We start from the raw sequence: 56019 nt of genomic DNA, 5'->3' as shown, positions 1-56019 counted from the left end.
AGTTCGCGGTGATCGAGCCACGACTGTCCGACCGCGTTGGTGACCAGCAGCCCGTGGCCGTCGCCGGGCGCCGCGAGCAGCGAACGGACCACGTCCCGGCCGGACTCCGAGCGCAGATCCAGCTCGACCGAGCGCTTGCCCTTGTTCAGACCGGCCCAGTACAGGCTGGTGCCGTCCGCGCCGAGCGGCAGCCGCCGGGTGTCCGTCGCCCCGCCGAGCGGGTCCACGCGGACGACGTCCGCGCCGAGCTGTGCGAGCGTCATCGTCGCCGACGGGCCGGCCACGTACGTCGACAGGTCGAGGATGTGCAGATCCGCCAGCGGCCCGCTCATGCGAACGGCGAGACGTACGGGACGTTCTTGGCGGCGGCGGCCTCGGCGATCCAGCCGTCGATCTCCTCGGCCACCTCGTGCGAGACCAGCTCGATCCACATGCCGGGCGACTCGGGGTTGTAGTGGAAGGTGGCGCGGCCGATGCCGCCGTCCGCGGCGACGCCGTTCAGCTCGCGCCGGTACCCCTTGGCCTCCAGGGAGGCCGCCGCGGCGCGCAGGTCGTCGGTGTAGTAGCCGAGGTGGTGCACCCGCCGGCCGCCGGTGACATTCACGTACGGCGCCGGGTCGATCTGCTCCAGCAGCTCGACGAAGTGCGGCCCCTGGAGCGAGTAGGCGAAGCGGACCTCCCGCCCGACGACGCCGTCCGGGCACTCCAGCGGCACCGTGGAGGTCAGCGGCGGCGCCCAGTCCAGGCGCAGGGCGTCGCCCATGGCCGCCATCGCCTTGTCGAGGCTGTCGACAATGATCCCGGTGTGGTACAGCCGGAGCAGCGGCTCGGTCGTCATGGCAACGCACCTCTCTGCGGACGCAAGCATGGTCGGGCGACGAACATTACACTATGCTAAGTAAATGTGTCAGCGCCCGTGCGGGTCGACGCGAAAGGTTTCCGACAACCCATTGACAGGTGTGCCGGGGAACCTCAGTCTCATACAAGTTAGCCATGTGAAGGAATCTTGACGGGGCCGTTTCCGAGTCACAAGGGAGAGCGCGATGATCTCGCTGGTAGTGACCGGCCTGTCGCAGGCGGCGGTGCTGATTCCGCTGGTCCTGGCGGTCAGTCTGGTGTTCCGGGTGAGCGGAGTCGTCAACTTCGGCGCGGGCAATTTCTGCGTCTTCGCCGGCGCCGCGTGCGCCTCGTGGGGGACGCACAACAGCGGAGTCGGTGTCCTGCTCACCATCCTGGCGGGCGGAATCCTCGGCGCCCTGTGCTACGTCGTCGCGATCGTGCCGGCGCAGCGGAAAAAGGTACCGGTCATCGGACTGACGCTGGCCACCCTCGGCTTCGGCCTGCTGCTGAACTTCCTCACCCGGACGTGGTTCGGGGGAGAGCCGTCGATCGTCCAGCCCTGGATCCACGGCTCGGTCTCGATCGGCTCCTACGAGACGTCCAAGCAGCGGCTGCTGGTCATCGGCCTGTCGCTGCTGCTGGTGATCGTGATGTGGTTCCTGTTCGACCGCACCCTCATCGGACACCATCTGTCCGCGGTCTCCTTCGACCACGAACTGGCGGAGGTCTACGGCGTCCGCACGATGCGCTTCGAACTGCTCGCCTGGGTCGTCTCCAGCGCCTGCCTGGTCATCGGGGGCGTCTTCCAGGCGTCGCTCGGCAGCGTCTCGGTCGATGTCGCGCCGACCCTGCTGGTGCTGAGCCTGGTCGGCGCCGTCATCGGCGGCCTCGGCAGCCTCTTCGGCGCGGTCGGCGGGGCGGTCGTGGCCGGCTTCGTCATGACGTTCACCGACCAGCACATCGCCGCCAGTTACCACCTGACCTCACTCTTCGTGATCCTGTCCCTGGTGCTGCTCGTGCGGCCGACAGGGCTGTTCACCTTCCGCGGAACGGCTGAGCGCGTATGAGCACCATCGGATTGGACAAGACCGCCCCACGGGCGCAGAGCCCGGCGCCGCGCAAGGCCGACGGACTCAAGCAGGCCCTGACGTCGTCCTGGGCGAAGCATGTCGCGGGACCGCTGGTCCTGGTGATCGTCGGACTCGTCGCGAGCGGCAACGACTACTACGTCCATCTCGCGTCCGCCGGGGTCATCGCCTACATCCTCACCGCGGCCTTCAACATCGTCTACGGCTACGCGGGCATCTTCAATCTCTCGATCGTCATCACCTATGGTGTCGGCGCCTTCACCAGCGTTTATCTGGAGGTCCAGTTCGGAATTCCGTTCTGGCCGTCACTGGTGATCGCCGTAGCCGTCGCCACGGTGCTGTCCGTACTCGTGGCGGTCCCCACCCGGGGGCTCAACGAACTGTTCCTGGCCATCCAGACCCTCGCCTTCGCGCTCGCGCTGGCCGAGATCATGGTGAACTGGCACAAATTCAGCGGCGGCACGATCGGCGTCTACGGCATTCCGCTGCCCACATTCTTCGGGTATCAGCTCACCGGCGGATTCCTGTCGTACTACTGGCTCGCGGCCTTTTTCGCCTGGCTCACCTACGAGTTGGTGCTGCGCATCCACCTTTCCGCGATGCGGCGCAAACTGACCGCGCTGCGCGAGGGCCCCCGGGTGCTCGCCGCGGTCGGTGTCTCGCCCGACTCGACCCGGCTGGTCGCCTTCGCCCTGTCGGGGGCCCTCGCGGGCCTGGCCGGAGTGCTGTTCGCGCACTTCCAGCTGGTGATCGACCTCGACACCTTCAGCTTCACCCGGCTGGTCGCGCTGCTGCTCGCCGCGATCCTCGGCGGCGGCGGATACTTCCTCGGCCCGGTGTTCGGCGTCATCGCCATCGTGGTGATGGACGAGCTGTCGCTGGCCACCAGCCAGGCCCAGGACCTGGTCTACGGCGTGGGCATCCTGGTGCTCGTCGTCCTCACCCGCGGCGGGATCGCCGGTGGCCTGGACAATCTGGTCAAGTGGATCGTGCACCGACGGCGGCCCGATCCGGTCGGCGAACCCGAACCCGAGGACGCGGAATCCGCCGCGGACGCCGACCCGGCCGCGGTCACGGAGGCCGTGACGCACCGCCTCGCGGACGCGGTCAAGGCCGTGCACCGGGACCTGCGGGTCGAGGTGCGCGAGGTGTCGGTCGCCTTCGGCGGGACCACAGCGGTCAACGACGTCTCGCTGTCCTTCTCTACTGGCGAGGTCATCGGCCTCATCGGCCCCAACGGCGCGGGCAAGACCACCCTGCTCAACGCGATCACCGGCGACGTACGGGCCACCGGCTCGGTCCGGCTCGGCGACGACGAGATCCTCGGCTCGCCCCCGCAGAATCTCGTACGGTCCGGGATCGGCCGCACCTTCCAGAGCCCGAAGGTCATCCCCGAACTGACGCTGCTGGAGAACGTGATGCTCGCCGGGGACGGCATCGGCAAGGTCGGCTGGTTCCGGCAGTCCCTGCTGAGCCCGGCCGCCCGCAGACAGGCGGTGGCCGGCCGCGAACGGGCGATGACGCTGCTCGCCGACCTCGCGCTCGCCGACCGCGCCCACAGTCGGGCCAAGGACCAGCCGTACGGCGTGCTCCGGCTGGTCGAGATCGCCCGCAATCTGATGCTCGACCCGGCGTTCCTGCTGCTGGACGAACCCGGCGCGGGACTCACCGAGTTCGAGCGCGAGGAGATCGCCGCGACGGTCCGGGCACTGGGCGCGCGCGACCTCGGTGTCGTCCTAGTCGACCACAATCTGCCCCTCATCACCAGCGCCTGCGACCGCGTCTACGTCCTGGACCACGGCCAGGTCATCGCCGAGGGCCCGCCGGCCGAGGTCTTCGCGCAGCAAGAGGTCATCTCCGCCTACCTGGGGGTCCCCGGATGAGCACACCACTGCTGGACGTCACCGACCTGGTGGTCGGATACGGCGACCACCAACCCGTCCTGCACGGCATCTCCTTCGCCCTCGACGAGGGCGAACTCCTCGGCCTGGTCGGCATGAACGGCGCGGGCAAGACCACCTTGATGCGGGCGCTGAGCGGCGGGCTCAAGCCCCGCTCCGGCGCGGTCGTGTTCCGGGGCGAGCGGATGAACGGGGCATCGACCGCCGCCTGCGTCCGCAAGGGCATCGTCATCCTGCCCGAGGGCCACCGCGTGCTGCGCCCGCTCACCGTCGAGGAGAATCTGCAGATCTCCGCGATGCGGCTGAGCCGCCGCGCGGTACGGCGCCGGATCGCGGACGTGCAGGACCTGGTCTACGAACTGTTCCCGATCCTCGCGGAACGGCGCACACAGCTGGCGGGGCTGCTGTCCGGGGGAGAGCAGCAGATGCTCTCGCTGGCCCGCGCCATCATCCAGCGGCCCAGACTCCTGCTCCTGGACGAGCCGTCGCTGGGCCTGGCGCCTGTGGTGGTCGAGAAGATCTACGCGTCGCTGAAGTCGCTGCGGGCCGAAGGCATGTCGATGCTGGTCGTCGAGCAGAACAGCGACCGGCTCGCGAAGGCCGCGGAACGGATGATCGTCCTGCGCGACGGCCGGATCGCCGCCTCCGGCTCGACGTCCTCGCTGCGCGGGGCGGAACTCAACGCCGCCTATTTCGGCTGAGTCGGGCCGCGGCGTAACCGAGTTCACATCTGTCCGCCCGTGAAGTACGTATAATATTTTACGTGGCTAAATAAAACTTCCGACGTTCGAGGAGTAACGCCCCATGCTCACCGTTGACTACGCAGCACGACGCTCGATCGTCGAGCCGGCCAGGCTGCGCCGCTTCTTCGGCGCTCGCAGCATCGCGGTCGTGGGGGCGTCGCCGAGCTCCAGCTGGGCGCGGAATCTGCTCAACTCCCTCGAACTCGGCGGCGGCGTGAAGGACGTGCGCTTCGTCCACCCCAAATACGACGAGGTCTTCGGGAAGCCGACCGTCCCCACGCTGCGCGACCTCACCGAGCCCGTCGACATGGCCTACATCATGGTGGGCTCCAACCGCGTCGACGGCATCCTCGCGGACGCCGCGGCTGCCCGGATCAAGAACGCGGTCGTGCTCGCCTCGGGATACGGCGAGACCGGCGCCGACGGACGCGACCGGCAGCACCGACTGGCGCGCAGCGCCGTCGAGTTCGACCTCACCGTCATGGGCCCGAACACCATCGGCTTCATCAACGCGGTGGACGGCGTCGCACCCTGGGCCGTCGCCACCGAGACCGCGCCGGTGGCCGGCCCGGTCGGCGCCGTGTTCGAGAGCGGCTCGATGGCGCGCGCGACCTACCAGTTCGCGCAGGCGCACGGCGTGGGTTCGACGCTGTGGGCGTCGGTCGGCAACTCGGCCGTGCTGACCAGCCTCGACGTCCTGGACTATCTGATCGAGGACGACAACACCCGCGCCGTCGCGCTGTTCCTGGAGACCGTACGCGAGCCCGACCGGCTCTTTGCGCTCGGCCGCAAGGCGCTGGAGGCCGGAAAACCGATCGTGGTCTACAAGGCCGGGCGCAGCGAGGAAGGCATGCGCTCGGCCATGGCGCACACCGGCGCGATGGCCACCGACGACGCCGTCGTGGACGCCGCCTTCCGCCAGGCCGGCATGGTCAGGGTCGAGAGCATCGAGGAACTGGTCGCCACCGCCGGGGTGTTCGGCTACAGCCCGCGGCTGCCGCGCGGACGGCGGATGGGCGTGGTGACCTCCTCGGGCGGCGGCTGCAACATCATCGCCGACCTCGCGGCCGTCAACGGCCTCGCCCTGCCCGCCTGGCAGCAGGACACCAGCGCCCGACTGGCCGCGCACCTCCCGGAGTTCGCCTCCGTGCTCAACCCGCTCGACACCACCGGCTTCGGCCACGCACGCGCCAGACCCCGCCCGACGAAGGCCGAGGACGACCTGATGGAGATCGCCGTCGAGGACGCCGGGATCGACTTCATGTTCTCGATGATGACCCCGCTGCCGGACGAACGCCCGGCCGACCCGGCCTTCATCGAGAGCCGCATGGGCATCATCGGCGAGATCGTCACGGCCGCGCCCGTACCGGTCTTCCTGTCGTCCAACACCTGCCTGGACGTCTCGCCGTACGCCCGGTCGCTGCTCGCCCAGAACGACCTCTTTCTGCTGCCCGGCGTGGACCTCGCCGTCACCGCGCTCGGTCATGTGGCCCGCTGGGTGGAGCAGCGCGACGCGCTCGCCGCGGGCACGCCGGACGCGGCGGACCCGCCGGCCGCCGCGTCGGCGCCCGCCGCGGGTCCGGCCGCCGGCACCTGGGCCGAGGACGAGGGCCGCGCGCTGCTCACGGCGGCCGGCGTCCCGGTCGTCCCGGCCCGACTGGTCACCTCGGCGGCCGAAGCGGCGGCCGCGGCGGCGGAGTTCGGCGGTCCGGTGGCGATGAAGATCTGCTCGCGGGCGATCGCCCACAAGTCCGACATCGGCGGCGTCCTCCTCGGCGTCGCGGACGCGGACGCGGCGGAGACCGCGTACGGGACGATACTGGCGAGGGTCGCCCGCGAGGTGCCGGCGGCCGACGTACGCGGTGTGCTCGTCTCACCGATGCGCGAGCCGGGCCAGGAACTCCTCGTCGGCGTCACCGTCGACGCCACCTTCGGGCCGGTGCTCGCCGTGGGACTCGGCGGTGTGTGGGTCGAGGTCATGAAGGACACCAGCCTGCGGGTGCTGCCCGTCGACGCGCGCGAGGTCCGCCGGATGCTGGCGGAACTCAAGGGCGCCGCCCTGCTGCACGGCGCGCGCGGCGGCCGGGCCGCCGACCTGGACGCGCTGAGCGAGGCCGTCGTCGCGATCAGCCGCGCCGCGCTGTCGGTCGGCCCCGGCCTTGACACCCTGGAGGTCAACCCGCTGCGGGTCAACGGCGACCGTGTGGAGGCCCTCGACGTACTCGTCACGACCACGGCACGGGAGGACTCATGAACGGCACGGACAGCGCGGCCGGCGCATCCGACGCCCCGGAGATCGCGCCCGACGCAGGCGACGGTACGGACATCGCCTCCGACGGTGCGGACATCGCGCCGGGCGCACTCGACGGCGTCAAGGTGCTCGATCTGACCCGTTTCCTCCAAGGGCCCTACGCCACCCGGATCCTCGCCGACCTCGGCGCGGACGTGGTCAAGGTGGAGCGGCCGGGCGGCGAGTGGGACCGGCGGCTGCGCCAGGCGCCCGACGGCTTCGCGGGCTTCTTCACCGGCCTGAACCGGGGCAAGAAGTCGATCGCCGTCGACATCACCACCTCCGAGGGCCGGGACATCGTGAAGGCCCTCGCGCGCGAGTGCGATGTCGTCGTGGAGAATTTCCGGCTCGGCGTGATGGAGAAACTCGGCCTGGGATACGACACCCTGCGCCAGGAGAATCCGCGGCTCGTCTACGCCGCCGCGTCCGGCCACGGACCGCTCGGGCCGCACAGCGGCGAGCCGATGTTCGACATGGTCGCGCAGGCCGTGTCGGGCCTCTCGGACTTCGTCCGCACCCCGGACGGGCAGCCCCGGCTGGCGAGCCGCGGTATGGCGGACTCCGCCGGTGCCGTCTTCCTCGCCATGGGCATCCTGACCGCCCTCCTGGTCAAGGAACGCACCGGACACGGCCAGCGGGTCGACGGCTCGCTCGTCGGCTCCTGCCTGGCGATGCACACCGCCGAGGTCACCATCGCCCTGCACGGCGACGAAGTGCGGCGCACCCAGGGCCGGGTGACGTCGACCTCGGGCGCCTTCCGCTGCGGGGACGACCGCTGGATCGTGATCGGCGCCACCGACCAGAAGGTGTGGGACGGGCTGACCGGGGCCCTCGGCAGACCCGACCTGCGCGACGATCCGCGGTTCGCCAGGAGCAGGATCCGCGAGCGGCACCGCGACATCCTGGAGCCGGTCCTGGAGGAGATCTTCCGCACCGCCGACCGCGACACCTGGGTCCGGCGGATGCGGGACCACGGGGTGCCGGTGGCGCCCGTGAACACCTTCGTCGAAGCGGCCAGGGACCCCGACGTCCTCGCCAACGGCTTCGTCGTCGAGCAGCCGGACCCGGACTGGGGGACCGTGCGCACCGTCGGCAATCCGTTCCTGCTCAGCGCCACACCCGCCCGGGTCGGCGGCTGGACACCGGAACTGGGCGCCGACACCCGCGAGGTGCTGGGCCGCCTCGGCTTCCCCCACGACCGGATCGAACGACTCCTCGCGAGCGGGGTGGTCGAACAGGCCGAGGCCCCGGATCCGGACGGACCGGCGCGAGCACAACAGGAGGCGGAAGAGGTGGAGAAGGCGTGAAGTACGGAACACCGGAGAGCATCGCCGCCGCGGCCGGACAAGTGCTGTACGAGGTGGACGAGACGGCCGGCATCGCGTATCTGACACTGAACCGTCCGGAGAAGCACAACGCGATGAGCGTCCCGATGCGCGACCGCATCATCGACCTGATGGCGGAGGCCGGGGACGACGCGCGGGTCCGCGTCATCGTGATCCGCGGCAACGGGAAATCCTTCTGCAGCGGCAACGAGATCAATGAGCAGTGGGGCCAGAAACGGCCGCACGAACGGCGCCGCACCCTGACCGTCGGCTACCGCTACGGCGCCGACATGGCGTGGGGACGGCTCGGCTTCAGCCAGGCGATCTCCCGCTCGCCGAAGGTCACCGTCGCCCAGCTGCACGGTTACTGCGCCGCCGCCGCGTACTTCATGATCGCCTGCAAGGCCGATGTGGTGACGGCCGCCGAGGACACCAGGATCGGCGCGCTCGAGGCCCGCTTCCTCGGCCCGGCAGGCGCCGTCGCCAGCGTGCACATCAACCGCATCCTGGGCATGAAGGCCGCCCGGCGCACCGGATTCACCGCGATGCCGATGAGCGGGACCGAGGCGCACCACCTCGGCCTTGTCGACACCGTCGTCCCGGCCGCCGATCTCGCCGCCGCCACCGGCGAGATCGCCTCCGCGATCGCCACCCGGCCGCCCGGCCACCTGCTGTATCTGAAGTCGAGACTGCGCGCGGCCGAAGGAGTGATGGACACCAGCGTCCCCTCGATCACCGGACTGCTGGTGTCGCACTTCCTCCAGTCGGGACCGGACGAGATGGACTTCTGGAAGACCGCCAAGGCCGTCGGTGTCGGCGGCGCCCTGGACGCCGACAAGAAGCGCAAGGGCGCGGCGGACCCCCGGACGGGGGTGACGGCATGACCGCGGTCGACCTCCGTACGGCCGACGGCCGGGCCTACATCGAGGTGCCGAGCTTCGCGCCGCTCACCGCGCACGACCCGGACTTCGCCGGCCGGCTCGCCGCGGCCGTCGTCGAGGCGTCGGACGACGACCACGTCAAGGCCATCGTGCTGCGCGCCACAGGACCCGACTTCGCCCCGGCGACGCCCACCGGATTCCCGTCCGTCGCCGGGACACCCACCACCTGGCACCGGGCCTTCGCCGCCTCGACCGCGGTGTACCAGGCCACCTGTTTCGCCAAGAAGGTCGTGGTCGCCGAGGTCCGCGGGGCGTGCCACGGCGCGGGCAGCGCACTGTTGCTGTGCGCCGACTTGGCCGTGGCGAGCGAGGACGCCGCCTTCGGCTCGCCCTTCCTCGACGTGCCCGAGTCGAACTTCGTGCTCGCCGCCCTCACGATCCGGCTCAACCGGGCCAAGTCGTGGCTGCTGCGCGGCCAGACGTACACCGCCGCCGACGCGCTGCGGATCGGTCTGGTCAACCGGGTCGTGCCGACCGGCCGGCTGCGGGCGGAGACCGAGCGGATGACCGCCGCGGTCCGCGGCATGCCGCTGGACGGGGTGACGATGTCGAAGATGCTGCAACAGGCCGTCTACGACGCGCACGGCGTGGGCCGGGAGTTCGACCTGGCCGACCACTACGCGATCCACCGCGCGGCGGTCGGATCCGGTCTCGCGGAGGAGCGGGCATGAACGACGGCACGGTCGAACTGACCAAGGACCACGACCGGCACATCGCGACCATCACCATCCGCCGGCCGGCCGCCGGGAATCTCATGACCCGGGCCATGGCCACCGCCTTCGCCGCCCATCTGGCGGACGCCGACGAGGACGACGACGTGAAGGCGGTCCTGATCCGCGGCGAGGGCGACGACCTGTGCGCCGGCTGGGACCCCGCCGACGCCTGGGAGCAGTACACCGACGCGCCCGGCGGCGCGGTCCGCAAGCACCCGAGCCAGCGCGCCCGGCTGATCGCCCTGGACGACGCCTGGTGGGGGAGGAACGGGCTCTACCAGCGCCTGCTGCACTGCCGGAAGGTGACCATCGTCGAGGCGCGCGGCCGCTGCTGGGACACCGGCCTGTATCTGGTGCTGTGCGCCGACCTGGTGGTGGCCGCCGGGGACGCCACCTTCGGCTCGCCACGGTGGCACAACGTCGGGGTGGACGGCGACATGTCCTTGCTGTTCGCCACGGTCGGGCTGAAGCGGGCCAAGGAGCTGATGTACTGCAACGTCGCCTGGTCGGCGCCGACCGCGCTCGACCACGGGCTCGTGGACCGCGTGGCCGACGACGCCGCCCAAGGAGCGACGGAACTGGCGGCCATGTGCGCCTCGATCATGCGCGACGGCATCGTCACCGAGAAGTACGCGGTCTTCGCCTCGCTGGAGAAGCTCGGGGTGGGGCTGTCCTTCGCCGCGACCACGGTGGTCGGCGCCTCGCTGAGCAACATCCACTTCCAGCCGGGCGAGTTCAACTTCCTGCGGGAAGTGCGCCACGAGGGCGCCGAGGCGGCGCTGGCGCGCTCCCGCGCCGACCTCGAGATCCGCTGACCGCCGGCGCCGCCGGTACGGGTCAGGCCCGGCGCGGCAGTTCCGGGTCGCACAGCCGCTCGAGGGCGGGCAGCGCGTTGAGCAGGCTGCCCATCTCGGCGTCGTCGAGCCGCCCGAGATGGTCCTCCAGCCAGACCTCGCGGCTCTTGAGCACCTGCTCGCGCTCGCGCGCCCCACTGGGCGTCAGTTCGATCAGCGCGGCCCTGCGGTCGGCGGGGTCCGCGGTGCGCGAGACGAAGCCGAGTTCGATCAGCCGGTTGAGCGACCGGGTCACCGACGGCGGGGAGACTCCCTCGGACGCCGCGAGGTCACCCGCGGAGACGGGCTGATTGCGGCCGATGTTGAACAGCAGAGAGATCAGCGCGTAACTCAGACCGTCGTCGTTCTGCTGCCGAAGAACTCGTCCGAGACGGCCGAGCGTCATCCGCAAACGCGTCAGATCCTCGCGCCGGATGGCGTGCTCGTGCTTGACACCGTCAAAGGAGCCGCTGGTGGTCGTGGTCATCCCTACCCCGAATCTGGGCGCTCGCTTCGTCGAGTCGGCCCTGCCAAGTATGCGCCAGCCGAGCTTCCGGACGCCACGTGCCCACGCCGGGAATCTGTCAGGGCCATGCCCAGAAGATCCGCTCCACTGCGGGATTGCGCGGGGCCGTACCGATTCTCCGAACGCTCTTGCCGTCGCTGTATTCAGCGATTAATTTACATGGTTAGATAATTTATCGCGACCGTCGTGCGATGGTCCCGGTGCCCCCGAGGAGGGAAAGTGAAGGACTTCAGGCCGGAGCTGACGTACACCAGCTTCGCGGAGCACATGCACAAAGCCACGACACCCCTGCAGCTCAAGCATCTCGAGACGGTCGTCCGGCACTCCAAGGGCGAGGTGCTCGCCGACCTCGACATGGTGCTGCCGACGCTGTCGGACGACCCGCAGTACCACGAGTACGGAGTCCTCGGCAATGTCAAGGGGGACACCGGTCCGAAGGGTATCGAAGAGGTTCGTGCCAACTACACCGAGATGGTGAACAACGGCTCGTACGTCATCGAGTCCAAGAAGACCCGGGTGGTGGTCAGCGACTACGACATCGTCACCGAGGGGACGTTCCGGCAGATCCTCACCGCCCAGGTCGCCCGGAAGATGGGCTTCGTCGACGACACCTCGCCCGCGAGTCCGTACTACGTCCTGTCGGCGCGGACCGTGGTCTTCTGGAAGTTCGACGAGGACGACCGGGCCACCGGCGAGGACCGCTACGTCCTCGACCACCACATCGTGCCGCTCGCCGAGGAGGATCTGCCGGACAACTACCCCGACAAATTCCGCGGCGCGCCGCGAGCGGGGGCCTGAGCCGATGACGCTCGACACCGGGAACCGCACCCTGGAACAGCGGATCGACGAGCTGGAGAGCCGGGCCGTCTTCGCCGACCTGGTCGCCGGCTACTGCGAGGGCACCGACCGGCGCGACATCGACCGCTTCATGAGCCTGTGGCACGACGACGCCGAATACCTCATCCCGGGCGGCCGCGGCGACTTCCGCGGCGAGGCGGAGATCCGCCGCTCGCAGGAGGTCATCGGCAAGGTGTGGAAGGAGACCTATCACTGGACCACCAACCACACCGCCCGCTTCGAGAGCCCCGACCGGGCCACCGGACGCAGCGACGCCATCGCGGTGTGCGTGCACCCGGACGGCAGGATCAGCTGGGTGAGCTGCACCTACCACGACGTCTACGAGCGGCGCGCGGGCGCCTGGAAATTCGCCCGCCGGCTGGTCGAGCGCTACTTCGTGAGCGCGCCGCAGGACGTCGAACTCCTGCCGCCCTTCTGAGACCGGCAGTCCGATGACAGCCGTGTACGGCGACGGGCGGGCGCACAGCGGGAGCCGGGGGAGCGGGGAACGCCAGGTCAGGACCGATGTCATCGGCCGCCACCCGGCCGAGGCGCTGGCCGGACTCCTGGGCGTACGGTCGGCCGCGGCGGAATCGCTGCCGCCGATGTGGCACGTCGTCCAGCTCCTCGAAGCGGTACCGCAGGACCTGATCGGTCCCGACGGGCACCCGCTGGCCGGACTTCCGGCGCCGCCGGCCCCCGGCGCCCGGCGGATGTTCGCCGGCGGCCGGGTATGGCACCGCAGACCGCTGGCCGTCGGCCGGGAGGCGACCCGCACCTCCTGGATCCTCGCCTCGCGCGAGGTCGAGGGACGCAGCGGACACCTCCGCTTCGTCACGGTGCGCCATGAGTACGTCCAGGACGGCGACCTCGCGGTGCGCGACGACCACGAGATCGTCTACCGGCCGCCGCGGCCGGCCGGTGCGCCGTCGATCGCCCGCACGGGCGAGCCGGAGCCGCCCGGTACGACCGGCCCGGGGGCGGCGCTCGCCGTCGATCCGGTGCTGCTCTTCCGGTTCTCGGCGCTCACCTACAACGCCCACCGGATCCACTACGACCGCGACCACGCCCGCACCGAGGGCTTCGACGACCTGGTGATCCACGGCCCGCTGCAAGCGGTGCTGATGGCCGAGGAGCTGCGCGGGCGCGGCCACGACCTGCTGGGGCAGGTCTTCACCTACCGCCTGCACGCGCCGGCGGTCGGGCCGCAGACGATCCGCGCCCGCCGTCCTGAGGGCGGAGCACCGGAGCAGGTCGAGACCGTCACCGGCGACGGCGAGGTGTCGGCCTCCGGTTCGCTGACAGCGGCCGACGAATACGGCGGGACCGCGGGCGACCGCGCCGCCGAGGCAGGCGGGGAAGCGGCGGGAGAGACGTCGCAGACAAGGAGAGGGGACGGATGAGTGCCGGACGTGTGCTGATCGCCGGGGCCAGCGGGCTCATCGGCACCGCGGCGATCGCCGCCTTCGCCGCCGACGGATGGGATGTCGTGGCCTTCTCGCGGCGCCCGCCCGAGGTGCCGGACCAGGTGCGCTTCACCCATGTGCCGGTCGATCTGACGGACGGCGCCGCGACACGGGCCGCCGTCACCGCGCTGACGCCCGGCCCCACCCACCTCGTCTACGCCGCCGCTTACGAGAAGCCGGATCTGGTGGCGGGCTGGTCCGACCCCGAACAGATGGCGGTCAACCGCGCGATGCTCGGCAACGTCCTGGTGCCGCTGGCGGCCGGCGGCGGGCTGCGGCACGCCGCCGTGATGCAGGGGACGAAGGCGTACGGCGTCCATCTGCACCCGATCCCGATCCCGGCGCGCGAACGGGCACCGCGCGACGACCACGAGAATTTCTACTGGCACCAGGAGGACCTGCTGCGCGAGCTGGCCGACCGGCACGCGTTCGACTGGACGGTCTTCCGGCCGGTCCAAGTGGTGGGTCCGGCCTACGGCGTCTCCTACTGCACGCCGCCGGTGATCGGGGTGTTCGCCGCGCTCTGCGCGGCGACGGGCCTCCCCTTCGGCTTCCCCGGCGGCACGATCCACCCGGTCCGGCAGGTCGTGGACGCGCGGCTGGTGGCGGGCGCGCTGGTGTGGGCGGCGACCTCGCCCGCGGCCCGGGGCGAGCACTTCAACCTCACCAATGGCGAGGTGTTCTCCTGGCAGGAGCTGTGGCCGGCCCTGGCCGACCAGATGGGGGTGCCGTGCGCCGAGCCGCGCCCGGTGAGCCTGGCCGGGGAACTCCCGCGGCTGGCCGGGGTGTGGGACGGGATCGTCGCCGAGCACCGGCTCAGGCCGCTCCCGCTGCTCGACGTCCTCGGCCGCTCGCATCAGTACGCCGACTACACCTTCGGCCACGGCCTGACGACCATGCCGCCGCCCGCGCTGGTGAGCACGGTCAAGGTCAAACAGGCCGGCTACACCCGGGTGTTCGACACCGAGGTGACCTTCCGGGACGCGCTGCGGACCCTGGTCGAGCGCCGGATCCTGCCCGACCTGACGGGCGCCGTGGCGGGACAGCGCACGGCGGACGCGACGGGCTCCGCGCGGTGATCGGCCGGGCGCGTTCCCTGCTGTTCGTCCCCGGCTCCCGCCCGGACCGCTTCGACTCGGCGACGCGGTCCGGCGCCGACCTGGTGGTGATCGACCTGGAGGACGCGGTCGAGCCCGCCGCCCGCCCGGCGGCCAGAGTGGCGGCCCGGGACCGGCTCTCCCGCTCTCCCGCGGTCGTCCGGGTGAACGGTGCGACGACCGACGACCACGAGGCGGATCTGGCGGCGCTGTCCGGCAGCCCGGAGCTGGTCGCGGTGATGCTGGCGAAGGCCGAGACGCCCGACCAGGTCGACCGGGTCCACCGGCGGCTCGGCGTCCCCGTACTCCCCTTGGTCGAGACGGCCGCCGCGATCGAGGGGATACGGCCGCTTGCCCGGCACGCGGCGGTCCCGCGTCTTGTCCTCGGGACGCTGGACCTGGCGGCGGAGCTGGGCGCGCGGCCGTCCTGGGAACCGCTGCTCGCGATCCGCACCGGCCTGGTGGTGGCGTCGGCCGCGGCCGGGAAAGCCCCGCCGGTCGACGGCGTGACCGTCGAACTGGACGACGCCGAGGCCGTACGCGCGGACGTGCGCCGCGCGGCCGGCCTGGGCTTCCACGGAAAGCTCTGCCTGCACCCGCGTCAAGTGCCGCTGGTGCACGAGGCGTTGCGGCCCACCGACGACGAACTGGCCTGGGCGGAAGGGGTGCTCGCCGCCCTGGGCCCGGTCGCCCGGGTCGACGGCCGGCTCGTGGACGCGCCCGTACGCGCCCGCGCCCGCGCACTCCTCGCGCGGGCCGGCCGGCACGAGGCGGTGGCGGATGACGAATGAGCCGGCTCCGGCGGGCCCGCGGCTGGTGCTGGCCTGGGGGACCGTGCGGGACGCCGCCTTCCCCGACCGGGTCGCCGCCGCGCGGCAGGCCGGTTACGACGCCATCGGCCTCGCCATCCCCTACTACCGGTCGCTGCTCGCGGCCGGTTGGACGGACCGTGACCTCACCGCCGTCCTCGCCGCGTGGGACGTGCGGATCAATGAGGTCGAGGTGCTCTTCGGCTTCCACGGCGAGCCGGGACCCGCGGGGATCCCCGGCCGTCCGGGCCTGGTCTACGCCGACCCGGAGACGGAGCGGACCGCGTATCACCTGGCCGACACCTTTCAGGTGCCCTTCGTGCAGACCGTCGGCACCTTCGACGACCGGCCGATCGGACCGGCGGAGATCGCGGCCTTCGCGGACCTGTGCGACCGTGCGGCCCCGCACGGGCTGAAGGTGGCGCTGGAATTCGTCCCGTACAGCAGCGTGCCCGACCTGGCGGCCGGCCTCGCTGTCGTGACCGCGGCCGACCGCGACAACGGCGGTCTGTGCGTGGACAGTTGGCACTTCTTCCGCGGCGCGCCGGATCTGGACCTGCTGCGGACGGTACCGGCCGAGCGGGTGTTCATGGTGCAGTTCAACGACGGGCCGGTCCCGGCGGTCGACGACGACCTGATGACGGACGCGGTCCACCACCGATTGCCGCCGGGTGAGGGCGACCTGGACCTGCGCGCCTTCGTCCGGGCCCTGGACCGGCCCGGCATCCGCGCGCCGTATTCGGTCGAGGTCTACTCCGACGATCTGCGGCGGCTGCCCGCTCCTGAGGCGGCGCGCCGCACCGCCGAGGCGACCCGCGCGGTCGTCGCGTCCGCGGTGCGGACCGCCTGAGGGCACGCGACCCGGAAGCGCACGGACCGCAAGTACGCCATCCGGAAGCACGCGACCGGCCGTTGACAGGTATTGCTACACATGGTTAAGTTAACATGGCTAAGTAATGGTGAGGAGTGAGAAGCGGATGAGCCCTTACCGTGTGGCCGTCGTCGGTTCAGGACCGGCGGGCGTGTACGCCACCGAGGCTCTCGTGCGCGGTCGCGACGACGTGTGGGTCGATGTCTACGACCGGCTGCCCACGCCGTACGGCCTGGTCCGTTACGGCGTCGCGCCCGACCACCCGAGGATCAAGTCGATCGTCGGCGCGCTGCGGAAGGTGCTCGAACGCGATCGGGTCCGCTTCCTCGGCGACGTCCGGGTCGGCGCCGATGTCACGACCGGGGAACTCGGCGCGCTCTACGACGCGGTCGTGTTCGCCACCGGGGCGCCCACGGGACGGCGCCTGGCCATCGCGGGCGAGGACCTGGCCGGGGTCTGGTCCGCCGCCGACTTCGTCGCCTGGTACAGCGGCCATCCCGACCACGCGGACCTGGGGGAGTCCCTCGGGCCTGCCGCCGAATCCGCGGTGGTGATCGGCGCGGGCAATGTGGCCCTGGACGTGGCACGGCTGCTGGTGAAATCCGCCGCCGACCTCGAGCAGACGGACATGCCGCCGCACGTCCTCGACCGGCTCGCGCACAGCGGTGTGCGCGAGGTGCACCTCGTGTGCCGGCGTGGACCCGAGCACGCCAGATTCAGCGCGAAGGAACTGCGCGAACTGCTCGACCTCGACGGCGTCGGCATCGCGATCGACGCCGAAGGACTCCCGGACCGGTCGACGGACCCGCTGACCGCCGCCAATCTCAAGGCGTTCGCCGACCTCGCCCGGAGCGGGACCGTCCCCGGCGGCCGCACCCTGCGCTTCCACTTCAGGACCCGCCCGGTCGAACTCCTCGGCGCCGGGGGCGCGGTGGCCGCCGTACGCCTGGAAAGGACACGCGGCCCGGGCGGTACGGCCACGCCCGCCGTCGGGATCACCGACCTCAAGGCGGGCCTGGTGGTGAGCGCGGTCGGCCACCGCAGCACACCGATCGGCACCCTGCCGTTCGACGAGGGCCTCGGCCGCGTCCCGCACGCTGCCGGCCGGGTGCTCGGCGCCGACGGCCGCGCCGTCGCGGGGCAGTACGTCGCCGGCTGGGTCAAACGCGGGCCGTCCGGCGTCGTCGGGACGAACCGGGCCTGCGCCGCGGAAACGGTGGCCGCGGTCCTCGCGGACCTGGCGGACCGGCCGCCGCGCGGCGCGGGACCAGAGGCGGTGGATCGGTTGCTCGCCGGACGGGGCATCAGGCCCGTCGGCTACGACGGCTGGCTGTCGATCGACGCCGAGGAGATCGGCCGCGGCCGGGCGCTCGGCCGCGCACGGACCAAGATCCCCGACTGGGAGACGCTGCGCCGGGTCGCAGCCGGCGCCGGTCGGCCCGGGCCGCACTCCGCCTGAATCCGGGGCGGCCGCCACCTTTTCACCGCACTTTCCCCTCCACCCTTCAGGAAGTCGGCATTCCCATGGCCTACGTCATCTCCGGCGACTGCATCGATGTCCTCGACCGAAGCTGTGTCGAGGTCTGCCCGGTCGACTGCATATACGAGGGCTCCCGCAAGGCGTACATCCATCCCGACGAGTGCGTGGACTGCGGCGCCTGCGAGCCGGTCTGTCCGGTCACGGCCATCGCGTACCGCGACGACGTCCCCGCGGGCCAGGCCGAATTCGTCGAGGACAACGCCCGCTTCTTCCTGGAACCGCTGCCGGGCCGGGACCAACCGCTCGGCCACCCCGGCGGCTCGAACGACCTCGGCCCCACCGGTATCGACACCGACCTGGTGTCCCACCGCCCGGCGCGGCCGGGCACCACCTGATCACCCCACCGCTCTGGAGGCGCAGTCCGCCATGGAGAGCCTGAAAGAAGCCCGCGACCAGGACCCTTACCCCTTCTTCGCCGACCGGCTCGCCCGCGGCCCCGTGCACTGGGACGAGGGCATGCACGCCTGGATCGTCGTCGGGTACGACGAGTGCCGCTTCATCCAGCTCAACGAGGACCTCTTCGCCCACCCCTACGCCGAGTTGAAGGGCGCCGCCGACGTCTACGGCGGCCCGAAGGGAGTGCTGCTCCTGCAGGGCGAGCAGCACCACGCCGTGCACAATTTCCTGCTGCAGCACTTCACCCCCGCGACGGTCCGCCGCTACCGGACCGACTTCATCGCCGAGTTGGTGAGCGCGCGGCTCGACGCGGTCGAGGGACGGACCCATGTCGACCTCGCCGCGGAATTCGCCTCGGTGGTGCCGAGCGACGTCATCGCCGCGCTGCTCGGACTCGACTGGCGGGACGAGGAGTTGATGGCCAAGTGCCGCCGCTGGAATTCCACCATGTTCCGCTGGACGGAGACCTTCGGCGAGGACGAGGAGGCGTACGCCACTGCGTCGGCGCCGCCCTTTCCCGGGGTGAGGAGGTCGAGGTGATCTCGCAACTGCTCACCCGTTACCGGTCGTTGCGACGGGACGGCGCGGCCGAACCGCCGCGCTACCGCGGCTACATGCCGCGGTCGTTCAGTCCGCTGCACGCCGTGGTGGAGCCCGCGGCGCAGGACGAGAGGGAGAAGAGCCATGTCGGACAATGACGCGGCCGCCGTCACCGCGGACGCGGACGCCTGTGTCGGCTCGGGGAACTGCGTGATCGTGGCGCCCGCGGTCTTCGGTCTCGACGACGACGGAGCCGTGGCCGTACTGCGGGACCGGGTGAGCGCCGCGGAGCGCGCCGCGGCCGTTGCCGCCGCCGCGGGCTGCCCGGCGGCGGCCATCATCGTCGAAGGCTGAACCCCGCCACCACGCATCGGTGGCCGGACCTCGCGGTCCGGCCACCGATGCGCCGTGCGTGCGGCCCGTCCCGGTCAGGGGCGGCCCAGGCGGCCCGACCGCGCGGACGCCTCGGCGAAGTCCACGACCGCCGTGTCCCGTGCCGTGCCGAGCAGTTCGCGCTGAAGGACGATGTCGTCAAGCCGCAGCGCCCGGCTCCCGCTGATCTCGTCCGCGGGCGTCCACTCCCGCATCCGCGACACGGTCGGACCGTGCACGACGAAGACCTGGCCCGAGATCCCCCGCGAGTACGCGGTGCCCAGGAACGCGGTGAGCGCGGCGACACTCTCCGGGTCCCACTCGTCCGCGGCCCCCTCGGCGGGGTCCATCCCCTCCACGACGCCCTCGGTCATGCCCGTACGGGCGCGCGGGCAGATCGCGTTGGCGCGTACGCCGTAGCGGGCCAGCTCGCGCGCCGCGACCTGGGTGAGCGCGACGATGCCGGCCTTGGCCGCCGAGTAGTTGGCCTGCCCGAAGTTGCCGTAGAGCCCGGCCTCGGAGGAGGTGGTCACCACGGCCGCGTCCACCGGCTCGCCGGTCCGCGCGGACAGCTCCTTCCAGTGCGCCGCCGCGAAGTGCAGCGGTCCCGCGTGCCCCTTGAGGTGCACGGCCATGACCGCGTCCCACTCGGCCTCGGTGAGGTTGACCAGGGTCCGGTCGCGGATGATCCCGGCGTTGCAGACGAGGAGGTCGAGCCGGCCGGCGACGGCGACCGCCTGGCCGATCAGCCGCTCGGCGCCGTCCCAGGTGGAGATGTCGTCCCCGTTGGGCTCCGCGCTGCCGCCGGCCTCGCGGATCTCCGCGACGGCGTCCTCGGCGGCCGGCCTTCCGTCCGGTGCGCGGCCCACGTCGTTGACGACCACGTGCGCACCCGCCCGGGCCAGGGCTCGCGCCTCGGCGCGGCCGATGCCCTGGCCGGCGCCGGTGACGACGGCGACCTTCCCCTTCAGTTCGTCCATTGCTCGCCCTTCTTCCCCATGCTCGTGTGCCGCGGCACACGAGGAGTTCCGCATGCGATCAACGGGACTGAAACACATTTAATTAGCTAGGTAAAGAGATCTGTGAGATCCATTGCGCTCGTATGGAGACAATGTTACACATGGCTAACCACTTCCCGTGAACGGCCTGGCCTTGCCGTCCGCACAGTTCGCGACGAGAGGAATGGGGATGTCTGCTCCCGCGCCGACGACGAAGACCGACCGTGAGGCGTACTACCGCGAGCACGGCTACTGGACCGCCGAGCGCCTCGGCTGGTGGGTGTTCGACGTCGCCGAGCGCACGCCGGACCGCGAATTCCTGGTGATCGGCGACCTGCGGCTCACCTACGGCGAGTTCGCCGCATGGGCCGATGTGCTCGCCGCGCATCTGGTCCAGGCGGGGGTCGTACGCGGCGACCGCGTCCTCATCCAGCTGCCGAATCTGGCCGAGGCGCTGCTGGCGCAGGTGGCGGCCTTCCGGATCGGCGCCGTGAATGTCCCGGTCGTGCCCATCTACCGCGAGCACGAGATGGCGCACATCGTGTACGACTGCAAGCCGCGCGCGGTGGTCTCGATCGCCGAGAACCGCGGCCGCCGCCCCGCCGAGGAACTGGACGGCATCCTCGACGGCGCCTCGTGGGGGCCGGTCGCCCGCTTCTGCGTCGGACCCGACGAACCGCGGCCGGGCTGGCGCCGCTTTCCCGGGCCCGACGACCCGCGGCCCGCGGTCTCGCTGCCCGACCCGCTGGAGCCCGACAAGTGCTGTCTCATGCTGTACACGTCCGGCACGACCTCCGCGCCCAAGGGCGTCGAGCTGACCGGTCAGGGCTTCGTGTCGAACGCGCGCAGCATCCGCCACACCATGTCGCTGGGCGCCAAGGACGTCTTCTTCTGCGCGTCGCCACTGTCGCACCTGGCGGGCTTCAACGCCGGAGTGGTCTGGCCCGCGTCCATGGGCGCCAAGATCGTCGTGATGCCGAACTGGGACGGGGCCGAGGCGGCACGGATCATCGAACGCGAGCAGTGCACCTTCACCACCGCGGCCTCCGTCTTCCTGCACGACCTGGTCGCCGCGCACCGCGCGGGCATCGGCACCGGGCACCCCATCACGGTCTTCATGTCCGGCGGCGCCCAGACCGCGCCCGACCTGATCCGGCAGGCCGGCGAGGTCGGCATCACGGCGCTGCGCGGATACGGGATGACCGAGACCGGCGGGGGAGTGTCCTGGGTCGCCCCGACCGAACCGCTCGACATCAGGGCCGAGTACGACGGCGCCGTGGTGCCCGGCAGCGAGATCCAGGCGGTCGACTCCGACCGCCGGCCGCTGCCGCCGGGGGAGGAGGGGGAGCTGCGGATCCGCGGACCGCAGGCGCTCATCGGCTACACCGATCCCGTCCTGACCCGCGAACAGCTGGACGAGGAGGGCTGGTTCTACACCGGTGACCTCGGCCGGGTCGACAGCCGGAGCCTGGTCCGGATCACCGGCCGCACCAAGGACATCATCAACCGCGCGGGCGAGAAGTTCTCCGCGCGGGACATCGAGGAACTCATCCAGCGCCACCCGGCCGTCGAGATGGCCGCGGTCGTCGGCCTGCCCGACGAGCGGCTCGGCGAGGTCGTCGGAGCCTTCGTCACGCTCGCCGCGGGCCAGGAATGGCCGGGCGACAGCGAGATGGCGGCCTATCTGGACGGCGCCAGGCTCGCCCGGCAGAAGATCCCCACCTCGTGGCGGGTCCTCACGGAGCTGCCCATGACCGCCTCCGGCAAGGTCCAGAAGCACGAACTGCGCAATCACAGGAGGAGTTGACCCGTGACACGTCCCGACCGAACTCCGGTCATCGCCGGCATCGGCCTGTCCGACGGCCCCAAGGCGCCCCACCTCGACGCGCTCGGGCACCAGGCCCAGGCCATGCAGCGCGCCCTGGCCGACTCGGGGCTCAGCAAGGACGACATCGACGGCTTCGGCTGCGCCGAGGCGTGGATCCCCGGGGTGCCGGGCGTCGACCTGCCGGAGACGGCCGAATACCTGGGCCTGGACCCGCGGTGGATCGAGGGCACGTACACCGGCGGCTCGGCCTACGAATTCCAGGTCCAGCACGCCGAGGCCGCGATCCGCACCGGCATGGCGGACACCGTCCTGCTCACCTACGGCAGCGACCTGCTGACCCGGATGGGCCGCAGCCTCGGCACGGGTTACGGCCGCAAACCCGTGGGCGGCGCGGCCTACGAGGAGCCGTACGGAAAGACGACGGTCGCCGCGTACGCGATGGCCGCGCAACGGCACATGTACCAGTACGGCACCACCGCCGAGCAGCTCGCCAGCGTCGCCGTCGCGGTCCGCGAATACGCCGCGCACAACCCGCAGGCGATCTACCGCAAGCCGCTGACCGTCGAGGACGTGCTGAACTCCCGCATGATCGCCGATCCGCTGCATCTGTACGACTGCTGCGCGATCACCGACGGCGGCGGCGCGCTGATCGTGACCACCGAGGAACGCGCGCGCGACCTCAGGCAGCCGTACGTGTCGATCCTGGGAACCGCGGCCCGCCAGAACCACTGGAACATCTCGCAGGCGCCGGATGTGACCACGACGGCGGGCGTGCGGTCGGGCCAGGAGGCGTTCGCGCGCGCCGGCCTGACGCCGGACGACGTCGACATGGCCATGCTCTACGACAGCTTCACCATCACCGTCGTCCTGCTGCTGGAGAGCCTCGGCTTCTGCAAGCCGGGCGAGGGCGGTCCGTTCGCCGAGGCGGGCAATCTCCGGCCGGGCGGCCGGCTTCCCATCAACACCGACGGCGGCGGTCTGTCGGCCTGCCATCCGGGACTGCGCGGCATCTTCCTGCTGATCGAGGCCGTACGGCAGCTGCGCGGACAGGCCGGCGAGGTGCAGGTGCCGGACTGCGAGGTGGCGCTGGCCGCCGGGTCCGGCGGCTGGTTCTCCACGATCGGCGTCACCATCCTCGGGAAAGGCAGATGAGACCGATGACATCCGAGACCGTCCGCGGCGCGCAGGGGACCCTGGAGATCGTCGATGTCGTCGACTCCTGGACGAAACCGGTCCCCGACCTCGACCCGGTCAGTACGACCTACTTCCGGGCGGCCCACGACGGGACGCTGCTGATCCAGCACTGCCCGGCCTGCGGCACCAGGCAGCACTACCCCCGGCTCGTCTGCCGCCACTGCGCGGCCACGCCCGAGTGGGAGGCGGCGTCGGGCCTCGGCACCGTCTACACCTTCACCGTCGTCCGGCAGGCCGGCATGCCCGGTTTCCAGGACGGGCCGTACGTGATCGCGCTGATCGACCTCGACGAGGGCCCCCGGATGATGGGGAACATCACCGACAGCCCGGTGGACGACGTCCGTATCGGGGCGCGGGTCCAGGCGTACCAGTTGCGGATCGCCGACGGGATCGGCCTGCCGCAATGGCGGCTCGCGGCCGTCTCCGCCCCCAATGCTTAGGCATGTTAATTAACCCGGTGTCCGTGACATCACAGCCAAGGAGTCTCCCGTGCAGTACAGATCTCTCATCCGCGTCGGGGTCGTGGCGCTCGCCGCCTCGGTGTCCCTTGCCGCTTGCGGCTCCAACGGCTCGGGCAACGCGTCCAGCGGCGGCGGCAAGTCCCTGGTCGTCGGCTTCGCCGCGCCGCTCACCAGCGGCAACGCGGCCGTGGCCGAGCAGATGGTCAACACGGCCAAACTGGCCGTGAAGACGATCAACGCCGACGGCGGCGCCGGCGGCCGCAAGCTCTCGCTCAAGGTGTACGACGACAAGCTCACCGCCGACGAGTCCGCCAAGGTCACCCAGCGCGCCATCACGGTCGACAAGGCCGGGGTCATGATGGGCGGTTACACCAGCATCGAGGGCCTGGCGATCCGGCAAATCGTGGAACCCCGGAAGATCGTCTTCATCAATTCCTCGACCATCTCGCCCGCCCTGATGGACGGCGCGAAATACACCTTCCGCACCACCGTCGACCAGAGCGACTACCCGGTCCAGATGATCGACCTGCTCAAGTCGCTGGGCTACAAGCACCCCGTGGTGACCGCGGACGACGGTCCCACCGGATCGACGCTGTGGAAGCCGATCGTCGACCAGGCGAAGCAGGCGGGCATGACCCCGGGCGAGACCGTGCACTACACGCTCGGCGCGACCGATCTGACCTCCGCGGTCTCCCAGCTCAAGGGCGAACACCCGGACGCCGTCGTGCACATCGGCTCGGCGGCGGCCGACGCCGGCCTGATGCTCAAGACGATGACCGAGGCCGGTGTCCATGTGCCGGTCGTCGGCTTCGGCTCGCTCATCGCACCGGACGCCCTGAAGATCGGCGGCGACGCCTACACCAAGCTCCCGGCGATCTACACCCTCGCCAACCAGCAGCCGTCCAAGCCGGAGTACCAGGCGTTCATCAAGGCGTACGCCGCCGAGTACGGCGGCAGCGTGGACAAGCTGGCCCTGGGCCTGGCCGAACAGGCCGCCGCGACCTGGGACGCCTTCACCGTCCTGAAGAAGGGGCTCGACGCCACCGGCGGCAGCACCGACGGGGACAAGCTCGCCCAGGCGATCGACAAGATCTCGCCCTTCGCGGGCGCGGCGGGCAAGCAGAGCGCGCTGATCAATTTCGGCGACGGGCGCGACGGATTCAGCAAGTCGCTGGTGGCGTTCCAGTTCGTCGACGGCAACCCCAAGGAACTGGCCAAGCAACCGTCGTGACACCGCACGAGGGCGCCGAGGCGCCGGGCCCGCACCCGCCGGGCCCGGCGCCGGGCGCCGAGGACACCCGGCGCATCACCGCGCTGCTCACCGCGTACTGCGCGAGCGTGGACGCCGGCGACTTCGCGCGGTTCGCCCGGCTCTTCCGCCACGGCACCTGGCTCGGCATGCCTGGCGCCGAGGTCGAGGAGTGGCTGCGCCGCAACGTCCTCACCTACGACGGCGCCACGTACACCACGCACCGGACCTACGACATCGCCCTCACGCGCGGAGGATCGCGGGGCGGATCGCGGGACGGTTCGCGGGACGAGGCGTACGGGACGTGCGCCATCGAGGTCACCCAGCGGTTTCCGGGGGAGCCCGCGCTGCTGGTCACCCGGAACACCTACGCCGACCGCTTCCGCCGGCTCGACGGACGGTGGTGGTTCGCCTCCCGGGTGATCACCCTGCGGCGCCCCGGCGACGACTCCCGGCACCGGCGGCACGGATGAGCCCGGCCTCGGTCCCGTCCGGCCCGGACGGGACCCGAGCCGACGACATCGCCCGACCCGACGGCATCGCCCGACCCGACAGCGAGGAAGGAAACAGTACGTGCGGATCTTCGACGGACCGGCCGATCTGGTCGCCTCCGAGGGCGAGACCCTCGGCCCGAGCGACTGGATCCTGGTGGACCAGCGGCGTATCGACGCGTTCGCCGACGTGACGGGGGACCATCAGTGGATCCACGTCGACCCGGTGCGCGCCGCCGCGAGCAGCTTCGGGTCGACCATCGCGCACGGCTATCTGACCCTGTCGCTGCTCGCCGGACTCACGACCGGCCTCTACCGCGTCGACCGGGTGTCCTTCGCCGTGAACTACGGCCTGGACCGCGTGCGGTTCATCACCCCCGTCGTGGCGGGCTCCCGGATCCGTGCCGCGGCGCGCGTGGCGCGGGCCGAGCCGGTGGCGGGCGCCGACGCGGTGCAACTGACGCTGGAGAGCACGATCGAGATCGAGGGCGTACCGCGCCCGGCCGCCGTCGTCACCTCTCTCGCCCGCTACTTCGGCTGAGCCGCCGGCATGCGACCGCTCGAAGCCCGTATCCGCGCCGCCGTGGCCGCGCCCGCGACCAGCGCGGACCACGACATCGACGCCGCGCTCGACGAGGTCCTGGACGGCGTCGGCCTGCACCGCGCCGACAGCGGCGGCCGGATCACCTTCGCCGGGGCGGACCCGGTGGTGCCGAGCCCGCTGCGGCTGGCCGGCGCCGCCGCCATCGCGCTCGTGGCCAAATCCGTGGCGATCGCCGCGCTGCACCGCGACCGCGGTGGCCCCGGCCAGCACATCGCGATGGACCTGCGGGTGGCGCCGCACCGGCTCTGCCCCTTCTACGACCGCCGGTGGGAACTGCTCGACGGCTATCCCGTGGAGTCCCCGGCCAACCGCAACCAGGCGCTCGGCCTGAGCTTCCACCGCGCCGCGGACGGTCGGTGGGTCATGCCGCTCAACCCCTATCCGGGCCTGAAAGTCGCGGCCCAACGGCTCCTGGACTGCGCGGACGTGCCGGAAGCCGTGGCCCGCGCCGTACGACGACGGCCCGCGGCCGAGTGGGAGGCCGCGGGCGCCCGGGCCGGGGTGGTGCTGCCGCAGGTGCGGACGGTCGGCGAATTCCTGGCGACCGACCACTTCGCCTCGGCCGTGGCCGGCGCCCCGCTGGTCGAGATCGAACGCGTCGGCGACAGCGACCCCGAACCCTTCGCCGGCCCCGGCCGGCAGCCGCTGGACGGCGTCCGCGCCCTCGGCATGGGCCATGTCATCGCCGGCGCGGGCACCGGCCGGGCGATGGCGCTGCACGGCGCCGACGTCCTCAATGTGTGGCGGCCGGACGAATTCGAGCACGACGGCGCGTACGCCAGCGCCAATGTCGGCGTCCGGTCCTGCCGCGCCGACCCCCGGGCCCCGGCCGGCCGGGCGCAGGTGGGCGGCCTGCTGCGGGACGCCGATGTCTTCTTCGCCAACCGCCGCCCCGGATACCTCGAATCGATCGGCCTGGACGTCGGGTCCGCGGTCCGCGAAAGGCCCGGAATCGTGCACGCGACCGTCTCGTACGCCGGCGCCCGCGGGCCGTGGGCGGACCGCGTCGGCTTCGACCAGAGCGCGGGCGCGGTGACGGGCATGGCCGACCTCGAAGGCGACGGCGGCGTCCCGTCGCTGTCCCCGATCCTCGTGGTCAACGACTACATCGCGGCCTGGCTGGCGACACTCGGCATCGTCCAGGCGCTCCGGCTGCGGGCCACCCAGGGCGGCAGTTGGCGCGTCCACGTCTCCCTGGTGCGCGTCGCCGCCTGGATCCTCGGCCTCGGCCTGATCGACCCCGCCTTCGCCCGCGAGCGCGCCGGCCGCCCCGGCACCGCGCACGACTACCTCGCCCCGGAGGTGTTCTCGGCCGCCACCGCCCTCGGCCACTACCAGGGCGTCACCGACCAGGTCCGGATGAGCCGCACGCCGGGCCACTACCGCGAGGTCCTGGTCGCCCGCGGCTCATGCCGACCGGAGTGGCTCCCGCGTGGCACCGGCGGCCCGGGCCGCGACCGGTGACCGCGTGACCCGATTTCGCGGTGACCACCTCTGCCACCCCTGATCCCTCAACTGCCCTGCCCCGCCCGGAACCGCCGACCCGTCGAGCGGCGTCCCGTAGGGTGTGCGCGTGATAATGCGCTTTCTCATGGGTCGATCAGTGAGGGATTGTCGATGAAACGCATGCTCGTGGCCTGGACACTGACTCCGCTGGTGGCCGTCGCGCTCGCCGGCTGCTCCGGCGGGGACTCGGACGGCGGCGGCTCCGCGGCGAAGCCCACCACCGGGGCGTCGGCGCTGACGACTTCCGGCGCCGCGTCCGCCGACGGACCGGCCGGCACCATCGTGACCAGTTACGGCACGACGACGGTGAAGGACGCGGTCCATGTCGCCGCGGGCGGCGACCAGTTGTTCTGGACGGACGCGGCCGGGAAGGTCGAGCAGAGCGCCGTCGGCGAGGGCAGGGCGCTCGCCCCGCACCCGGTGCCCGGCCTGGACGGCGTCAAGGTGGTGTCCCTGTCCGCGACGAGCGCCGGTGACGCGTGGGTCGCGGCGGCCGTGGATGACAAGGGCCAGGTCTACGAGTGGGGCAGGCCGGTCGGCGTGGGGCTTAGCGAGGCGTCGTTGAAGGACCCCGCCTACACATTCCCCGGCGCCGTCCCCGTCCCGGGTGTGACCGGCGCCAAGAGTGTGGTGCTCGCCGCGACCGCGAGCTTCGCGCTCACCACCGACGGCCAGGTGTACTCCTGGGGCGACACCACCGACTACCAGATCCTGGGTCGCAAGGCGAAGGCCGGATTCCCGATGCCGCCCGCGAAGCTGCCGGGACTGACCGGGATCAAGCAGATCGCCGTCAGCCAGTTCGCGGGCTACGCGCTCCGCTCCGACGGCACCGTCCTCGGCTGGGGCTCCAACAACTACTCGATCCTCGCCCCCGGCGACTACCTCTTCCCCGACGTGCCCACCCCTGTCCCCGACATCGGCCAGGTCACCGCGATCGCGGCCGGCGGTTCCAACGCGTACGCCGCCGCCGTGTGGCCCAACGGGAAGGTCGTCGCCTGGGGCGACGGTTCGAACGCCGCGCTCGGCGACAGCACCGTCGAGAAGGCCCCGCTGGACAAGCCCGTGACGCTGCCCGGCGTCACCGCGCCTGCCCGGCTGGTGACCGACACCGCCACCTACGCGCTCTCCCCGGACGGCAAGGTGACGGCCTGGGGCAGCACCCTGGCCACCGCCAAGGGCTTCGACTTTGGCAACAACCCGACCGGTGCGCCTGTCGCCCTGACCTGGCTGAAGGGCTCGGTCACCGACCTCGCGGTGGCCGACGACTTCGTGGCCTTCGTCGTACGGCAATGATGCCGCGACCGCCGCCAGCTGCGCGGACCCGGAGTTGACCGCCAAGGCGCTGCTCGGCGCCCGCGACCGCGCCCAACTCGTCGTCCTCGCCTACCGGTCGGGACTCGTGCGCCCCCCGCGGTGACCGTTCCTTGCGTGAATCCGGAACTTCTTCTTGACGGCTCGCCACCGTCAATCGACACTGCCTTACGGATCGCTGGCCTCCCTGATCCGCAGACTGAGAGCGTTCTCAATTCGATGAATCAAAGGGTCATGTCAGGACTGTGGCCCTGAATGTGCAGTGCCGAGCGCGATCCACCCCCACAACTCCGCGCTGACCCTGGCGTTCACTTCGCGAAGCCAGGCGAAAGGACCCCCACACATGCGCAGATCCCTCCTCCCCGGTCGCACCGGGACCGAGTCGCGGCGGCGGCGCGCCGTCGCGCTGCTCGGAGCCGTCGTCCTCGTCCTGGCCGGGATACTCGGCCTCGTCCAGACAGCCGGGACCGCCTCGGCGGACGCCTCCGACTACACCCAGAGCGTCACCCAACTGAGCACCACCCAGGCGAAGATCACGTTCACGCCCACCACGGCCGCGGCCTATGTGGACGCGCACTACCTGGTCAACAACGCCAACCAGCAGAACGTCCGGATGACCAACAGCTCCGGCGTCTGGACCTGGACGGTCGGCTCGCTGGCCACCGGCAATGTGCTCGACTACTGGTTCACCTACGAGAAGAACGGCCCGCAGTACGACACGCCGCACTTCACGTACACCCAGGGCAGCGGAAGCACGACCGGCGGCAGCACCGGCGGCACCGGAACGACCGTCGCCACACCGTCGTTCAGCCCCGCGGGCGGCACCTTCAGCTCCGCCCAGACCGTGACGATCTCCGACGCCACCTCGGGCGCGAGCATCCGCTACACCCTGGACGGCTCCACCCCGACCGCCTCCTCCACGCTCTACAGCGCGCCGCTGACGATCTCCAGCAGCACCACGGTGAAGGCGATCGGCATCAAGTCCGGTTCCACCAACTCCGCCGTCGCCACCGCCAGTTACACCATCGGTACGACGCAGGCGAGCTGCCCCGTGCAGTCGGACACTCCCAACTTCGGTCCCAACGTCCACATTTACGACCCGTCGATGTCCAGCGCGACCATCCAGTCGCAGCTCGACGCGCAGTTCAACCAGCAGAAGGACACCCAGACCGCGCAGTTCAGCAACAACCGCGTCGCCCAGCTCTTCAAGCCGGGCACGTACAACGTGACCGACAACGTCGGCTTCTACACCTCGGTGGCCGGCCTCGGCCAGAATCCAGACGACGTCACCATCAACGGCGACGTCACCGTGGACGCCTTCAACGCCTCGGACGCGGGCAACGCCACCCAGAACTTCTGGCGCTCGGCGGAGAACCTGGCCATCAACCCCTCCAGCGGCACCGACCGCTGGGCCGTCGCGCAGGCCGCCCCCTTCCGCCGGATCGACGTGCACGGCGGGCTCGCGCTCTACCCGGCCAGCTACGGCTACGCCAGCGGCGGCTACATCGCCGACAGCAAGGTCAGCGGCCAGACCGCGTCGATCTCCCAGCAGCAGTGGTACACCCGCGACAGCAACCTCGGCAGCTGGTCCGGCGGCGTGTGGAACATGGTCTTCTCCGGCGTCAACGGCGCCCCGGCCAACACCTTCCCGAACCCGCCCGAGACCACCCTGGCCACCACCCCGGTCTCCCGCGACGTGCCGTATCTGTACGTCGACAGCGCGGGCAAGTACCGGGTGTTCCTGCCGTCGCTGCGCACCAACGCCTCGGGCCCGAGCTGGGCGAGCGGCAGCACCCCCGGCACCTCGCTGCCGATGAGCCAGTTCTACGTGGTCAAGTCCGGTGACACCGCCGCGACCATCAACACCGCGCTCTCCCAGGGCTGCAACCTCTTCGTCACCCCCGGCGTCTACCACCTGAACCAGACGCTGAACGTCACCAAGGCCAACACCACCATCCTCGGCATCGGCTACCCGACCTTCGTCCCGGACAACGGCGTCAACGCCATGCAGGTCGCCGACGTGGACGGCGTGCGCCTCAAGGGCCTGCTCTTCGACGCGGGCACCACCAACTCGCAGGCGCTGCTCACCGTCGGCCCGTCCGGCTCTTCGGCGAGCCACGCGAGCAACCCGACCACCATCCAGGACGTCTTCTTCCGGATCGGCGGCCAGGTCGCCGGCAAGGCCACCAACAGCCTGATCGTCAATAGCAACAACGCGATCATCGACCACATCTGGGCCTGGCGCGCCGACCACGGCAGCGGCGTCGGCTGGACCTCCAACACCGCGGACAACGGCCTGACCGTCAACGGCAACAACGTCCTGGCGACCGGACTGTTCGTCGAGCACTACCAGAAGTACGAGGTGGTGTGGAACGGCCAGGGCGGCAAGACGATCTTCTTCCAGAACGAGATGCCGTACGACCCGCCCAACCAGGCCGCCTGGGTCAATCCCAACGGGCAGAACGGCTACGCCGCCTACAAGGTCGGTGCGAACGTCACCACCCATGAGGCATGGGGCCTGGGCAGCTACTGCTACTTCAACGTCAATCCGGCGGTGAACAGCTACCACGCCTTCGAGGTGCCCAACACCTCCGGTGTGAAGTTCCACGACGTCCTGACCGTCTCGCTCGGCGGCGTGGGCACCATCAGCCACGTCATCAACGACACCGGAGCGGTCACCGCCTCGAACACCACCCCCAGCAATGTCGTCTCCTATCCCTGACCGGCCGCAATCCTGACCGACCGCAATCCTGATCGGGCCCGCCCTTCACCCGCGTCGAACGGGTGAAGGGCGGGCCCGCACCCCACCCCCGTGGTGCGTCCGCTCTGCCCGCCGCCTACGCTGCGCCGGAGGAGTTACGTCACGGGAGGCCGACCCTGCTGGTGCTGTGTGTGTTCTTCGCGTTGCTCGGAGCGGCAAGCAACGCGGCGGGAACCGTCCTCCAGCGCAAGGCCGCCCTTGCCGTGCCGCCCAACGACGCGATGCGCCCCCGGCAGATGATCGCCATGATCCGGCAGCCGGTGTGGCTGCTCGGCATCTGCGGCGTGGCCGGCGCCGCCGCCTTCCAGGCACTGGCCCTGGTGACCGGGCCGCTCGCCCTCGCGCAGCCCGTCTTCATCATGGAACTGCCGCTCGCCCTGCTGTTCAGCGTGCCGCTGCTGGGCCGCGCCCTGCCGCGGGCCGGCTGGCCGGGCGTGATCTGCATGGTCGCGGGCCTGGCGCTGGCCCTGGCCGCCGCGGCCCCCGGAGGCGGCGGCACCCAGGCGTCCATGGCGCACTGGGTGCCCGCGGGACTGCTCTGCCTGGCCGGCGGCGGCTGGGCGGTCGCCACCGCCTACCACCGTCCGTCCGGCATCGCCCGGGCCGCGCTGCTCGGCGGCGCCTCCGCCGTCGCCAACGCGCTCACCGCCGCCCTGATGAAGTCGGCCGCCGACACCTTCTCGGCGCACGGCGTCACCGCCTTCCTCACCGCCTGGCAGACCTACGGCTTCGCGCTGTGCGGGGTCACCGCGATCTTCCTGCTGGAGAGCGCGCTCCAGGCCGGGCCGATCGTCGCCTCGCAGCCCGCGCTCACCCTCGGCGACGCCACCGTCAGCCTGGCGCTGGGCATCACCGTCTACGGCGAGCACATCAGGACCGGCTGGTGGGTGCTGCCGCAGCTCGCCGCCGTCGGCCTGATCGCGTACGGCACGGTCCGGCTGTCCCGGGCGGTCCCGCTGATCCGTGAGCTGGCCGCCTGATACGAGGCGGACGCGAACCGTACGCGCGGGAGGGCGACAGCCCCGTACGCGTCGCGCTTGCGCTGGAGTCCACTCCAGCTCCTAGCGTGGACGCCATGACAACGAATCAGCACAGCATCGGATCGGGTTTCGGCGCCGACACCACCGCGCGGGAGGTGCTGCGCGGTATCGACCTGACGGGCAAGCTGGCGCTCGTCACGGGCGGCTACTCCGGCATCGGCGTGGAGACCACGCGCGCACTGACCGAGGCGGGCGCCCATGTGGTCGTCCCCGCCAGGCGCCCGGACACCGCCAAGGACGCGCTGGACGGCATCGAGGGCGTGGAGGTCGACGAGCTCGACCTCGCCGACCTCGACAGCGTCCGCGGCTTCGCCGAGCGCTTCCTCGCCACCGACCGCCCGATCGACATCGTCATCAACAGCGCCGCCGTCATGGCCTGCCCCGAGACCCGGGTCGGCCCCGGCTGGGAGGCGCAGTTCGCCACCAACCACCTCGGGCACTACGCCCTGGTCAACCGCTTGTGGCCGGCCATCGCCGCGGACGGCGGCGCGCGCGTCGTCGCGGTCTCCTCCGGCGGCCACCACCGCTCCGGCATCCGCTGGGACGACATCCACTTCACCCACGGCGACTACGACAAGTGGGAGGCGTACGGCCAGGCCAAGACCGCCAATGTGCTGTTCGCGGTGCATCTGGACGCGCTCGGCCGGGAGCACGGCGTCCGCGCCTTCGCGCTGCACCCCGGCGGCATCCTCACCCCGCTCCAGCGCCACCTGCCCAAGGCCGAGATGGTCGAGCGCGGCTGGATCGACGAGGACGGCAACCCGCTGAACCCCGACGGATTCAAGTCCACCGAGCAGGGCGCGGCCACCCAGGTCTGGGGCGCCACCTCGCCGCAGCTGGACGGGATGGGCGGTGTCTACCTGGAGGACTGCGACATCGCCGAGCCCGCGCCGGCCGACGGCGCCAGGACCGGCGTCCGCGACTGGGCCACCGACCCGGAGCAGGCCGCACGGCTGTGGGCGCTGTCCGCGGAGCTGACCGGGGTGGACGCGCTTACGCCCCGGTAGCTACTACTCCCCGGTAGCCGCCGGAACGCGGAAATCGAGTGGAAGGTTCGCGGTGCCGACCGCGTACTGTTGCCCTAGGCAAGCAGCAGTGTGACGGGTGAGAGGAAACAGCACGATGAGTGCTCAGGCAGACGCCGCGCCGGCCGGTACCGCGGCGCCACCGACGGAGTACACGCACCGGCAGATCATGGTCATCCTGTCGGGTCTGCTGCTGGGCATGTTCCTGGCCGCGCTGGACCAGACGGTGGTCTCGACGGCGATCTACAAGATCGGCGAGAGCCTCAACGGCCTGACGGCGCAGGCGTGGGTGACCACCGCCTTCCTGATCACCTCCACGATCAGCACCCCGCTGTACGGCAAGCTGTCCGACCAGTACGGCCGCAAGCCGTTCTTCCTCTTCGCCATCGCGGTCTTCATCGTCGGCTCCGCGCTGTGCATGGCCGCGACGTCGATGTACATGCTCGCCGGCTTCCGCGCCCTCCAGGGCATAGGCGCCGGCGGTCTGTTCTCGCTCGCGCTGGCCATCGTCGGCGACATCATCCCGCCCCGGCAGCGCGCCAAGTACCAGGGCTACTTCATGGCCGTCTTCGGCACCTCCAGCGTGCTGGGACCGGTCATCGGCGGTGCGCTGGCCGGGCAGGACCAGCTCCTCGGCATCGACGGCTGGCGCTGGATCTTCCTGATCAACGTGCCGATCGGCATCCTCGCCCTGTTCGTGGTCGCCCGGGTGTTGCACGTGCGGCAGGAGCGCAGGTCGCACAAGATCGACTACCTGGGCGCCACCGCACTCATCACCGCCCTCGTCCCGCTGCTGATCGTCGCCGAGCAGGGCCGCGAATGGGGCTGGGGCGCCGCCTCCTCGCTGTCCTGCTACATCATCGGCGCGGTCGGCGTCGTCGCCTTCCTGCTGGCCGAACGCCGGGCGGGCGAGGACGCGCTGCTGCCGCTGCGGCTCTTCCGCAACCGGGTCTTCGCGGTCGGCTCGGCGCAGTCCGCGATCATCGGTATCGGCATGTTCGGCGGCATCACGCTGATCCCGCTCTACCTCCAGCTGGTCAAGGGCAACTCGCCCACCAAGGCCGGTCTGCTCACCCTGCCGCTGGTGCTCGGCATCATGGCGCTGTCCATGGTCTCCGGCCAGATCACCTCCAGGACCGGCCGCTACAAGATCTTCCCGATCATCGGCTGCGTCCTGCTGGTCACCGGCATGCTGATGCTCTGGCAGCTCTCGGCCGACAGCAGCCTGCTCTACGCCGACCTGGCGATGTTCGTGGTCGGCGCCGGGCTCGGCCTGAACATGCAGACGATCGTGCTCGCGATGCAGAATGCCGTGCCACCGCGCGACATCGGTGTCGCCACTTCCTCGACCACCTTCTTCCGGCAGATGGGCGGCACGCTGGGCGTCGCGGTGTTCCTGTCCATCGTCTACTCGGTCGTCGGCAGCAAAATCGGTTCGGCATACGCCGGCGCCCGGGGCGGCGAAGCCTTCCAGAAGGCGGCGCAGGCCCACCCCGACCAGCTCAAGACGCTCACCTCGGCGTCGTCGGGCAGCACCGGCACGCTCAACGACACCTCGTTCCTCAAGCACGTCGACCCGGTGCTCGCGCACCCCTTCAAGTCGGGATTCACCGACGCGATCAATGTGGCCTTCCTCGTCGGCGCCGGCGTCCTGGTGATCGCCTTCGTGCTCTCGCTGCTGATCACCGAGGTGCCGCTGCGGACCACCGCGGGCGACTTCTCGGAGCAGCCCAAGGCCGACCAGCCGGCCGCCGGATCGGCTTCGTGACGTACGGCCTGACGTACGGCCCGACGGACGGCCGGTGCGTCAGGCCGGATCGCCGCACAGCTCGTACAGCAGCGCGTACGACGTCGTGACGACGCGGCAGCGGCGGTCGTGCCGGGTGGCGAGTCCGGCGACCGCCGTGCCGGTCGCCGGGTGGTAGCCGAGGAAGGTCTGCTGCCCGAAGGTGGCCCCCGCGTGGAAGAGCAGGGGGCCGCCCGGCGCCGGGTGCTGGTACCAGGTCAGGGTGTGGGTGTGCCGCCGGCCGTATCCGCGGCGCAACTGCGGGACCTGGACATCGCGCAGCGCCGCCTCCAACGCGCTGCCGCCGGGCGAGAGATGGGCCTCGGCATAGGTGAGCAGATCGCCCGGCACGGCCCGCACCCCGCCCGCCGCCGTGAAGGCCGCCATGTCGGTCGGCGGCAGCGGCGTCCGCCCGTCACCCCGGTAGCCGGTGGCCGCGGGGCCGTCACCGGGAATCGGCGGCCCCACCGTCGTCCGGGTGAGACCCAGCGGCGTCAGTACCCGGTCGCGCAGCAGCGTGCCGTAGTCCGTGCCGGTGGCCCGCTCCAGCACCGGGCCGAGCAGCGCGATCCCCAGATTCGAATAGTGCCAGCGGCTGCCGGGTGCGTGCCGGGTGCGGGCACCGGCGAAGGCACGCAGCAGCCGCGCGGTGTCGTAGCCGGCGTAACCGTTGGTGTACGGCCGCAGCAGCGCGCCCGCGACCAGTTCGCGCGGCACCCGGGGCAGGCCCGAGGTGTGCGTCGCCAGATGCCGCAGCGTGATCTCGCGGGCGTACGGGTGGGGGAGCGGCAGGTCCGGCAGGTGCTCGGCCAGCGGGTCGTCGAGTGCGAGCACACCGTCCCGGGCCAGCCCGGCCAGCAGCAGCACGGTGAAGGTCTTGGACAGCGAGCCGAGTTCGTACTGCCGCTGCTCGCGCGGCGTCCCCTGCGGCTGCGGTCCGCTGCCGCCGCCGACCGTCGTGCGCCGGCCGGCGCGGGAGACCGCGAGGACCACATCGGGCGCGTCGACCTCCGCCGCCGCCCGCTCCAGCCGCTCCCGGAACGCGGCGCCGTCCGTCGCGGGACCTGCGTCCGTACGGGACGCCGCCGCGACGCTCATACGGCGGCGTCCGCGGACAGCGCGCGGGAGGTGGCCATCGCGGAGGCGAAGGCGGCCACCAGCGTCGGATGGTGCACCTGGTCGAAGACCTCGGCCGCATTACCGTCCGGCATGCCGCCGCACACCGGCATCGCGCCGTCGCCGGACTGCGCGTCGGCGTACCGCTGCCACATCTGCGCGTCCAGCGCGGGCCGGGGCAGGCAGGCGTCCACGACGAGCAGTTCGCCGAGCAGGTCCCAGTGCCCGAGGTCGGCCCAGTCCTCGGTCCAGGCCGGCAGATAGCGGGTCAGATAGTCGGCGATCGCCGGTGGGATACGGTCCGGCGCCTCGCCCCAGTTGGTGAGGTGGAAGACGGTGTGCGTGAGGTCGTACGCGATGTGGAACTGGACCGTCCAGGGCTCGGGCAACTGGCCGAGCCAGGTGCGCTCCACCGCCAGGTCGAAGTCGCCGCTGGGCACCAGGCCCAGCTTGCGTTCGGCGTTGAGCACGCCGAGGCGGCGGTTGGGCACCATCTCCAGTGCCCGCCAGGAGGCAGTGCGGCGGGCCAGGGCGACCGCGTCCTCCACCCCCGGGTGCCGGTGGCCGAGTTCGAAGAAGGTCGCGTAGATCTCCAACGGCACGGGGGACAACGGCTCTTCGCGCTGGAGGTCGGCCAGCACATTGCCGCCGTCGAGCAGTTCGCGCCAGGTGAAGTCCAACAGCCGCAGCGAACGGTCGCGTTGCCGGGAGCCCGCCACTCCCTCGCGCGACAGCACCCGCATGTTGATGGCCAACTCACCGATCGGCTTGAGCCGTTCGATGACCGAGCCGCTCGTGGCACGGTCGTCGTCGGTGAGCCTGAAATGCTCGCGGTGCTCGTCGAGCCAGGTCAGCGCGCGCTCGCCGACCTGATGCAGGAGCGCGGGGGACGCTGCCGCCGTCATCACGATGCTGCCTCGCTTTCCGGGCCTTCCATGGCGGTGTTCCGAGTGGCCGCGGCGCCGTGCGGTGCCGGGCCGTGCGGCAAGGAGGGGGAGTGCGGTGCGGGGGAGTGCGGCGCCGTGTCCGACCCGTCCGCGGCGCCGATACGGGCCAGGGTCGCCGCGAAGGCCGTCACCAGGGTGGAGTGGTAACAGGCGGTGAAGGCGTCCGCCTCGTCAGGCCCGGGTGGCGGCTCGGTGCCCGACTCGGGCACCGAGCCGTCCGGCGCCTGCGCCGCGGCCAGCCGCCGCCAGGCCGCCGGGTCCTGGACCGGCACCGGAAGGCAGGCGGACACGGCGAGCCACTCGCCCGCCAGGTCCCACAGCTCCTCCTCCAGCCAGCACTCCAGCCAGGACGGCACCCACAGCCGCAGGTATTCGGCGAGGTCCGCGGGCATCCGCTCCCGGGCGCGGCCCCAGTCGGTGAGGTGGAAGACGTCGTGCGTCACGCCGTACGCGGCCTTGCGGTCCAGCGTCCAGGGCTCGGACCGGCAGCCGAGGCCCGTCATGGCCAGCACCTCGGCGAAGTCGGCGTGCTCGGGCAGGCCGATCCGCCGCTCGGCGTTGAGCACGCCGAGGGTGCGGGTGTGGTCCTCGCGCGCCACCCGCCAGCCGCGCAGGCCCGTCGCGGTGCGGATCAGCTCCTCGACCCCCGGATGCCGCAGACCGGTCCTGGCGAAGACCCCGTACAGCTCCACCGGATATGTCGCCCGCGGCTCGCCGCGCAGCAGGTCGCCGAAGAGGGCGCCGCCGCGCGTCTCCTCCCAGGCGAAGGCGAACAGGCCCTCGGCCAGGGTGCGGACGTCGGCGCGCGGATGACGGGTACGGATCAGGTGCGTCAACTCGGCCAATTCGCCCAGCGGTTTGAGGGTCAGATTGGGGTCGGCGTCGGTGGTGACGTCGGCGGGCAGCCGGAAGCAGTCCCGCATACCGTCCAGCCACCGCAGCGCCGAGCCCGCCATCGAGTCCAGCAGGGCGGGATCCAGGCCGTGGACGTCGGCCGTACCCCCGTCGGGGTGTTCGCGAGCGGGCGCCGCGACCGCCGTACCGCCGCGCGGGTCCGCGCCGGTCACGAACCGCGCCCGTAGAAGCGGGCCGCCGCGGCGACATGCAGCGCGACCCGCGGCTGCGTGCCGCTCATCTGACGGACGAACACCAGCCCGCTGTCCAGACCGAGGGTGTCCGGCACGTCCGCCGCGCTCGCCAGCCAGCGGCCGAGCCCGGCCGCCTGGAGCCAGTCGCGGCGCCGGACCGCGCGGACGAAGCCGCGGGCCAGGTCGTCGGTGCGCTCCGCGAGGCCCGCGGCCAGCGGGGTGTCCAGGCCAGGAAGCGCCAGCGACGCCAACTGTGAGGCGCGATGGGCGAGTTTCGGCCACGGATCGGTCGCGGTCCAGGCCGTCGCGGCCGGCGGCTCGGGCGGCCAGCCGTCCGGGTCTGCGGGCAGCAGCGCCCGCGCCGCGGCCAGCAGGCCGCGGTAGCTCCACAGCGACACCTCGGAGGCGTCGGCGCCCGGCGCGAACGCGGTCAGGGCGGCGCGCACCAAAGCGCGGTCCGCCGTCGTCCGGTCCGTGGCGCCGCCGGTCGCGGCGGCGCGGTCCAGTGCGTACGGTGCCAGCGCGTCCGCGCCCAGCACCCGGACGGCGGCCGGGGCCACCGCCTCGTCCGGCGGCAGTACGTCCGACAGCGCATAGGAGCCGCCCCCGCCCCGAAGGGCGAGAGCGACTCCTTGTGCGACGTCGGCGACCACAGCGCTCAGCGGGGAGATCCCCTGGGCCTGCTCAGCCAACGTGACCCCTCAGTTCAGGACGCGTCCGTCTTCGTCGGACGGGGGGTCGGCGGCGAGATCAGCAGCAGACCGGCGAGCAGCAGGCCGCCGCCGCACTCGCGCGTGTCGCGGTAGATGCCCTCGGGTTCCGCGGAGTCCACCAGACCTTCGACCTCGGCGGCGAGAACCGCCGACTCGACCGGGGCAGTGAGTTCCGAGTTCATGGAATCATCTCCTTGTTCGGCTGGATCTTCAGGATGACCGAGGTCCCAACTCACCGCAAACGGTACATATCACTCAGCGTGTCGGATCCCCGTGAAGCCCTTCTCCCACCGCGTGGAAATCATCCGAAATACCTTCTTCCGAACGCGTCCGGCCCGTCCGGAACGGGGACTTGACGCGGAGTCGACGCCTCTCGCGCACCCGGCGCCGTACCGCCGCGGGAGCCGGAGCCCGGCCGGATCCCGTACCGCCGGGGGTGGGGCCGTGCGAGGCACGTGCCGGCCACGGGATATCTTGATGTCAAGCAATGTTGCAGACCTGGACGGAGTGACCGGTGGCTGACTCGACCATCATCTACACGCATACCGACGAGGCGCCTGCTCTGGCGACGTACTCGCTGCTGCCGGTGATCGAGGCCTACGCCTCCACCGCCGGGGTGACCGTCGAGACCCGCGACATCTCGCTGTCGGGACGGATCATCGCCCACTTCCCCGAGTTCCTGCGCGAGGACCAGCGGATCGACGACGCCCTCGCCGAGCTGGGCGAGCTGGCCAAGACGCCGGCCGCGAACATCATCAAGCTGCCGAACGTCTCGGCCTCCATCCCGCAGCTCAAGGCCGCCATCGCCGAGCTCCAGGAGCAGGGCTACGCGCTGCCCGACTACCCGGACGACCCGAAGTCCGACCAGGACAAGGACGTCCGCGCCCGCTACGACAAGGTCAAGGGCAGCGCCGTCAACCCGGTCCTGCGCGAGGGCAACTCCGACCGCCGCGCCCCCGCCTCGGTGAAGAACTACGCCAAGGCCCACCCGCACCGCATGGGTGCCTGGACCCCGCAGTCCAAGACCAATGTGGCCCACATGGACGGCGACGACTTCCGTACGACGGAGAAGTCCGCGGTCATCGCCGAGGCCGGCTCGCTGCGCATCGAGCTGGCCGGGGACGACGGCAGCACCACCGTGCTGCGCGAGTCCGTCCCCGTGCTGGCCGGCGAGGTCGTCGACGCGTCCGTGATGCACGTCGCGGCGCTGCGCGAATTCCTCACCGCCCAGATCGCCCGCGCCAAGGCCGAGGGCGTGCTGTTCTCCGTGCACCTCAAGGCCACCATGATGAAGGTCTCCGACCCGATCATCTTCGGCCACGTCGTGCGCGCCTTCTTCCCGAAGACCTTCGCCGAGTACGGCGCCACGCTCGCCGCGGCCGGCCTCACCCCGAACGACGGCCTCGGCGGCATCCTCAAGGGCGTCGAGGCGCTGCCCGACGGCGCCGCCATCAAGGCGTCCTTCGACGCCGAGCTGGCCGAGGGCCCGGCGCTCGCCATGGTCGACTCCGACCGCGGCATCACCAATCTGCACGTGCCCAGCGACATCATCGTGGACGCCTCCATGCCCGCGATGATCCGCACCTCGGGACACATGTGGGGCCCGGACGGCCAGGAGGCCGACACCCTCGCCGTCATCCCGGACCGCAGCTACGCGGGCATCTACCAGGTCGTCATCGACGACTGCCGCGCGCACGGCGCCTTCGACCCGGCCACCATGGGCTCGGTGCCCAACGTCGGCCTGATGGCGCAGGCCGCCGAGGAGTACGGCAGCCACGACAAGACCTTCGAGATCCCGGTCACCGGCACGGTGCGCGTGGTCGACACCGCGGGCCAGGTCGTCCTGGAGCAGGCCGTCGGCGCCGGCGACATCTTCCGCATGTGCCAGACCAAGGACGTGCCGATCCAGGACTGGGTCAAGCTCGCCGTCTCCCGCGCCCGCGCCACCGGCAGCCCCGCCGTCTTCTGGCTGGACGAGGACCGGGCGCACGACGCCAATCTGATCGCCAAGGTGAAGCAGTACCTGCCCGAGCACGACACCGACGGCCTCGACATCCGGATCCTGACGCCGGAGGACGCCATCGCGTTCTCGCTGGAGCGGATCCGCCGCGGCGAGGACACCATCTCCGTCACCGGCAATGTGCTGCGCGACTACCTGACCGACCTCTTCCCGATCCTGGAGCTTGGCACCAGCGCCAAGATGCTCTCGGTGGTCCCGCTGATCGCCGGCGGCGGCCTGTTCGAGACGGGCGCGGGCGGCTCCGCCCCCAAGCACGTCCAGCAGCTGGTCAAGGAGAACTACCTGCGCTGGGACAGCCTCGGCGAATTCCTCGCCCTCGCCGTCAGCTTCGAGCACCTCGCGCAGAGCACCGGCAACCCGCGGGCGCAGGTCCTCGCCGACACCCTGGACCGGGCGACCGGCACCTTCCTCAACGAGGACAAGTCGCCCAGCCGCCGCCTCGGCGGCATCGACAACCGCGGCAGCCACTTCTACCTGGCCCTGTACTGGGCCCAGGAGCTGGCCGCGCAGACCGACGACAAGGAGCTCGCCGAGGCGTTCGGCGCGCTGGCGGCGACCCTGGCCGAGCAGGAGCGGACCATCGTCGACGAGCTGATCGCGGTCCAGGGCTCGCCGGTCGACCTCGGCGGCTACTACCGGCCCGACACCGCCAAGGCGTCGGCCGCCATGCGGCCCTCGGCGACGTTCAACCAGGCGCTCGCCACCCTGGGCTGACCGACGCGCGTCGCGCGCCCCGGCCGGTCCGACCGGCCGGGGCGCGCGCACGTCACCGCACGCTTTGCGATAGTGGATGTGGCCCGTCGGGTAAGGGGCCGGGTCCGATCCGAGCCGGTTAAGGATGCCTCGATGACACAGGAGAGCGGCGGCCAGAGCGTGCCGCGGCCGACGGCCGAACCACAGGCCGTACTCAGCCCGCTGACCACCGCGGCGATCTTCCTCGTCCTGGACGTGGACGCCGGCGGCGAGGACACCGTGCGCGACCTGCTGGCCGACGTCGCCGGACTGCAGCGCTCGGTCGGCTTCGGATCACCCGAGGGCAGGCTGAGCTGCGTCACCGGTATCGGCGCGCACGCCTGGGACCGGCTCTTCGCCGCGCCGCGCCCGGCCGGACTGCACGTCTTCGAGGAACTGCGCGGAGCCCGGCACCACGCCCCCTCCACCCCCGGCGACCTGCTCTTCCACATCCGGGCCACCCGGATGGACCTGTGCTTCGGCCTGGCCGCCCAGATCATGGACCGGCTGCGCGGCGCGGTCACGCTGCGCGACGAGACGCAGGGCTTCCTCTACCGCGACGCGCGAGATCTGCTCGGCTTCGTCGACGGCACCGAGAATCCGGTCGGCCGCGCGGCGCACGACGCGGTGCTGATCGGCGACGAGGACCCCGAGCACGCGGGCGGCAGCTACGTCATCGTGCAGAAATACCTGCACGACCTGGACGCCTGGAACGCGCTGCCCGTCGAGGAGCAGGAGCGGATCATCGGCCGCCGCAAACTGGACAATGTGGAGCTGGACGAGGACGCCTCGCACGTCGCGCTCAACACCATCACCGAGCCGGACGGCACCGAGCGGCAGATCCTCCGCGACAACATGCCCTTCGGCAGCCCCGGCCGCGGCGAATTCGGCACCTACTTCATCGGCTACGCCCGCACGCCGGACGTCACCGAGCAGATGCTGCGGAACATGTTCCTCGGTCTGCCGCCCGCCACCCACGACCGCATCCTGGACTTCTCCACGGCCGTCACCGGCACCCTGTTCTACGCGCCGTCGGCCGACTTCCTCGACGACCTGCCGGAGCCGCCCGCGTCCGCCGCCGGCGCCACCGCCGCGGACCCGGCTCCCGCGTCCGTACCCGCCCCGGTCCCCGCCCCCGAAGGACCCGTCCCCGCCGTTCCCGACGTCTCGCTGGGCATCGGCGACCTGAAGAGGAGCACCACCTCGTGAACAACCTGCATCGAGAACTGGCCCCCATCTCCGACGCCGCCTGGGCCGACCTGGAGGACGAGGCGCGGCGCACCTTCAAGCGCAATGTGGCGGGACGCCGGCTCGTGGACGTACCCGACGCGGCCGGTTCCGAGCTGGCCGCCGTCGCCACCGGCCACCTGGACTCCGTCGACTCGCCGGCCGACGGCGTCATCGCACACGTCCGCCGCTCGCAGCCGATCGTCGAACTGCGCCTGCCGTTCACCGTCGACCGCCGGCAGGTGGACGACGTCGAGCGCGGCGCCAAGGACGCCGACTGGCAGCCGGTCAAGGACGCGGCCAAGCAGCTCGCCTTCGCCGAGGACCGGGTGATCTTCGAGGGGTACCCGGCCGCCGGCATCCAGGGCATCCGTGCCGCGTCGAGCAACGCGCCGGTCACCCTGCCCGACGACGTCCGCGACTACCCGAACGCCGTCAGCCAGGCGATCACCGAACTGCGGCTCGCGGGCGTCGACGGCGCCTACCACCTGGCGCTCAGCGCCGACGCCTACACCGCGGTCAGCGAGACCTCCGACCACGGCTACCCGATCCACCAGCACCTGGCCCGCCTGCTCGACGGCGACATCATCTGGGCGCCCGCCATCGACGGCGCCTTCCTGCTGGCCGGCCGCGGCGGCGACTTCGAACTGCGCATCGGCCAGGACCTGTCGATCGGCTACCTGTCCCACGACGACACCAGCGTCCGGCTGTACTTCCAGGAGACGCTGACCTTCCTGGTCCACACCTCCGAGGCCGCGGTCGCCCTCAAGTCGGCGCCCACGGTGGCCGTCTGACAGAGCGTCACCCGGCGGGCGGCCGGGGCGTACGCCAACGCCCCCGCCGCCCGGACGGTCAGCGCCGGTCCAGGAACGCCAGCGACTCCTGGAGATTGTGCTCCACGATGCCCAGCATGAAGTCGCGGTCGGGGAAGTCGCCGTCGAGCAGCCGCAGCGGGCCCGCGACCAGCGACAGGCGCATCGCCAACGCGTAGAAGCGCAGCCGCTGTTCGTCCATCCCGTCGCGGCGCAGCGGCGGGTAGTGGTCGGCGAACCTGATGCGCAGGAAGGCGTGCTCCCACTCGACGTCGAAGTACATCAGCCCCTCGATGTCGATCAGCACCGGCCGGCCCCGGTCGTCCACCAGGACGTGGTCGGGGCCGAGTTCGCCGTGCACGACCGGCGCCGCGCCCGGCGGATCGGACCGCCCTGCGGGCTGGCCGGCCAGTAGTTCTCGGCGCTGTCCCAGATGTAGACGATCACGCTCGCGCCGTCGTCCAGGGTGAGCCGGTAGACGCCCTTCTTGCTGCCGCCGCGCAGCCGCGCCACCTCCGTGATCCGCCGCCGCGGCCCGAGCGCCGCCCGCGCGACCCCCGCCAGTCGCTCACGGTCGGCAAAGCTCCGCCGTCCACCCATGTCCCCGCCCCTCATCCCGTCCGGCCGGCCGTGCAGTCTCTCACGCCGCGGGCGGTGGGCCGGTCCGGCAAAAGGCCGGAAGAAGTACGGTTCCCGTCGGATTCCTGGGCACACGCAGGGTGTCAGCGCCGCACCCCCACGACGGCCGGTTGGCCGTCACGGGACGGTGGGACCCACGAAGGAGTCTGCGAGGGAACGGACATGAGCGTCCATACGCATACGCCGTCCAGCCGCGGGGACACCGCACAGGCACCACCGCGCAGATGGCTCGCGCTGACGGTGCTCTGTGTGTCACTGCTGATCGTCACGCTGGACAACACCGTCCTCAACGTGGCCCTGCCGACGCTGGTCACCAGCCTGCACGCGGGACCCAACGACCTCCAGTGGGTGGTCGACGCCTATTCGCTGGTGCTCGGCGGACTGCTGCTCGTGGCGGGCAGCCTCGCCGACCGGGTGGGCCGCAAGCGGGCCTTCTGCGCGGGCCTGGTGGTCTTTGCCGGCGGCTCCGCCTGGGCGGCGTTCTCCGGATCGGTGAACACTCTGATCGCGGCCCGCTGCCTGATGGGCATCGGCGGCGCTCTGATCCTGCCGGCGACGCTGTCGATCATCACCGTGATGTTCCCCGACAACGAAGAGCGGCAGAAGGCGATCGGCTTCTGGTCGGCGACCAGCGGCCTCGGCATCGCACTCGGCCCGATCATCGGCGGCGCCCTGCTCGACCACTTCTGGTGGGGCTCGGTGTTCCTGATCAATCTGCCGATCGCCGCCGTCGGCCTCGCCTGCGCCCTGCCGCTCGTGCCGGACTCCAAGAACCCCGACGCGCGCCGCCCCGACCTGCTCGGCGGCGTCCTGTCCATCGCCGGGCTCGGCGGCATCCTGTGGGCCGTCATCGAGGCGCCCTCGCACGGCTGGGGTTCGGCGGCCGTCCTCGGCATCGGCGGAGGCGGGATCGTCGTCCTCGCCGCCTTCATCGGCTGGGAACTGTGGACCTCCCACCCGATGCTCCGGCTGGAGTTCTTCCGCAAGCGGGCCTTCGCCTCCGCGGTGGCGTGCGTGGCGCCGACCGCGTTCGGCCTGTTCGGAGCGCTGTTCGTGCTCACCCAGCTGCTGCAGTCCGACCTCGGCTACACCCCGCTGCAAGCGGGCGTCCGGCTGCTGCCGACCGCCGGAGCGATCGCCGTCTGCGCCCCGCTGACCACCCTCCTGGTCCGCAGGATCGGTGTGAAGGGCACGGTCACGCTCGGCCTGCTGTGCGTCGCCGGCGGCCTCTTCCAGATCTCCCTGGCGTCCGTATCCTCGGACTACACCGACATCCTGCCCGGCATGATCCTGCTCGGCGTTGGCGCCGGGCTCGTCCTGCCGTCCGCGACCGGATCGGTGATGGGCACGCTGCCCAAGGAGCACACAGGCGTCGGTTCCGCCACCAACGGCACCTTCCTCCAGGTCGGCGGCGCCCTCGGAGTGGCGGTCATCGGCAGCCTGCTCTCCACCCGCTTCAGCGACCGCATGACGACCGGCCTCGCCCCGTACCACCTGCCGCCGTCCGTGCACGGCGCCGTCACCGACTCGATCGGCGGGGCCGAGAGCGCCGCGGCACACCTCGGCGGCCGGCAGGCCGGAATGCTGATGGAGCTGGCCAGGAAATCCTTCGTCAGCGGTATGCACATCGGCTTCGTGACCGGCGCGGCGGTGCTGGCCGTGGCCGCGGTGATCGCCGCGATCACGCTGCCGGGCGGACGTGCCGGACAGCGCCGCGACAAGTGACCGCGACCGGCGGCGCGACCGGCGGGGGCGCCGTGGGCTGGGCGACGGCGAACGACCGCGGCCGGCCGCCGCGGCGTCGGCAGTTCACGGCGCCTGATCGCGGGTAATCGACGGACGGTGAGGGCGTACCCGAGGGACGGAGCGCGCGGCGCGCGGCCCGTTCGGCCGCTGCAGGGAAGGCGGCCCCGGAAGGAGAACCGACGATCATGACCCTGCTCGTGAAGGACGTGATGGCCGCAGGACCCGCCGCGGTCCGGCCGGACGCGTCGCTGGCGGAAGTGGCCCGGCTGATGCGGGAGCAGCGGACCGACGATGTGCTGGTCGCCCACGGCGACGCGCTGCTCGGTGTGGTCAGCGCGCGCGACATCGGGGTGCCCGAGGGCGTGGACCCGCAAGGGGTGAGCGTCGACTCGGTGTGCGGCGCCGACCCCGTCACCGTACGCGCGGACGACCCGGCGGGAGAGGCGTACCGCCTGATGCGCGAGCACGACGTGCGCCGCCTCCCGGTCGTGGACGACGGCAAACCGGTGGGCATCGTCGGCCTCGGCGACCTCACCGGCGGCGGTGACGACGGCCGGGCGGCGGGGGAGTCCGAGGGCGACACGCCCGAGGTCTGAGGGCCGCGGCAGACGGCGGCCGGGGGGGGAGGGGTGATGGTGAATCCGCGGCGGACCCGGGCCGGTGCGACGGCGGAGCGGATCTGGCGGCGCGGCGGCGAACTGGAGTTGCTGCACCGCTCGATGGGCTTCGCCGCGCTCGGCCTGGTCACCCTGATGCCGCTGCTGATCGTGGTCGCGGCGGCCGCGCCCTTCCAGCGCACCGGCTTCGCCCAGTGGGTGGTGGACGGCATGGGTCTGTCCCCGCATCCGGCCGGCGTGGTGCGGCGGCTGTTCGCCACGCCCGGCCGGGTACTGAGCACCACCAGCGCGCTGAGCCTGGCCTCGCTCGCCGTCTTCGGACTGTCCTTCGCGGCGAGCGTGGAGACCGGCTACCGCAAGGTGTGGGATCTGCCCGCAGGGCCGTGGCACAGCGTGTGGCGGCGGGCGGTCTGGCTCGCGGGCCTGACGGCGTATCTGTTCGCCGAGGCGCAGAGCGGCGCCTTCCTCGAACACGGCGCACGGCAGGCCGCCGTACGCATCACCCTCACGCTCGTCTTCGGCGTGCTCTTCTTCTGCTGGGGGCAGCAATTCCTGCTCGGCGGCCTGATCACCTGGCGGGCCGCGCTGCCCGGCGCCGTGCTGACCATGGCCGGACTCGTCGGCCTGCGCGGCTTCTCCTGGCTGGTGTTCTCCCCGCTGATCGTCACCAACGCGGTGACGTACGGCCCGGTCGGCACCGTCCTGATGGTGCAGTGCTGGCTGATCGGCGTCGGCTTCGTCGTCTTCGGCGGCCCGCTGCTCGGCCGCGAATTCCCGTCCGGCCGCGGGTCGTACGACGCGGGCGCGGACGCCGGGCCGGTAGGAGACGCGGAGCCGGCGGGGGAGGAGGCCGGTACGGCCGAGGAGGCGGGAGCGAGTGACGCGGCGGTGCGGGCAGAGGAGCGGGACGACCGCCCCGGCGGGCACCGCCGTACGGTCGCGTGAACGGCACAGGTCCGGCCGCGGCAGGTGCGGCCGGAAACGACCGGTGGGGCCGGGTGGGAAGCGGCATCGCTTCCCACCCGGCCCCACGGTTCCGGAACCCCCGTCGGTTCAGTGCGCGGCGTTCACCGGCTCGGCCGGCTCCCGCTGCTCCCGCACCGTCGGTGAGCCCGCCGCGGCCGTCGCCGCCAGCGCCCGGCGGGTCGGGTTGAACAGCGCCGCGACCGTACCGACCGCGAGTACCGCGGTGCCGACCCACAGGGCCGGGGCGAGGCCGTTCACGAAGTCGGTGGCCGACCGGTAGCCGCCCTGCGAGGCGAAGATCGAGCTGAGTACGGCGATGCCCAGCGCGCCGCCGACCTCGCGCAGCGCGTTGTTGGTCCCCGACGCGATGCCCTGCTCGCTCTCGCGCACCGAACCCATCAGCAGCGCGCTGGACGGCGCGAAGAACAGGCCCATGCCGATACCGCTGATGATCAGCGCGGGAAGCTGCGCCGCGTAGCTGACGTCGGTGGCGACGATCGCCGCGAACCAGCCGAGTCCGACCGCCTGCAGCCCGAGGCCGGCGGCCACGACCACCCGGCCGCCGATCCGGTCGGCGAGGACACCGGCGATCGGCGCGACGACCATCGGCATCCCGGTCCACGGCAGCATCCGCAGGCCGGCCTCGGTGGGCCCGTAGCCGGTGACGGTCTGCATGAACTGGCTCAGCAGGAAGATCGAGCCGAACATCCCGACGTACATCAGGGTGCTGGTCGCGTTGGTCGCCGCGAAGCCGCGGTTGGCGAACATCCGCATCGGGACCATGGGCCGCTCGGCGGTGAAGCCGTGCCGGACGAAGGCCGCCACCAGGACGGCGCCGCCGATCAGCCCGGCGAGCACCCGGGTGCTGGTCCAGCCGTGGTCGTTGGTGCTGACCAGGGCGTAGACGATGCCGAACAGGCCGAGGCTGATCTGCGCCGTGCCGACGAAGTCCAGCCGGGCGTTGGGAGCGGTGGACTCGCGCAGCTTCAGCCGGGCCAGCGGCAGCAGGAGCAGACCGAGCGGGACGTTCAGCCAGAAGATCCAGTGCCAGGAGATGTGCTGGGTGAGGCTGCCGCCGATGAGCGGGCCGCAGGCGACCGCGAGACCGTTGGCCGCGCCCCAGATCCCGAAGGCCATACCGCGCTTCTCCTTGGGCGCCGCCGCCGTCAGCAGCGTCAGGGTGAGCGGCATCATGATGGCGCCGCCCATGCCCTGCACCGCCCGCGCGGCGATCAGCGCGCCGATGCCGGAGGACAGGGCCGCCGCGGCCGAGGCCACGGTGAAGATCGAGATGCCGATCAGGAACATCTTGCGGCGGCCGAAGCGGTCGCCGAGCGCGGCCCCGAACATCAGCAGCACGGCGAAGGTCAGGGTGTACGCGCTGACCGTCCACTCCAGGTCGGACAGCGCGCCGCCCAGGCTCTGCCGGATGGACGGCAGCGCGGTGGTGACGACCAGATTGTCCAGCGCCGCCATGAAGCCCGCGACGCTGGTGATGACCAGGGCCCAGCCGAAGGACGGGGTACTGCGGTCGGACGGGTCGAGCCTTTCGGTGTCGCTCATGGGATTCCCCCTGGGTGAGTCCGCCGGCGCCTCGCCGGCGAGTGGGTTAGTTATTGACCACTAAGTTTCAGTGTCAAAAAAAGTGGCTCGCCCGTGGATCGGGTTCGCCGCCCTGCTCGCACTTCACAAGTTAGTGGTTGATCACTCCCTGCGTCAACCCGTACGGGTCAACCGCCTTCCGCGAAACGCTCCGGCCGGGTGTCCCCGCACCGGGGCCGCCCGGCCGGCCGCTGCCCGCCGTCACACGCGGGCGGAGTGCGCGTCACCGTGGGCCTCGGCGAAGTCCCAGACCACGGGCAGGAATTGCTCGGGCGTCTCGCTCTGCGGCATGTGACCGGTGCCCGGCAGCAGGCGGAATTCGGCGCCCGGTATGGCGGCGGCGTAGGCGCGTCCGTAGCCGGCGTCCACGACCTTGTCGCTCGCGCCCCAGGCGACGAGGACGGGGGCGGTGACCTTCGCCAGCCGGGCCGGGAGGCCGGGGTCGGCCATCTCGTAACTGCCGGAGTAGAGCTGGAGCGTCGCACGGTTCTCGGCGAGGACCGCGCGCTGCGCGTCGGTCAGCGCGCTCGGGTCGAAGTGGAATTTCGACGGGTCGTGGAAGGACAGCCGGGACAGTTCGACCGGGGTCAGTCCGAAGGTGTCGGCGATCGGGTGGCCGGGGACGGGGATGCCCACGGCGTTGACGAGCGTGACGCTGCTGATCCGGTCACTGCCGAGAGCGGCCAGTTCGGCAGCGGTCCAGCCGCCGATCGAATTGCCGACGACGGCGACGTCGCGCAGGTCGAGTACGTCGAGCAGGCGGGCGTAGACCTGGGCGAGGGTCCGGACATCGGTCAGCCAGTCGGGGCGGACGGTGCCGTCGAAGCCGGGGTGGAGCGGGGTGAACACCTGGGCGGGCCGCTGTCCGGCGAGCAGCGCCGCGAAAGGGGTGACGGTCTGCGGGCCGCCGCCTCCGTGCAGCAGCAGGACGGGGCGGCCGTGGTCGCCCTGGACGTCGACGGTCACGTCGAGGCCGCCCCGGTCGAGGGCGACGGTGTGGGTACTGCGGGTCATGGGGCACTCCAGAAAGGGGGAAGGGCCGAACGGGGGAGTGGTACGGGGGGCTACGCGAAGTCGGTGGCGGGCTCGGTGGCGTACCGGCTCATCACGGCAACGGTGGACTCCGGGGTCAGCGGCCGGCCGGCGGCGATCATGGCGCGCAGGTCGCGGAAGTACTGCACGTACAGGTCGGGCGTGAAGGTGTTGAGGATGACCGCCGGGGTGTCGCCGTGGTTGGCGAAGGTGTGCGGGGCGCCGGGCGGGATCATCGCGAGCGAACCGGCCGGGGCCTCGTGGACGGTGTCCCCGACGGTGAAGTGCACGGTGCCGGAGACGACGTAGAAGCCCTCGTCGTGCTCGGCGTGCCGGTGCTGCGGCGGACCCTCGGTGTGCGGGGCGATGGTGATCTCGCCGATCCCGAGGCGGTGGCCGGTGGTGCTGCCGTCTTCCAGGATGCGCATCCGCGTCGGCCCCAGCTGGATCGTCTCGCCGCCCTCGGGTCCCACGACCGACACCTCGTTCATGACCGCCTCCTGCGTACCGTCCGTACCGCTTCGTGAGAACTGACTCTCACAAGAGTAGGGGCGGGATTCGCGTTATGCAAGTCGACTCTCATAACGAGAATCACTGATACGATGCGAGGGAGTCCACGCGAGGAGGAGGACGCGACGATGACGGCGCAGACAGGCACCGGCCGCACCAATCAGAAACTGCGCACCCGTACGGCGATCCTGGCGGCGACCCGCGACCTCATCGGCACCGGCGCCGAGGTGACGATGGCCACCGTGGCGCGCGGCGCCCTGGTGTCGGAGGCCACCGCCTACCGCTACTTCCCCGATCTGTCCTCGCTGATCAGCGAGGCGCTGTCCGGCAGTTGGCCGCCGCCCGCCGAGGCGCTGGCGCCCGTCGCGGACTCCTCCGACGCCGTCGAACGCGTCGCCTTCGCCTGCGAGTACCTGCTGCGCGGAGTCCTCGCCCGGCAGGGCGCCGTACGCGCGATGATCGCCGCCACCGTCACCCGGCCCGAGACCGTACGCGCCCGTCCCGGAATCCGCTTCGGTCTGATCGACCACGCCCTGCTGCCGCTCAAGGACACCCTGGGCGCGGCGGAACCGGCCGCCTTCGCCCAGCTCGAACGCGACCTCGCGGTGACGGTGAGCGCGGAGGCGCTCTTCACCCTCACCGATCTGTGCGGCCTCGACACCGAGACGGCGATCGGGAGTGCGGTGCGCACCGCCACCACCCTGACGGAGGCCGCGGTCCGCCGGGTGGCGTAGCTCCGGGGGGAAAGTGCGGCAGGCGGGTGAATTCGGCTGTCGGCGGCACATCCTTCCGGCCCGTTCGTGCATCCCTTCAACGAGTCGCGGGCTGGGACGCCCGTACCGCGTTGACCGTTGGAGCGTCGAATTTGAAAACCGGTAATCACACCCTGCGCCGTGTGTCGGTGACGGCCGTGACGGCGGCGGCCGTTCTGCTCTCCGGCGCCTTCGCGGCGCCCGCCGGGGCCGCCACCGTGAAGGCGCCCACGATCTCCGCCCGGGGCGGCTTCGTGATGAACGACGGCACCGGACGGACCCTGTTCTCCAAAGCGGCCGACACCCGCCGCTCCACCGGCTCCACCACGAAGATCATGACCGCCCGTGTCGTGCTGGCACAGCGTCACCTCGACCTCGACGCCAAGGTCACCGTCAGCAAGGCGTACCGCGACTACATCACCGCCAAGGGCGCGTCCTCGGCCGGCCTGGTCGTCGGCGACCGGCCGACGGTACGGCAGTTGATGTACGCGATGCTGCTGCCGTCCGGCTGCGACGCGGCCTACGCGCTCGCCGACAGATTCGGCAGCGGGCGCACCCGGGCCGCGCGGGTGAAGTCCTTCATCGGGCGGATGAATTCCACCGCCAGGAGCCTCGGCCTGAAGAACACCCACTTCGACTCCTTCGACGGCATCGGCAACGGCGCGAACTACTCCTCGCCGCGCGACCTGACGAAGATCGCGAGCAGCGCCATGAAATACGCGACCTTCCGGACCGTCGTGAGGACCCGCTCGACCAAACAGCGCGTCCTCACCGCCAAGGGCGGCCACCGCACCATGTCCTGGGCCAACACCGACAAGCTGCTCGGCAGTTACCCCGGCGCCATCGGCGTCAAGACCGGCTCGGGGCCCGTTGCCGGATACTGCCTGGTCTTCGCGGCCACCCGCGGCAAGAAGACCGTCGTCGGCACGGTCCTCGGCGCCCCGAGCCTGGCGAGCCGGACGGCGGACGCCAAGAAGCTGATGGACTACGGCTTCCGCAAGTAACCGCCCGCGCCCCGCGACGGCCGGATGCCGGATCCGGTCTTGGCCCTGGTCCGTACCCCGGACCCGGCCCGGCTGCCGCGGGCCGGTGCGTGGCGCACGTCCGCGCGGGTAGGCGAGCCCCGAACACGGACCGGGAAAGGGAACCCGGTGAGAGGGCGCCGACCGGCGGCGGCGCGTCGTCGACAAGCACGGACCGGCCGGCAGCGGGGAGAGTGCGAGATGTCCGTAAGAGCAGTGGGCTGGGCCCGGTCCTTCCCCGTCACCCATGGCGTCCGGGCGGGCCGCGAGTGGGCGCGCGGCCACCTCGACGCCCTCGGCTGGACCACCGCGGCACCCGACACCGCCGACTCGGTGGTGCTCACCGTCTCCGAACTCGTCGCGAACGCCCATGTGCACGCGCACAGTGACGCCCAGGTCGTCATGGTCTGGGACGGCACCTGCCTGCACCTGAGCGTCAGCGACTCCTCCGATGTGCTGCCCGCCGCGCGCCCGCCCGACGACGAGCGCACCCACGGCCGCGGTATGGCGATCGTCGACAGCCTCGCCGACGCGTGGGAGGCCCACACCCGCCCCGACGGCAAGACCGTCACCGCCGCCTTCCACGCCCCGGACGGCGAGTGCCCGCACGACTGAGCCGCCCGGGGCGTGGAAGGCGGCGAGCCCGCCTCGCCACGGCACGGCGGCGGGTGATCAGATGGTGGCCGGGCCACGGGCCCGCCGCCCGCGCCGACGCCCTGGCGTCGGACGCCGTCCGCAGCAGGAGGTAGCCATGAACAGGCGCGACACCGCGCCCACCGCGACCGGGGCACCGGCGGAGCGCGACGGCGCGACCCGGCGGTGAGTCGCACCGCGGGCCCCGCGCCCGCCACGCTGATCCTGCTCCGGCACGGCCAGAGCCTCGCCAACGCACAGGGCCGCTTCACCGGCTGGACCGACGTACCGCTCACCCCGCGCGGCGAGGACGAAGCGCGCACCGCCGCCCGGCTGTTGGTGCGGGACGGCCTGCGGCCCGACGCCGTGCACACCTCGGTGCTGCGCCGGTCGATCCGCACCGCCGACCTCGTCCTGGCCGAACTCGACCGCGCCTGGCTGCCGGTGCTGCGCACCTGGCGGCTGAACGAGCGTCAGTACGGCGCGCTCGCCGGCCGGCCCAAGAGCGAAGTGCGCCGCGAGGTCGGCGACGACCGCTACCGGGAACTGCGGCGCTCGGTCACCGCCCGGCCCGCCCCCTCGCCGCCCGCCGAACTCGCCCTGCTGCGCGCCGATCCCCGCTACGCCCGGCTGCGCCCGGACGCGATTCCCCCCGCGGAGACCTTCGCCGACGTCGTCGCGCGGATCACCCCCTACTGGACCGACGAACTGGCACCGGCACTGCGCGCGGGCCGCACCGTCCTCGTCGTCGCCCACGGCAACGCCCTGCGCGCGCTGATCGCCGTCCTCGACCGCCTGGACGACGCGGCGGTCGAGCGCCTCAATGTGCCGACCGGCGCCCCCTTGCTGTACGCGCTGACCGGAGACCTGCGGCCCGTGGCGGCCGGCGGCCGCTACCTGGACCCGGTCACCGCCCACGCTGCCGCCGCCGCGGTCGCGGCCGAGGGCCACTGAATCCGGCGTCCCGCTCGACTCGTCCGCCGCCCCTTGTCAGTGGCGCCTGGCCCCATGGCCGCCCATGAACGCCGCATCGGCCGACCGCTCCTGGCTCCGTGACTTCTGGGGCGAGCGCATGTTCGTCGGCGCCGCCGCGGTCCATGAGCTGCGCACTCGCTTCGGAGGTCCGCTCCATCGGGAAGGCAGCACACCCGACCACCTCTTCGACCTCATGCGCCGGACCGTTCGATCTCGGGACCGGCGCGCTACCGGGGGCCCACTTGGACCTGTGCCTTCCGGGTCGAGGTATCAGGGCGGCGTGAGGGCGTCGAGTTGTGCGGCCAGGTCGTGGTGTCCCGCTGTCAGGTGCGGGCGGGCGGCGTTGAGCGGGTGGACCAGCTCGGCGGGGTCGTCGTGGGCGAGGGCGGCCCGGATCCGGCTGAGCGGCAGGCGGGCGGCGGCGGGCAGATCGGTGAGCGCGGTGATCTGGCCGGCGAGGCGGCGCAGGTCGGCCGCGTTGTGGCGGGCCCAGGCGGCGGTGGTGCGTTCGGCGGCGCGGCGGCCCCGGGTGGCCTGGACACGCTGTTCCCCGGTGGTCCCCGCGGGGCCGGGCCGACCGCGCAGATAGCGGCGTTCTGCGGCCTGGCGGCTGGCGACGCCCAGCGGGGAGGCGAGGTCGGCCCAACTGGCGCCCGCGTCCCGGGCGGTCTCGATCAGGCCGTTCTCCCATCCGGCGAGCCGCTCGCGCACCTGCCGCAGCAACAGCAGGGAGGCCAGTGCCTGTTCCGCTCCGGGGCCGGCGGAATCCGGCGCGTCCCGCTGGGCGTCGCGCAGGGCGTCGTCGATGGCGTGCAGGGCCGCCGCGGCGGCCAGGAACGACGCCGGGCTGTGGGCGTTCGTGCCGGTCGCGGGCGGCCGGTCGGCTGTGCTCACGGACCCTCCCTCGTACTGTCATCGTTTGGACGACATCTCGGTTGTCATCCATTGGATGACATGTTACAACAGTGTCCGTGAGGCGCATTGGCAGTAACTGCCTGAACCCACTGGAGGTGTATTCCGATGTTGATGCGCACCGACCCCTTCCGTGAACTGGACCGGCTGGCACAGCAGCTGACGAGTCCCGGGACGTGGACCCGCCCCTCGGCGATGCCGATGGACGCCTACCGCGAGGGCGACGAGTACGTGGTCGCCTTCGACCTCCCCGGCGTTCCCACCGACGCGATCGACGTCGACGTCGAGCGGAACATGCTCACGGTCAGGGCCGAGCGACGGCCCGCGGTCAAGGCCGACGACGTGCAGATGGAGCTGTCCGAGCGGCCGCTGGGTGTCTTCTCCCGGCAGCTCGTGCTCGCCGACACCCTCGACACCGAGCACATCAGGGCCGACTACGACGCGGGCGTGCTGACGCTGCGGATCCCGATCGCCGAGCGCGCCAAGCCCCGCAAGATCTCCATCGGCGCCGGCTCCGGCCGCAAGGAGATCATCGGCTGACCCCGGCCGCAGCAAGAAAGGCGTTGGCCGCCTGCC

The 56019-nt window shown here is 71.6% G+C and carries 57 protein-coding genes and 1 pseudogene (1 of these 58 only partly in view); 43 read left to right on the top strand and 15 right to left on the bottom strand.

The annotated features are described in order from the left end of the window. Together BM076_RS27440 and BM076_RS27435 are read right to left on the bottom strand one after the other, a co-directional pair. Positions 1-332: the 5' end (the start) of a CoA transferase gene (locus BM076_RS27440; RefSeq protein WP_218160121.1), read on the bottom strand. 841 nt of this gene lie to the left of the window's left edge; the window shows 332 of its 1173 coding nt (coding positions 1-332); the start codon lies at positions 330-332; its stop codon lies beyond the left edge, outside the window. Beyond that, complete coding sequence (locus BM076_RS27435; protein ID WP_177246644.1) at positions 329-838, bottom strand: VOC family protein; 510 nt, start codon at positions 836-838, stop codon at positions 329-331. The genes BM076_RS27440 and BM076_RS27435 overlap by 4 nt, the downstream gene beginning before the upstream one ends. A 205-nt stretch (positions 839-1043) precedes the next feature. Here BM076_RS27435 and BM076_RS27430 point away from each other — a divergent pair, with 205 nt between their 5' ends. The 8 genes from BM076_RS27430 (at position 1044) to BM076_RS27395 (ending at position 10656) form a co-directional block, all read left to right on the top strand. Next, a complete protein-coding gene (locus tag BM076_RS27430) occupies positions 1044-1907 on the top strand; it encodes a branched-chain amino acid ABC transporter permease (protein WP_093716405.1) in 864 nt (287 codons plus the stop codon). Then, positions 1904-3811, top strand: coding sequence for a branched-chain amino acid ABC transporter ATP-binding protein/permease (locus BM076_RS27425; protein ID WP_093716404.1), 1908 nt, complete (start codon positions 1904-1906; stop codon positions 3809-3811). The genes BM076_RS27430 and BM076_RS27425 overlap by 4 nt, the downstream gene beginning before the upstream one ends. Continuing rightward, positions 3808-4530: an ABC transporter ATP-binding protein gene (locus BM076_RS27420; protein ID WP_093716403.1), complete on the top strand. Its 723-nt coding sequence runs from the start codon at positions 3808-3810 to the stop codon at positions 4528-4530. The genes BM076_RS27425 and BM076_RS27420 overlap by 4 nt, the downstream gene beginning before the upstream one ends. A gap of 103 nt (positions 4531-4633) precedes the next feature. Next, positions 4634-6826, top strand: coding sequence for an acetate--CoA ligase family protein (locus tag BM076_RS27415; protein ID WP_093716402.1), 2193 nt, complete (start codon positions 4634-4636; stop codon positions 6824-6826). Further along, complete coding sequence (locus BM076_RS27410) at positions 6823-8169, top strand: CaiB/BaiF CoA transferase family protein (protein WP_093716401.1); 1347 nt, start codon at positions 6823-6825, stop codon at positions 8167-8169. The genes BM076_RS27415 and BM076_RS27410 overlap by 4 nt, the downstream gene beginning before the upstream one ends. Continuing rightward, entirely contained in the window at positions 8166-9071 is a 906-nt protein-coding gene (locus BM076_RS27405; protein ID WP_177246643.1) for an enoyl-CoA hydratase/isomerase family protein, read from the top strand. Before BM076_RS27410 ends, BM076_RS27405 begins: the two co-directional genes overlap by 4 nt. Continuing rightward, positions 9068-9799, top strand: a complete 732-nt coding sequence (locus BM076_RS27400; RefSeq protein ID WP_093716400.1) for an enoyl-CoA hydratase/isomerase family protein — start codon at positions 9068-9070, stop codon at positions 9797-9799. The genes BM076_RS27405 and BM076_RS27400 overlap by 4 nt, the downstream gene beginning before the upstream one ends. Continuing rightward, the gene (locus BM076_RS27395; RefSeq protein ID WP_093716399.1) at positions 9796-10656 is read left to right on the top strand and encodes an enoyl-CoA hydratase/isomerase family protein; all 861 of its coding nucleotides are present in this window, start codon (positions 9796-9798) and stop codon (positions 10654-10656) included. Before BM076_RS27400 ends, BM076_RS27395 begins: the two co-directional genes overlap by 4 nt. 22 nt (positions 10657-10678) lie before the next feature. Here the strand turns inward: BM076_RS27395 and BM076_RS27390 are convergent, their stop codons facing one another. Further along, entirely contained in the window at positions 10679-11161 is a 483-nt protein-coding gene (locus tag BM076_RS27390; RefSeq protein WP_093716398.1) for a MarR family winged helix-turn-helix transcriptional regulator, read from the bottom strand. 258 nt (positions 11162-11419) lie between these two features. Between BM076_RS27390 and BM076_RS27385 the strand changes: the two genes are divergently transcribed. The 11 genes from BM076_RS27385 to BM076_RS27340 all read left to right on the top strand — a co-directional run bounded on the left by BM076_RS27385 (position 11420) and on the right by BM076_RS27340 (position 19110). Further along, positions 11420-11998: a hypothetical protein gene (locus BM076_RS27385; RefSeq protein ID WP_093716397.1), complete on the top strand. Its 579-nt coding sequence runs from the start codon at positions 11420-11422 to the stop codon at positions 11996-11998. 4 nt (positions 11999-12002) lie between these two features. Continuing rightward, a complete protein-coding gene (locus BM076_RS27380; RefSeq protein ID WP_093716396.1) occupies positions 12003-12476 on the top strand; it encodes a nuclear transport factor 2 family protein in 474 nt (157 codons plus the stop codon). A gap of 13 nt (positions 12477-12489) precedes the next feature. Continuing rightward, positions 12490-13440, top strand: coding sequence for a mesaconyl-C4 CoA hydratase (locus tag BM076_RS27375; RefSeq protein WP_143120656.1), 951 nt, complete (start codon positions 12490-12492; stop codon positions 13438-13440). Beyond that, positions 13437-14582: an SDR family oxidoreductase gene (locus BM076_RS27370; protein ID WP_093716394.1), complete on the top strand. Its 1146-nt coding sequence runs from the start codon at positions 13437-13439 to the stop codon at positions 14580-14582. Before BM076_RS27375 ends, BM076_RS27370 begins: the two co-directional genes overlap by 4 nt. Next, positions 14579-15391 carry an HpcH/HpaI aldolase/citrate lyase family protein gene (locus BM076_RS27365; RefSeq protein ID WP_093716393.1) on the top strand — a complete coding sequence of 271 codons (813 nt, stop codon included), beginning with the start codon at positions 14579-14581 and terminating at the stop codon, positions 15389-15391. Before BM076_RS27370 ends, BM076_RS27365 begins: the two co-directional genes overlap by 4 nt. Then, positions 15381-16259, top strand: coding sequence for a sugar phosphate isomerase/epimerase family protein (locus tag BM076_RS27360; protein WP_093716392.1), 879 nt, complete (start codon positions 15381-15383; stop codon positions 16257-16259). Before BM076_RS27365 ends, BM076_RS27360 begins: the two co-directional genes overlap by 11 nt. 127 nt (positions 16260-16386) lie before the next feature. Continuing rightward, positions 16387-17739: an FAD-dependent oxidoreductase gene (locus BM076_RS27355; protein WP_093716391.1), complete on the top strand. Its 1353-nt coding sequence runs from the start codon at positions 16387-16389 to the stop codon at positions 17737-17739. 65 nt (positions 17740-17804) lie between these two features. Further along, positions 17805-18155 (top strand): ferredoxin, encoded by a 351-nt coding sequence (fdxA, locus tag BM076_RS27350; RefSeq protein ID WP_093716390.1) that lies wholly within the window; start codon positions 17805-17807, stop codon positions 18153-18155. A gap of 31 nt (positions 18156-18186) precedes the next feature. Further along, positions 18187-18756, top strand: a complete 570-nt coding sequence (locus tag BM076_RS27345) for a cytochrome P450 family protein (protein WP_093716389.1) — start codon at positions 18187-18189, stop codon at positions 18754-18756. Beyond that, positions 18753-18914, top strand: coding sequence for a hypothetical protein (locus BM076_RS36815; RefSeq protein WP_177246642.1), 162 nt, complete (start codon positions 18753-18755; stop codon positions 18912-18914). The genes BM076_RS27345 and BM076_RS36815 overlap by 4 nt, the downstream gene beginning before the upstream one ends. Further along, complete coding sequence (locus tag BM076_RS27340) at positions 18901-19110, top strand: ferredoxin (protein ID WP_093716388.1); 210 nt, start codon at positions 18901-18903, stop codon at positions 19108-19110. Before BM076_RS36815 ends, BM076_RS27340 begins: the two co-directional genes overlap by 14 nt. A 74-nt stretch (positions 19111-19184) precedes the next feature. Here the strand turns inward: BM076_RS27340 and BM076_RS27335 are convergent, their stop codons facing one another. Continuing rightward, positions 19185-20108, bottom strand: a complete 924-nt coding sequence (locus BM076_RS27335) for an SDR family NAD(P)-dependent oxidoreductase (protein WP_093716387.1) — start codon at positions 20106-20108, stop codon at positions 19185-19187. 208 nt (positions 20109-20316) lie between these two features. Here BM076_RS27335 and BM076_RS27330 point away from each other — a divergent pair, with 208 nt between their 5' ends. The 13 genes and pseudogenes from BM076_RS27330 to BM076_RS27275 all read left to right on the top strand — a co-directional run bounded on the left by BM076_RS27330 (position 20317) and on the right by BM076_RS27275 (position 35364). Next, complete coding sequence (locus tag BM076_RS27330; protein WP_177246641.1) at positions 20317-21933, top strand: class I adenylate-forming enzyme family protein; 1617 nt, start codon at positions 20317-20319, stop codon at positions 21931-21933. A gap of 3 nt (positions 21934-21936) precedes the next feature. Further along, positions 21937-23106, top strand: coding sequence for an acetyl-CoA acetyltransferase (locus BM076_RS27325; protein WP_093716385.1), 1170 nt, complete (start codon positions 21937-21939; stop codon positions 23104-23106). A 5-nt stretch (positions 23107-23111) separates the two neighbouring features. Beyond that, a complete protein-coding gene (locus BM076_RS27320; protein WP_177246640.1) occupies positions 23112-23588 on the top strand; it encodes a Zn-ribbon domain-containing OB-fold protein in 477 nt (158 codons plus the stop codon). A 49-nt stretch (positions 23589-23637) separates the two neighbouring features. After that, complete coding sequence (locus BM076_RS27315; RefSeq protein ID WP_177246639.1) at positions 23638-24840, top strand: ABC transporter substrate-binding protein; 1203 nt, start codon at positions 23638-23640, stop codon at positions 24838-24840. After that, complete coding sequence (locus tag BM076_RS27310; protein WP_177246638.1) at positions 24837-25331, top strand: nuclear transport factor 2 family protein; 495 nt, start codon at positions 24837-24839, stop codon at positions 25329-25331. The genes BM076_RS27315 and BM076_RS27310 overlap by 4 nt, the downstream gene beginning before the upstream one ends. Positions 25332-25431: 100 nt before the next feature. Further along, the gene (locus tag BM076_RS27305; RefSeq protein ID WP_093716382.1) at positions 25432-25890 is read left to right on the top strand and encodes a MaoC family dehydratase; all 459 of its coding nucleotides are present in this window, start codon (positions 25432-25434) and stop codon (positions 25888-25890) included. A 9-nt stretch (positions 25891-25899) separates the two neighbouring features. Then, on the top strand, positions 25900-27417 hold the full coding sequence (locus BM076_RS27300) for a CoA transferase (protein ID WP_093716381.1): 1518 nt from the start codon (positions 25900-25902) through the stop codon (positions 27415-27417). Between the two features lie 153 nt (positions 27418-27570). After that, a complete protein-coding gene (locus BM076_RS27295) occupies positions 27571-28752 on the top strand; it encodes an RCC1 domain-containing protein (RefSeq protein WP_143120655.1) in 1182 nt (393 codons plus the stop codon). 40 nt (positions 28753-28792) lie between these two features. After that, positions 28793-28876, top strand: a pseudogene (locus BM076_RS35815) (DNA-binding response regulator); the annotation flags it as partial. A 237-nt stretch (positions 28877-29113) separates the two neighbouring features. Then, positions 29114-31492 (top strand): chitobiase/beta-hexosaminidase C-terminal domain-containing protein, encoded by a 2379-nt coding sequence (locus BM076_RS27290; RefSeq protein WP_093716379.1) that lies wholly within the window; start codon positions 29114-29116, stop codon positions 31490-31492. Positions 31493-31647: 155 nt separating this feature from the next. After that, entirely contained in the window at positions 31648-32511 is an 864-nt protein-coding gene (locus BM076_RS27285) for a DMT family transporter (protein WP_093716487.1), read from the top strand. A 95-nt stretch (positions 32512-32606) separates the two neighbouring features. Then, positions 32607-33578, top strand: a complete 972-nt coding sequence (locus BM076_RS27280) for an SDR family NAD(P)-dependent oxidoreductase (RefSeq protein ID WP_093716486.1) — start codon at positions 32607-32609, stop codon at positions 33576-33578. 115 nt (positions 33579-33693) lie between these two features. Continuing rightward, on the top strand, positions 33694-35364 hold the full coding sequence (locus tag BM076_RS27275) for an MDR family MFS transporter (RefSeq protein ID WP_093716378.1): 1671 nt from the start codon (positions 33694-33696) through the stop codon (positions 35362-35364). 39 nt (positions 35365-35403) lie between these two features. Here BM076_RS27275 and BM076_RS27270 read toward each other — a convergent pair whose 3' ends face one another. From BM076_RS27270 to BM076_RS27250, 5 genes are read right to left on the bottom strand one after another with little or no spacing between them, the layout of a single operon-like run. After that, the gene (locus BM076_RS27270; RefSeq protein WP_093716377.1) at positions 35404-36480 is read right to left on the bottom strand and encodes a serine hydrolase domain-containing protein; all 1077 of its coding nucleotides are present in this window, start codon (positions 36478-36480) and stop codon (positions 35404-35406) included. Next, positions 36477-37403 (bottom strand): DUF6895 family protein, encoded by a 927-nt coding sequence (locus BM076_RS27265; RefSeq protein WP_093716376.1) that lies wholly within the window; start codon positions 37401-37403, stop codon positions 36477-36479. Before BM076_RS27265 ends, BM076_RS27270 begins: the two co-directional genes overlap by 4 nt. Further along, positions 37403-38512 carry a DUF6895 family protein gene (locus tag BM076_RS27260; RefSeq protein ID WP_322936333.1) on the bottom strand — a complete coding sequence of 370 codons (1110 nt, stop codon included), beginning with the start codon at positions 38510-38512 and terminating at the stop codon, positions 37403-37405. The genes BM076_RS27265 and BM076_RS27260 overlap by 1 nt, the downstream gene beginning before the upstream one ends. Then, complete coding sequence (locus BM076_RS27255) at positions 38509-39225, bottom strand: hypothetical protein (RefSeq protein WP_322936331.1); 717 nt, start codon at positions 39223-39225, stop codon at positions 38509-38511. The genes BM076_RS27260 and BM076_RS27255 overlap by 4 nt, the downstream gene beginning before the upstream one ends. Before the next feature lie 14 nt (positions 39226-39239). Further along, entirely contained in the window at positions 39240-39428 is a 189-nt protein-coding gene (locus tag BM076_RS27250; protein WP_093716374.1) for a hypothetical protein, read from the bottom strand. A gap of 332 nt (positions 39429-39760) precedes the next feature. On the opposite strand from BM076_RS27250, the gene BM076_RS27245 reads away from it, so the two are divergent. From BM076_RS27245 to BM076_RS27235, 3 genes are all read left to right on the top strand, one after another. Further along, the gene (locus BM076_RS27245; RefSeq protein ID WP_093716373.1) at positions 39761-41980 is read left to right on the top strand and encodes an NADP-dependent isocitrate dehydrogenase; all 2220 of its coding nucleotides are present in this window, start codon (positions 39761-39763) and stop codon (positions 41978-41980) included. 132 nt (positions 41981-42112) lie between these two features. After that, the gene (locus tag BM076_RS27240) at positions 42113-43207 is read left to right on the top strand and encodes a Dyp-type peroxidase (RefSeq protein ID WP_093716372.1); all 1095 of its coding nucleotides are present in this window, start codon (positions 42113-42115) and stop codon (positions 43205-43207) included. Further along, positions 43204-44019, top strand: a complete 816-nt coding sequence (locus BM076_RS27235) for a family 1 encapsulin nanocompartment shell protein (RefSeq protein WP_093716371.1) — start codon at positions 43204-43206, stop codon at positions 44017-44019. The genes BM076_RS27240 and BM076_RS27235 overlap by 4 nt, the downstream gene beginning before the upstream one ends. A 58-nt stretch (positions 44020-44077) precedes the next feature. On the opposite strand, the gene BM076_RS38340 is transcribed toward BM076_RS27235, so the two are convergent. Together BM076_RS38340 and BM076_RS38335 are read right to left on the bottom strand one after the other, a co-directional pair. Beyond that, complete coding sequence (locus BM076_RS38340; RefSeq protein WP_407640721.1) at positions 44078-44398, bottom strand: hypothetical protein; 321 nt, start codon at positions 44396-44398, stop codon at positions 44078-44080. Then, positions 44338-44637 carry a hypothetical protein gene (locus BM076_RS38335; RefSeq protein WP_107416992.1) on the bottom strand — a complete coding sequence of 100 codons (300 nt, stop codon included), beginning with the start codon at positions 44635-44637 and terminating at the stop codon, positions 44338-44340. Before BM076_RS38335 ends, BM076_RS38340 begins: the two co-directional genes overlap by 61 nt. 201 nt (positions 44638-44838) lie before the next feature. Here BM076_RS38335 and BM076_RS27225 point away from each other — a divergent pair, with 201 nt between their 5' ends. From BM076_RS27225 to BM076_RS27215, 3 genes are all read left to right on the top strand, one after another. Further along, positions 44839-46401 (top strand): MFS transporter, encoded by a 1563-nt coding sequence (locus tag BM076_RS27225; RefSeq protein ID WP_093716370.1) that lies wholly within the window; start codon positions 44839-44841, stop codon positions 46399-46401. Positions 46402-46607: 206 nt separating this feature from the next. Further along, positions 46608-47018: a CBS domain-containing protein gene (locus BM076_RS27220; RefSeq protein WP_093716369.1), complete on the top strand. Its 411-nt coding sequence runs from the start codon at positions 46608-46610 to the stop codon at positions 47016-47018. Positions 47019-47054: 36 nt separating this feature from the next. Continuing rightward, the gene (locus BM076_RS27215) at positions 47055-47984 is read left to right on the top strand and encodes a ribonuclease BN (protein WP_245796434.1); all 930 of its coding nucleotides are present in this window, start codon (positions 47055-47057) and stop codon (positions 47982-47984) included. 108 nt (positions 47985-48092) lie between these two features. On the opposite strand, the gene BM076_RS27210 is transcribed toward BM076_RS27215, so the two are convergent. From BM076_RS27210 to BM076_RS27200, 3 genes are all read right to left on the bottom strand, one after another. After that, positions 48093-49568, bottom strand: a complete 1476-nt coding sequence (locus tag BM076_RS27210) for a DHA2 family efflux MFS transporter permease subunit (protein ID WP_093716368.1) — start codon at positions 49566-49568, stop codon at positions 48093-48095. A 240-nt stretch (positions 49569-49808) separates the two neighbouring features. Then, entirely contained in the window at positions 49809-50621 is an 813-nt protein-coding gene (locus tag BM076_RS27205) for an alpha/beta fold hydrolase (protein ID WP_093716367.1), read from the bottom strand. 50 nt (positions 50622-50671) lie between these two features. Beyond that, positions 50672-51130, bottom strand: coding sequence for a cupin domain-containing protein (locus tag BM076_RS27200; protein WP_093716366.1), 459 nt, complete (start codon positions 51128-51130; stop codon positions 50672-50674). Between the two features lie 147 nt (positions 51131-51277). Here BM076_RS27200 and BM076_RS27195 point away from each other — a divergent pair, with 147 nt between their 5' ends. The 4 genes from BM076_RS27195 to BM076_RS27180 all read left to right on the top strand — a co-directional run bounded on the left by BM076_RS27195 (position 51278) and on the right by BM076_RS27180 (position 54510). Beyond that, on the top strand, positions 51278-51883 hold the full coding sequence (locus BM076_RS27195; RefSeq protein ID WP_093716365.1) for a TetR/AcrR family transcriptional regulator: 606 nt from the start codon (positions 51278-51280) through the stop codon (positions 51881-51883). 161 nt (positions 51884-52044) lie between these two features. Next, positions 52045-52905: a D-alanyl-D-alanine carboxypeptidase family protein gene (locus BM076_RS27190; RefSeq protein WP_245796433.1), complete on the top strand. Its 861-nt coding sequence runs from the start codon at positions 52045-52047 to the stop codon at positions 52903-52905. Positions 52906-53124: 219 nt separating this feature from the next. Beyond that, on the top strand, positions 53125-53538 hold the full coding sequence (locus BM076_RS27185) for an ATP-binding protein (RefSeq protein WP_093716363.1): 414 nt from the start codon (positions 53125-53127) through the stop codon (positions 53536-53538). A gap of 204 nt (positions 53539-53742) precedes the next feature. After that, complete coding sequence (locus BM076_RS27180; RefSeq protein ID WP_218160120.1) at positions 53743-54510, top strand: 2,3-bisphosphoglycerate-dependent phosphoglycerate mutase; 768 nt, start codon at positions 53743-53745, stop codon at positions 54508-54510. A 291-nt stretch (positions 54511-54801) separates the two neighbouring features. On the opposite strand, the gene BM076_RS27175 is transcribed toward BM076_RS27180, so the two are convergent. Next, positions 54802-55425, bottom strand: a complete 624-nt coding sequence (locus BM076_RS27175; protein ID WP_093716362.1) for a type III effector protein — start codon at positions 55423-55425, stop codon at positions 54802-54804. 126 nt (positions 55426-55551) lie between these two features. On the opposite strand from BM076_RS27175, the gene BM076_RS27170 reads away from it, so the two are divergent. Then, positions 55552-55983 carry an Hsp20/alpha crystallin family protein gene (locus tag BM076_RS27170; protein WP_093714564.1) on the top strand — a complete coding sequence of 144 codons (432 nt, stop codon included), beginning with the start codon at positions 55552-55554 and terminating at the stop codon, positions 55981-55983. The last annotated feature ends 36 nt before the right edge of the window (positions 55984-56019 follow it).

The sequence above is a fragment of the Actinacidiphila alni genome, assembly GCF_900112845.1.
In the GTDB taxonomy this organism is placed as follows: Bacteria; Actinomycetota; Actinomycetes; order Streptomycetales; family Streptomycetaceae; genus Actinacidiphila; species Actinacidiphila alni.
The sequence above is the reverse complement of the archived record's forward strand: the minus strand, read 5'-3'. Positions and strand labels throughout refer to the sequence as shown.

Excerpts from the sequence above, each read along its gene's own strand:
- BM076_RS27210 (WP_093716368.1), bottom strand. The coding sequence starts at position 49,568 with ATGAGCGACACCGAAAGGCTCGACCCGTCCGACCGCAGTACCCCGTCC.
- BM076_RS27430 (WP_093716405.1), top strand. The coding sequence starts at position 1,044 with ATGATCTCGCTGGTAGTGACCGGCCTGTCGCAGGCGGCGGTGCTGATT.
- BM076_RS27195 (WP_093716365.1), top strand. The coding sequence starts at position 51,278 with ATGACGGCGCAGACAGGCACCGGCCGCACCAATCAGAAACTGCGCACC.
- BM076_RS27220 (WP_093716369.1), top strand. The coding sequence starts at position 46,608 with ATGACCCTGCTCGTGAAGGACGTGATGGCCGCAGGACCCGCCGCGGTC.
- fdxA (WP_093716390.1), top strand. The coding sequence starts at position 17,805 with ATGGCCTACGTCATCTCCGGCGACTGCATCGATGTCCTCGACCGAAGC.
- BM076_RS27415 (WP_093716402.1), top strand. The coding sequence starts at position 4,634 with ATGCTCACCGTTGACTACGCAGCACGACGCTCGATCGTCGAGCCGGCC.
- BM076_RS27390 (WP_093716398.1), bottom strand. The coding sequence starts at position 11,161 with ATGACCACGACCACCAGCGGCTCCTTTGACGGTGTCAAGCACGAGCAC.
- BM076_RS27225 (WP_093716370.1), top strand. The coding sequence starts at position 44,839 with ATGAGCGTCCATACGCATACGCCGTCCAGCCGCGGGGACACCGCACAG.
- BM076_RS27410 (WP_093716401.1), top strand. The coding sequence starts at position 6,823 with ATGAACGGCACGGACAGCGCGGCCGGCGCATCCGACGCCCCGGAGATC.
- BM076_RS27360 (WP_093716392.1), top strand. The coding sequence starts at position 15,381 with ATGACGAATGAGCCGGCTCCGGCGGGCCCGCGGCTGGTGCTGGCCTGG.
- BM076_RS27275 (WP_093716378.1), top strand. The coding sequence starts at position 33,694 with ATGAGTGCTCAGGCAGACGCCGCGCCGGCCGGTACCGCGGCGCCACCG.
- BM076_RS27240 (WP_093716372.1), top strand. The coding sequence starts at position 42,113 with ATGACACAGGAGAGCGGCGGCCAGAGCGTGCCGCGGCCGACGGCCGAA.
- BM076_RS27265 (WP_093716376.1), bottom strand. The coding sequence starts at position 37,403 with ATGACGGCGGCAGCGTCCCCCGCGCTCCTGCATCAGGTCGGCGAGCGC.
- BM076_RS27395 (WP_093716399.1), top strand. The coding sequence starts at position 9,796 with ATGAACGACGGCACGGTCGAACTGACCAAGGACCACGACCGGCACATC.
- BM076_RS27185 (WP_093716363.1), top strand. The coding sequence starts at position 53,125 with ATGTCCGTAAGAGCAGTGGGCTGGGCCCGGTCCTTCCCCGTCACCCAT.
- BM076_RS27345 (WP_093716389.1), top strand. The coding sequence starts at position 18,187 with ATGGAGAGCCTGAAAGAAGCCCGCGACCAGGACCCTTACCCCTTCTTC.
- BM076_RS27425 (WP_093716404.1), top strand. The coding sequence starts at position 1,904 with ATGAGCACCATCGGATTGGACAAGACCGCCCCACGGGCGCAGAGCCCG.
- BM076_RS27290 (WP_093716379.1), top strand. The coding sequence starts at position 29,114 with ATGCGCAGATCCCTCCTCCCCGGTCGCACCGGGACCGAGTCGCGGCGG.
- BM076_RS38335 (WP_107416992.1), bottom strand. The coding sequence starts at position 44,637 with ATGGGTGGACGGCGGAGCTTTGCCGACCGTGAGCGACTGGCGGGGGTC.
- BM076_RS27370 (WP_093716394.1), top strand. The coding sequence starts at position 13,437 with ATGAGTGCCGGACGTGTGCTGATCGCCGGGGCCAGCGGGCTCATCGGC.
- BM076_RS27435 (WP_177246644.1), bottom strand. The coding sequence starts at position 838 with ATGACGACCGAGCCGCTGCTCCGGCTGTACCACACCGGGATCATTGTC.
- BM076_RS27270 (WP_093716377.1), bottom strand. The coding sequence starts at position 36,480 with ATGAGCGTCGCGGCGGCGTCCCGTACGGACGCAGGTCCCGCGACGGAC.
- BM076_RS27335 (WP_093716387.1), bottom strand. The coding sequence starts at position 20,108 with ATGGACGAACTGAAGGGGAAGGTCGCCGTCGTCACCGGCGCCGGCCAG.
- BM076_RS27340 (WP_093716388.1), top strand. The coding sequence starts at position 18,901 with ATGTCGGACAATGACGCGGCCGCCGTCACCGCGGACGCGGACGCCTGT.
- BM076_RS27400 (WP_093716400.1), top strand. The coding sequence starts at position 9,068 with ATGACCGCGGTCGACCTCCGTACGGCCGACGGCCGGGCCTACATCGAG.
- BM076_RS27170 (WP_093714564.1), top strand. The coding sequence starts at position 55,552 with ATGTTGATGCGCACCGACCCCTTCCGTGAACTGGACCGGCTGGCACAG.
- BM076_RS27320 (WP_177246640.1), top strand. The coding sequence starts at position 23,112 with ATGACATCCGAGACCGTCCGCGGCGCGCAGGGGACCCTGGAGATCGTC.
- BM076_RS27250 (WP_093716374.1), bottom strand. The coding sequence starts at position 39,428 with ATGAACTCGGAACTCACTGCCCCGGTCGAGTCGGCGGTTCTCGCCGCC.
- BM076_RS27355 (WP_093716391.1), top strand. The coding sequence starts at position 16,387 with ATGAGCCCTTACCGTGTGGCCGTCGTCGGTTCAGGACCGGCGGGCGTG.
- BM076_RS27280 (WP_093716486.1), top strand. The coding sequence starts at position 32,607 with ATGACAACGAATCAGCACAGCATCGGATCGGGTTTCGGCGCCGACACC.
- BM076_RS27380 (WP_093716396.1), top strand. The coding sequence starts at position 12,003 with ATGACGCTCGACACCGGGAACCGCACCCTGGAACAGCGGATCGACGAG.
- BM076_RS27200 (WP_093716366.1), bottom strand. The coding sequence starts at position 51,130 with ATGAACGAGGTGTCGGTCGTGGGACCCGAGGGCGGCGAGACGATCCAG.
- BM076_RS27375 (WP_143120656.1), top strand. The coding sequence starts at position 12,490 with ATGACAGCCGTGTACGGCGACGGGCGGGCGCACAGCGGGAGCCGGGGG.
- BM076_RS27205 (WP_093716367.1), bottom strand. The coding sequence starts at position 50,621 with ATGACCCGCAGTACCCACACCGTCGCCCTCGACCGGGGCGGCCTCGAC.
- BM076_RS27215 (WP_245796434.1), top strand. The coding sequence starts at position 47,055 with ATGGTGAATCCGCGGCGGACCCGGGCCGGTGCGACGGCGGAGCGGATC.
- BM076_RS27330 (WP_177246641.1), top strand. The coding sequence starts at position 20,317 with ATGTCTGCTCCCGCGCCGACGACGAAGACCGACCGTGAGGCGTACTAC.
- BM076_RS27420 (WP_093716403.1), top strand. The coding sequence starts at position 3,808 with ATGAGCACACCACTGCTGGACGTCACCGACCTGGTGGTCGGATACGGC.
- BM076_RS27295 (WP_143120655.1), top strand. The coding sequence starts at position 27,571 with ATGAAACGCATGCTCGTGGCCTGGACACTGACTCCGCTGGTGGCCGTC.
- BM076_RS27300 (WP_093716381.1), top strand. The coding sequence starts at position 25,900 with ATGCGACCGCTCGAAGCCCGTATCCGCGCCGCCGTGGCCGCGCCCGCG.